The organism is Methylobacterium aquaticum (genome assembly GCF_001043915.1).
GTDB lineage: Bacteria > Pseudomonadota > Alphaproteobacteria > Rhizobiales > Beijerinckiaceae > Methylobacterium > Methylobacterium aquaticum.
Genome location: NZ_LABX01000032.1, coordinates 1 through 56,115, shown reverse-complemented (window position 1 = coordinate 56,115; position 56,115 = coordinate 1). Strand labels below are relative to the sequence as shown.

The window sequence follows — 56,115 nt, the reverse complement described above, 5'->3', positions numbered from 1 at the left end:
CACGATCATCACCTTGGCGTGGACGTAGATCGGAGCGCCGCCGGCCGTGATTGGTTGGTAGAATCGGCAACGGCCCGAATGGTCTGCTGCCGCTAGGTAATGTAGAGCCCGCGTGCGACCCCGGCCCATGGCGCTCTCCTCCAGCCAGCCGCGCGCCCGGTCGGGGTTAACGATGACCACCTCCGGTGGGTTCGTCTCGGCCAGCCGCCCGGCCAGCGCCTCGACGATGCAGCGGGCGGCGAAGTACTGGCTCTCGAAGTAGATCGTCCGCCGCGCACGCTGGATGGCCGCGAGGTAGAGCTGCTCGACCTCACGGATGGCGGGCCGGTCGCGATAGGCCGGCTCGGTCCGCGTGATCCCAACCTCGACGTCGCGCAGGAGCGGCGCGAGGCCGGCCGGCCATGTATCGTGCTTCGCCGGGGCAGGTGGGGCAATCCGCTCCCCAGTCGCGCGCCGCCACCGCTCGCGGGCCAGGTCGCCCAACGCAGCCGCCGCGTCGCCGTCGACCGCGACCGTGGCATCATGGAAGGGCGCGTAGGTTCGCCCTGACGGCCGGACGCGATGCCCATCCCCGTCGCGGTGTTCGCTCGTATCCCAGCGGTCGTCGGTCACGTCGATGCCGCCGCAGAAGGCTAGCACATCGTCGATTACCACGATCTTCTGGTGATGCGAGGCACCCGCCGGATGGGCGCCGTCGAGACGGAACGTGAAACGCCGCGCGCTCATCCAGTTGAGCAGGTAGAACGGCGTTGTGCCGCGCAAAAGTGTACCGAGTAAGCCCAGGTTCCATTGCAACACCCGCACGCTCAGGCCGGGCCGGCGGTGGATCAGCTCAGACAGGAAGGGGCCGAGTTCCTCCGGCAGGCCTGCGACGGGATCGTCCGGCGCCAGCTTGATGCGGGTGTCGAACTCCCAGCCAATGAACAGCACTGAAGAGCGTGCATGCAGCAAGGCTGTCCTGAGATGTCTGAAATATGCGGCCGCGTCGACGATGGGTGTGAGGCGGTCAGCGCGCGCGTTGCGCCAAGTCGTCGTACCGGGCACGAGCAGCCTGGAATCGGAGGCGATCTCTGCATCGTGCGGCTCGTGGCTCATGGGACATCCTCTCGTCGCAGGAGAACGGTAGCGCATTAGCACGCGCGGTGTTGGCAGCGATAAACACCTCGGCGACAGTGAACGGACCACCCCGGATGCCGCCGCACCCGCCTCGCCCCAAGGGTGAGCGTCCTCGGCTGGACGACTGCGCCGCCCGACCGGCATCCTGTTCGTGCTGCGCTCGGGCCTCCCCTGGGAGATGCTGCCGGCCGAGATGAACTGCGGCTGCGGTATGAGTTGCTGGCGCCGCCTGCGCGACTGGCAGGCCGCCGGTGTGTGGCGGCGCCTGCATCAGGTGCTGCTCGAGCGCCTGCAACGGCGGGCGGCGCAGCACGACCCGCCCGTGTTCTTGCTTAGATCGATCCCCAGCACCGCGATCGTCATCGTTCCGCTCCATCTTTCATCTCGGCCACCCTGCAAGCCTTGCAGTGGAGCCCGGTGAGGGGCGGGCCATCCATAAAGGGGGCTCTTCGACGGGTCCGAACTTGACGGACCGAGGCGCGACGAGCAGGTAGGCCCGTTGCCGCGCGCTGAGCCCGTCGCAATCGTCTCAAGGGTCGCGGCGCTCGCTGTTGGTTCAGCGTAGCAACTCAACTGCGACGCCGACGCTGGTGCTGTCCAGTCGCGACCAAGCTCGATCGGTCGTGAACGCAGGGGCAGCAAGCTGCCCTGCTACGGCCAGGCAGACGCGATCGCCGAGCGACAGGCCGGTCGCCCGGGTGAGCGCCTTGAGGCGCGCACTCTCGCGCGCATGAGTTATCTCGAAGGGCACAACCGTGAGCTGCAGGCCCTCGAAGATCGTATCGACGGTATCCTCCGGCATCCCGAGGTCGACCAGCTTGGTCATCACCTCTGCCGCGTTGACCGCGGAGATCCGTGCGCCCGGTAAATGCTCTGCCACACGGTCGGCACCCGTTTCTCCGAATATGACGGCCAGCACCGCCGAGGCATCGAGCACGGGGTCAGTTGCGTCCGGCATCCGAATCCTCACCATCCTCGCGTGCAGCTTCGGCACGACGGTCCGCGAGGAACTCGTCGACCACGGACGCTCGCCCTTGGGCGAATGGCGCGGCCAGGGCTCGGATGCGCTTCAGGGCCTGATTGACCGTTGAGATGCGGATGCCATCCTCATCCTGTGTGAGGATCACACGCCCAGCGCCGTTCAAACCTAATCCGCGACGCATGTCCGCAGGAAGGTTCATTCTCCCATTCTCGGCAACCTGTACCGTGCGGCGTAGGGGTTCAGCCATAACCAGGGGCCTCATATCACTTATAGGGAGAGAGCGTCTCTTACTCCTCAAGCCGGATAATCGCAGCAAGGCGCGGTTGTGTCACGGCAGATTTCGCCGCTCCAATTATGCCCGATAATAGGAGCTATCGGTCTCAATCAGTGGATCGTTAAGGCCCGGACGGCTAGGCTCGGCCCATGGACCTCGACCGCCCCAACCCGACCCCGGAAACTACCCACGAGGCACCGGCGCTGCCGGTCCCGCTTGCCGCAGGCCTGCCGCCGACCAACGAGTTCCTCATCGAGCGCGTGGAGCAGCACGCCCGCGCCGCGCACGGTGCCTTCGCCGACAATACGGTCCGTGCCTTCGCCGCCGACAGCCGGATCTTCGCCGCTTGGTGCCGGGAGACCGGCCGGACGATGCTGCCGGCGACGCCGGAGACGATCGCCGCCTTCATCGATGCGCAAGCCGAGACGAAGTCGCGCGCCACGGTCGAGCGCTACCGCTCCTCCATCGCCGCGCTCCACAAGGCCGCAGGCCTGCCCAACCCCTGCGCCGACGAGATCGTGCGGCTCGCGGTCAAGCGGATGAACCGGACCAAGGGACGGCGCCAGAAACAGGCCGAACCCCTCAACCGCACCAGCATCGACCGCATGCTTGCCGCGAAGGCGACCGAGCGCCTGCATCGCCGCGTCTCCGAGGGTGAGCAAGAGACCCCGCTGATCGCGCTTCGCAACACCGCCCTCGTGGCCGTCGCCTACGACACTCTGCTGCGCCGCTCCGAGCTCGTGTCCTTGGAGATCGGAGATCTGGAGCGCGGCGCCGACGGCTCCGGCACCGTCCTGGTGCGACGCTCGAAAGCCGACCAGGAAGGCGAAGGCGCAATCAAGTACCTGGCGCCCGACACCATGGCGCATGTCGAGGCATGGCTCACTGCGGCAGGCCTGGAGAGCGGGCCGCTGTTCCGGCCGCTGACCAAGAGCGGCAAGGTTGGCGCGCGCTCTCTCGGTGACCAAGACGTGGCCCGGGTATTCCGCAATCTCGCAACAACGGCCGGGCTGAAGCTCCCTCGTCTTCCCTCCGGGCACTCCACCAGGGTCGGGGCGACGCAGGACATGTTCGCGGCCGGGTTTGAGCTTCTGGAGGTGATGCAGGCTGGGTCTTGGAAGACGCCAGCGATGCCGGCCCGCTACGGTGAGCGCCTTCGGGCCCAGCGCGGCGCGGCCAGGAAGCTTGCGACGCTGCAAAATCGGGCCTGAAGGAGAAGGCGAAGATAGCTAAAGAGTCCGTATCGCGACGGGATCGACCGGTGTAGCCGAGCCGACCTCGAGACCACGAGGGTTTTGTGGGGTTCCCCCGGATTGGGGTCTTGCTCATTTTGCGTGGACGGCGGTGAATTGACTCGGGCCGATGATGCGGTAGCCCGGCTTCCCCATCATGGGTGACATGAAGATCCCCTTCGCCATCCCCGAGTGCCGCGTCGCACGTTCCATTGAACAAGACGAGGACCATCTCGTCGTCCCGGTGCGACTGGACGCAGCCAGCAGCCGCTGCCCCGATTGCCGGCACGCGAGCCGGTCCGTCCATAGCCGCTACCGGCGTCATCCGGCTTGCGCCCGAGCAGACGCTCGAGATCACGCACGCGCAGTTCCAGCTCGCGCACACGGCTGGCGGCGACAACGTCGTCATCGGCCTGCACCGCCACTTGCCCACCTTCGGCCAAGCGACGCCTCCAGCCGAACAGAAGGCTTGGCGAGAGGCCATGCAGGCGGGCGACCGCCGAGACGGTCATGCCTGGCTGCATGGCCTGCTCGACCAGCCGCACCTTCTCCTAGGCAGTGCAGCGCCGGCGACGCTCGTGTCCCGTGATGATCTCGATCCGCTGCGTATCGTTCGGCATAGGCGTACGCCTAGGCTTCCGCCTAGGTCCTCACGGTTGCCCCTCGTGTCCGGTCGAAACAGGGGCCACTCCACGATCTTCTGAAACGCCGCATGGTTCGTGCCGCCCGATCCACGCAAAGTGAACAAGACTCACAAGGGCAATCCCACGGGCTTTTTCGCGAGCCCACAAGAGGTCGGCGGCAAGCAGGGTCCGAGCCAGGCGCGGTGCCGGAGCGGTTCAAGGGCGGTCCAGGCGGGGTAGGCGACGGCGGCGAGGACTGGCGGCAGGATGCGGGTGTCGACAACTGGATGGCGCTAGGCGGCAAGCCGGTTGGTCTCGCGCCAGGCTGCATCGATAGCCGAGCGGCGACTTTTTCCGCACCGCAATGGTACAGTCGAGGAGGCAGCTGGATCTGGCGATCAGGGCATCTAAGTCGGTGAGTTCGGCTGAGAAGGCGTCGTCGAGGTAGGTTCTGCCCTTGTTTGCGGGGTGCGATATCGGTTACGGTCTCGCAAGCCCGTAACAAAATAAATCTGAGTTATTTTATTTATTGGCAAATTAATACTAAACTTTATCGTTATATATATAAAAAAACATTAGAAATTACAGATGATATTGGATCATTAGATTTAACTGATAACAAATCTCATATTTAATATATTTATATACTGTCACGTACAATTATTTCATAGCCAACATCGATGGTCTTGATGAGAGGCAAGCCTACTTCTAGGCTTTCTACAATCATTCTGGCAGCAGCTGCACCAATGTCATGTCCAGAAGCGCGAATAGTCGTCAATCCAGGTTTGATCTCCGCAGCAATATCATAGTCTCCGTAGCTGGCTACGGCGAGGCGATCCGGAACGCTCCAACCCCGTCGTGCGCACTCGAAGATAGCGCCCGCGGCAAGCAAATCAGAGGCGCAGAACAAGGCTTGGAGCTTTGGCTCACGTTGTAATAAATGGTCTAGCGCAAATTTTGCTGTCGCAAAACCGAGAGTTCCCGTAGTGAAATAAACTAAATCTTCTCGTAGCCCCGCTTCTCTCATTGCAATCTGAAAACCATTTTGAAATTTAGAGAGATGTAGATTGTTATACGAATGGTGTCCCACAAAACCGATCTGCTGATAGCCGCGATTAATCATTATCTGAGCCATCTCGAATGCTGCCTCAAACAATGAGAAGCCTACGCCCATTTTAATAAATGGACCGCTTGAGCTCCATGTCTCGACGACAGGCACACCAGTGCGAGTCAGAAGTTGAAAAACATCGTGGCTATGATCGGTCCCAGTTAAGATGATGCCGTCGAGGCGGTGCCCGAGAAACACTCGTACTGCACGATATTCACTCGCCTGATTCTCAGCGATCGCCAGCATAAGTCGGTAGCCGTTTTGTCCCAAAAAATCTTCCAAACCCTGAATCATGCTGGCGCAACTTGGATTGTGCAGTGACGGAACGACCGCTCCGACAACACGACTGCGGCCTGACGTATATACTCCAGTAAGTAGATTTGGCACATACCCAAGAGCCGTGGCTGCTTCGAGTATCTTAGAGCGAGTATCAATGCTTACCTTGGCAGGTTGATTATAGAAATTAGAGACGCTCATCGGGGAGACGCCTGCTAGTCTCGCGACATCTGACATTGTTACATTTGTCCGTGTCGCTGATGTAGATCTCGGCGTCTCTGGCGTCTTCATCGGAATTCCCCCTTCTCTCGTAAATATTATAATACGAGGTGTTTTGCTATAACATCAAAACAGTCATTCGATCATAATCGCACCTCATTACCTTAGCGGACAAGATGATATCTATAATTATCTATCAACACAATCGGACATAATATTTGATATTTAAATCAACAATATAGTGACATGCGTATCTGTAGATAAGTTTCATCACGACTGAATGCTGTCTCAGTAGAATGCTGGAGCGAGCCGTTAACGATGCGTGAATGGGAAAAATCACTCCATAAGAGTGAGCCATAGCTATCAAACAGCCCAACTGCAAGAACGTAGCCCATTTTTGGGAAATGTAGTATGGGAAAAATTGCATAGACAGTATCATTTTGGGATATGCTATGTCGAAGCGGGTTATGTTGTTTTGTAAATTCTTGTCGTGGATGTGTTAGTGCTTGTGGTCGTCCTCATTGAGATAGACCGGTTCGCCGTTAGGTCCCCGCTCTGCGCTTCCCGGGCCGTCCAAGACGGCGGTGGTGTTCGGAACGGCACGCTCCGGCGTTGAAGCGTTGCCATGCCCGTTCACAATGAAGACGGGGCCGCGGTCGCGGAAAGCAAATTCATAGTAAAGTCGGCGACCGGTATGCGCTTCATCGGTCCGTCTCCAACTTCGGTGCAGCAGCGGTCGCTTTGAGCAATGATTTAGCCGAGCTGTTTGTCTCCCAATCGCCGCGTTCGTGACAAAGTGTGTCAACAAGAAAATATTGAAATCTGTTTTAGATAATATTGATTTTTTTAGGCGCATCCAGACCGATTTTCCTGTTAGCTCTTTTATCTCCTGCGCGCACTGGCAGGTGATCATCGATCGCCAAAATTATAAATAAAGCTTATAGTTTTCCATTTTTTGCATAAAACCGGGTCATATTTTTTTTGGATGTAGTTTGCTTTGTAGCGTGCTATTATAAAAAAGTACAAATATTATTTTATTATTTGTTTTTATATGTCATACATCTATTTTAATAGTTTATAAAGAGATTCTTGATCGATTTTATGTTGATTTGTATTTAATAATTCAGAATGCATGATTAATTCAAATCAAGTTTTAGTCTAGCCATTCAAAAATAATGCACACGGCATGTTATATTCTCTATTTAAAATGATTTCGTCTGATTAGTAACGTGGTATGCAAGCAACATCTAATGGGCGATCTAATTTATCGACTCGATTTCGATGCGTTTCGTGTTGATGTCTGGCCATGTCTCGCCCATGTTGCTCGCACATCGGGATCAACCCGATGCGGCTTGGCAGGCATCCCGCGCAGGGAAGGGTCTGATCTGGTCAGGGGCCAAGAACGACGTGTTTTAGAGCCTTCAAAAGGTGAAAGAACGCAGCCGCTCAACCCCGGGTCCGAAATTTTTGGAGGTCTCAATGAAGCTCGTGAAGAGCCTTCTGCTGGGTTCGGCCGCCGGCCTGACCGTTGTCGCAGGGGCGCAGGCTGCCGATCTGCCGGTCAAGAAGGCAGCGCCTGTTGAGTACGTTCGTGTCTGCTCGGCCTACGGTGCCGGCTTCTTCTTCATTCCCGGTACTGATACCTGCATGCGCGTCTCTGGCCGCGCCCGGTTCGAGGCCGGCTACACGCAGTCCTACACCCGCGGTAATGCTAACAATGGCGGTGACCTGATGGGTTACCAGGGTCTCGGCCGCCTCAACATCGACGCCCGTACGCAGACCGCCTACGGCACCCTGCGCGCCTTCGTCCGCTTTGACCTCGCCTCCCGTACCGGCGCTTATCTGTACTCGGGCACCCTGAACCGCATCGCCAATGCCTTCCCGGCGCAGGGCATCGACACGTTCAACCGTGCCCAGCAGGCCGTGAACGTCGACAAGGCCTTCATCCAGTTCGCCGGCCTCACCGCCGGTCGCGCGGCCTCGTTCTACGACTTCTACGCCCACGACTTCGAGATGATCGGCACCTCGCTGGGCTCCGACGTCTTCTCCACCAACTTGCTCGCCTACACCGCCACGTTTGGCCAGGGCTTCTCGGCGACGATCTCGGTCGAAGACCCAATCTTCCGCAAGACCCCGCTGTTCGGTAACGGCTCGGCGACGGTCGCCAACGCCCAGTACCAGGTGTTCGGCGCCGGCAGCGGCAACTTCACCCCGGTCTTCGCCACCAACGCGGCGGGCGTCCCGGTCGGCGAGGCGTTCTACGACGTGGTGCAGCGCTCGCGCATGCCCGACTTTGTCGGCGTGCTGCGCTACGACGCGGCTTGGGGCTCGGCCCAGCTGTCGGCTGCCGTCCACGAGCTGAACACCGGCAACGCGAACCTCATCGTCCCTCTTCCGGGCATCGTGTCCACCGCCGGCGCGACAGCGCCCCGGCCGACGACCGAGTACGGCTGGGCCGTCCAGGGTGGCGTGAAGATCAACCTGCCCTTCATCGCCGCCGGCGACTCCCTGTACCTGCAGGGTTCGTATGGCGAGGGCGCTACGATGTACACCGGCTACAACCGCTACAACGGTGCCTACGCTCCGTCAGGCAACGTCGCGGCCGGCTCCAGCTTCAACAACTTCTACTCGGACGCGGTGGTCGATCCGTTCACCGGAAAGATGGAGCTCTCGACCAGCTGGACGGTGGTCGGCGCGTACCTGCACTACTGGACGCCGCAATGGCGCTCGGCCTTCATCGGCAGCTACGGCGAGCAGAGCTTCGGCAAGTCGAGCCGAAACAATCTCGCCGCTGCGACGACTCTGATCGGCAGCGCGCTGATCGGCAACCCGGCCTCCCCGCTGTTCGCCTACAGCAACGTGCTACGTGACACAAACCAGCTCGTCGCCGGTGCAAGCCTGATCTGGTCGCCGGTGAAAGACCTCGATATCGGTGTCGAGGGTCTGTACGCCCGCCAGGGTCTCAAGAACGGCCGCGTGGTCGACGCTAACAAGGCCACCGGTGCGGCCGTTGGCGTGAACGCCGCCGGCCTGCCTGTCACCGCCGCCGGCTTAGTCCTGCCGACCGTGAGCTCGACCGACTCGTTCCAGGTCCGCATGCGCGTTCAACGCGATTTCTAAAATATAAACTGTATCTTGATCGAGGATCCCGGTGCGTACGCCGGGATCTTTTTTGCGTTTGAGTCGCATATCTTGATTTATGGCAAAAAAAACGCGCTCTGAAGAGCGCGTATAGAAGTGTCCTCTGGGTCTCGAAACTCAGAAGGTACAATAGGTGTACCATGGAAACGCATTGGATGCATCTTTTTTTTACACGATCGACTGTTTTTTATTTGATCGCTGGACAACTCTCCGGCAGGGATTTTGGACTTGCTCCGGTTCGGTGGAGAGCGGTTTGGTGTGTGTCGCCCTTCTCGAACCGAGTGGGGCTGGTGAAACCAATGGCTGAGTGCCGCCGACGGGGATCGTAGAAGTCCTCGATGTAGAGGGCCATAAGAACGTCTCGACCATAGCGTTAAAGTAGCAGTTTATTTAGCCAGACAGTGGGACCGCAAGACCATTTCGCCGCAATTCCACTTGTTATTTGTTTGAAAAATGCTGATTGCCGCGATCCGAATGATGCAGTAGGCCTGCACGCGGCTGCCTAGCGACAAGGGTTCGTCGCAGTGCGAGGAGGGCGAGCTCCTTATATAGCCGGTCGCCACTGCCCAGCCGACGACCCGCCGGGAATACAGGTCGAGGATCACCGCCAGGTACAGCCAGCCCTCCCGCGTCCAATTATAGGAAAGATCCGCATCCCAACTTCCGATTGGGACCCGCGGCGGTGAAGTCCTAGTCGAGTCGGTTGGGTGCGACCGGGAACATGTGGGTGCTGTCCGGCGAGCGTGGGGGCTGACGGGCGCTGAGCCCGCTCTCCCGCATCAACCGGGCCACGCGCCGCCAGCCTGGCACCAGACCCTGCTCGCGCAGCTCGTGCGTCATGCGCGGGCTGCCATAGGTCTCGTGCGAGCGCCTGAAGGCGGAGCGAACATGAGCGAGAAGCACGAGATCCTCGTGCTGCAGCGCTGAAGCGGACCGGTTCTTCCAGGCGAAGTAGCCGCTCGCTCTCACGTCACCGAGGCGTTGAGTGCGGCGCGCGCTGGACCGAGCAACGCCGGCCAGGCGCTCGGCGATGACACGACATACGCAGTGTGGCTGCGGGCAGCGCCATCATCTTGTCTGGACCGAGATGATGACGCACCGACCTTGCCAGGGGAGATCTGCCCACCGAACGGGTGTAGCGGGAATGAGGCCGAGCCGAGGGCTCCCCGCACTCCGGGCCGCGGGCGGCCGCTGCGCGGGGATGGGTACGAATGGTGATCTGATCAGACGCGAGCTCGACCTGATCGACGACGAGACCGGCGGGGATGAGGTGCAGCAAGCGTTTGAACACCGGCTTAGATGCCCAGGCGGAGGTCGACGTTCACGATCTGTGTGGCTCCGTGACGACGCCCACGCCTGCACCACAAAAGCGGGAGAGCCGAAGGTGGGTCAGGCTTCAATCGGCGTTGACACTACGGAGAGCGGCCGCACCATCATCATCACCGCATCGACGGTTGAGTTCCGCGTGAAGGCGTGGGGGGGACCCGCCCCGGCTCAGACCGGGGCGGGCTTGTCGCGGTGCTTAAGGGGGCGACGGTGCACCGCGAACAAGATCTGGCGCGAGCGCGGACTCAGCCAGCGCGTAACCGATGCTCAATGCTAGGAGCGAAGGCGAGGAGCAGGGGCAGCGTCTGCATCCCGTACTTCCCATTCGCTCGCGCCCAGATATCACTTCTTGCCGTGGCTGTGCCCGTGCGCGTGACCGTCATTCTCGAAGTGGGCCGGTTTTCCGTTCGGGCCCTTCTCCTGCGCTTCCCGCACCCGCGGATCGTCGCGATGAGCCGGGCCGCCCGAGACGGTGCCGGTGTTCGGCACTGCCCGCTCAGGGTTCGACGCGTTGCCGTGGCCGTCCAGGGCGAGCGCGGGTGTCGCAGCCCCGGCCAGCATGCCCGCGGCGAAGATGGCAGACATCGTGCGCTTCATCGGTCTGTCTCCCGTGTTCGTGCGGTGTCAGCCGCGTCGAAGGTTGAGATAGCTGGGCCAGTTGTCCCTCATTCGCCGCGTTCGTGACGAAGTGTGTCATCCGCAAGGGCCAGCTCGAGGCAGGCGGGTGTCGGCCCGCAGGCTGTCCCCGTGGCGGTTGATAAGGCCGCGCATGCCGCCCTTGTCCTCAACGACCCGAAGCATCAAGGCCGCGTCCTCGCCCCCCAGGCCGATGCGTACCCTGGTCCCATAGCACACGTCGTTCTCTACGAGGTTTTCCAGGGCGCGCCGGGGGGCCACAGGCCGCACGATGGCAAGAGCCCGGCGGGGTCCCTCGAAGGCGTCGTTCCGACCGACGTCCGCAAAGGCGTCGGCGACGCCCATCAGGACGCTTGTTACGTCGGTAACATGGCGCAACGTCGAATTGGCATTACCGCGCAGGTAGGTGATCGTGGCCAATACCATCGCCTGCGTCTCGTCCAGGTCCGCGGCCATGACGCGTCGCTCACTCTCGTCCTCCAAGCAGTCGAGACGCAGGCGCAGCCGGCTGATGGATGTGCGCAGGTCATGACACATCGCCGCGAACGCCTGTGTTCGTCCCCCAACCAGCCGGTGGATGCGCTCCTACATCGCGTTGAGGACCCGGCCGATCCCGCGGAGCTCGTCCAGCCCATTCTCGGGCACCCGTACCACTGTTCCATGCCCGATCCGGCCGGGTGGCCAGGGTCGCTCGCGCAGAGGCCCAGCGATCCGGTGTATCAAGACGATGGCGGCCGCTCGACGAGGATGGCCATGGCCGTCGCGAGAGAGACTGAGGGCGTCACCTGCACGAGGCCCGGTGCCTGAGCTGAGCGGAATGTCAGAGCACCCCCGTCGGGACTCCAAAACGTCCCGTACAAGTCCTGCCGGTGGAATAGCTCGTCAGGCAACTCTAGGGTGAGGAAGAGCAAGGGGCCGAGGCCTTTAAAAAATCTGAATCAACACTTGTTTGATCTTGATCGATGGTCCTGATCCTGGCCGATGAGCCTACAGTCGCGATCGTTAGATTTGTAGCAAAATACAATCTACGCATGTTCTTAGTGGCGATCCCCGGCACACAGGCGGTGGTCGGAAAGCACCTCGATGACCCGACACTCACCGACACGCCCATGGCCGCATTCCCCGATCATGCGGGACAACTCACTTCTCAGTGCCATCAACCGTGTGATGCGGTGCTCAACCTCAACAAGGTGCCGCCGAGCGATGATGTCCACCTCGGCACAAGAACGATCCGGCTGGGCGGTGAGCGCCAGAAGCTCCCGGATGGCCTCGATCTCAAACCCGAGCTCGCGCGCATGGCGAATGAAAGTTAGACGCTCGACGTCAGCCGGTCCGTAGCGGCGGCGCCCGCCTTCCGTTCGTGGCGGGGGCGGAAGCAGTCCCGCCTGCTCGTAGTAGCGCACGGTCGGGATCAGGACGCCAGTGCGCCGCGATAGCTCGCCGATCGGGAATTCCATTTTTGGCCCTTGCTCCTCTAGCGACTAGAGGAAGTAGGCTCCTTCCGAGAACGGTGCAAGGAGAGCGCCATGAGCACGGTGGCGAACGAGAGCCGCTTCAAGGTCACGGGCATGGACTGCGCGGCCTGTGGCAACAAGGTAGACACAGCGATCCGGCGGTTGCCGGGGGTGGAAGACGTCACTGTGTTCGTATCTACAGGCGCGGTGAAGGTTCGTCATGTCGACGGCTTCGATGCAGCCGCCGTGACACGACAGGTGCGGAACCTCGGCTACGGCGCCGAGATAGCGAACGGTACGAATTCTGCCGCCATCGCACCTCCAGTCCGGCACCACGACAAGGGTGACCATGATCATGCGGACTCTTCCGGGCACGACCATACGGACCATTCGCATGATGCCCCAGCAGGAGTGGATCAGCCCTGGTGGCGCACCCAAAAGGCACGGCTGACGGTCGCCTATGGCGCGGCGCTTCTCGCGGCGTACCTCCTTGGTCGCCTTACACCTTCGCTGGAGCGCCCGGCATTCCTCACTGCGTTGGCCGTCGGGCTCGCTCCCATCGCATGGCGCGCGATCACGGCCGCCCGGTTCGGCACTCCGTTCTCAATCGAAACGCTCATGAGCATCGCCACCATCGGCGCTGTATTCATCGGGGCTCACGAGGAGGCGGCGACCGTCGTTCTCCTGTTCCTCGTCGGCGAAATGCTGGAAGGGCTGGCGGCCAGTCGCGCGCGGGCCAGCATTCAGGGTCTCTCCGCCCTCGTGCCGAAGATGGCGCTCCTCGAAAGAAATGGCCAGTTGAGCGAGGTGACGGCGGAAAGTCTTGCGGTCGGGTCGACCATCCTTGTGCGCCCCGGTGGCCGCATCCCAGCGGACGGTAAGGTCGTAGAGGGATCCGGCGAGGTCGACGAGGCGCCGGTCACGGGCGAGAGCGTACCAAAGCACAAGACCGTCGGCGACCCCGTCTTTGCCGGTACGGTCAACGCGGGCTCTGTCTTGCGGGTATGCGTCACTGCCGCTGCCGCCGACAATACGATCGCGCGCGTCGTCCGCCTCGTGGAGGAGGCGCAGGAGTCGAAGTCGCCGACGGAGCGTTTCATCGACCGCTTCTCGAAGGTCTACACCCCCGCCGTCCTCGTCGTGGGCTTTCTTATCGCCGTGGTGCCACCCTTGGCCGGCGGAGCAAACTGGAACGAATGGATCTACAAGGGCCTTGCCATCCTCTTGATCGGCTGCCCCTGCGCGCTGGTGATCTCGACGCCCGCTGCAATCGCCGCAGGCCTTTCCGCTGGTGCCCGCCGCGGCCTGCTGATGAAGGGCGGTGTAGTGCTTGAGACGCTTGGGCGTATCACCGCCATCGCCTTCGACAAGACGGGGACGCTGACGGCGGGCAAGCCCGTGGTCACCGACGTCGTGACGGTCGGGCGCCCGGCACGAGACGTCCTGTCGCTTGCAGCGGCGCTGGAGAAGGGATCGAGCCATCCGTTGTCCCTCGCGATCCTCAACAAGGCGAAGGCCGAGAAGGCTCCGGTGCCGCCCGCCTCCGACGCGAGTGCCGTTCCTGGGGAGGGCGTCGAGGGCAAGGTGGGCGGCGAAGCCGTGTTCCTCGGCTCGCCCCAGGCGGCTGGGCGCCGCGTGTCCCTCGGCGACGAGCACGTCGCGGCGATTGCGGCGCTGAACGCCGAAGGCAAGACTGTGTCGGTCGTGCTATCGCGCGTCGGGCTCCTGGGCTACATCGCCATGCGCGATGAAGCGCGGTCGGACGCGCGGGAAGCCCTCGCCGCGATGAAGGCGTCCGGGATCCGCGTCGTCATGCTGACCGGCGACAACCGTGCAACGGCTGATGCGGTCGCGGGTGGCCTCGGCATCGAGGCGCGCGCGGAACTCTTACCGCAAGACAAACAGAGGATCGTGCGCGAACTCCAGGCTGAGGGCTTCAAGGTCGCCAAGGTCGGAGACGGCATCAACGATGCCCCAGCACTCGCTGCCGCCGACATCGGCATTGCCATGGGTGGTGGCACCGACGTTGCGCTGGAGACGGCGGACGCGGCGGTGCTCCATGGCCGCGTGCGGGACGTGCCAGACATGATCGCGCTGTCGAAGGCGACCATGAGCAACATCCGGACGAACATTGCCATCGCGCTCAGCCTGAAGGCGGTGTTCCTCATGACCACGGTTCTCGGCATCACAGGCCTCTGGCCGGCAATCCTCGCCGACACAGGCGCGACCGTCCTCGTGACCGCCAACGCCATGCGGCTCCTCAACTGGAGACCTCGGTGAGCGCCGCCGTCGACGACGTCATCCAGTTGGGGCCGACGATCGTGCTGGCGGTCAACCAACCCTATCGGCAATGTCATCGTGATGGCAGCTGCGCTGGGCCTATGGGGCACCTCGACTGTCTGGCCCGCCCTCACGGTCGGCGCGGTGATGGCTGGGATCTTCCTAACCTTGTCCGTGCAGATCCTGCGGCAGGCGTGGCGGGAATACCGTAAAGATAATGACAAGAGTTGTGCGCCATGGAACCCGGCGATGCAGTCGCCTCTGGCTTGAATGGATCTACGTGGGACTCTAATGCAAGCCTGGACCTTCACGCTGATCCCGGCCGCGGCAGCTGTTTTTGGGGCTGTTGTCGCAGCCAAATTGCGGCCGGGGCCTGTCCTCGTCAGTGCAATTCAGCACTTCGCAGCAGGCGTAGTATTTGCGGCGGCTGCCAGCGAGATCTTGCCCGACTTGAAACATGCGGGCTCCGCATGGGCCACCCTGGCGGGTGGTACTGTTGGCGTCTTGGTGATGCTCGGTGTGCGCACGCTGGAGCGGCGCGTGAAAGGGCCAGTGGGGCTTATGTCCATCACCGGCATCGACATCTTGGTGGATGGTCTCGTCCTCGGCATTGCCTTTGCAGCTGGCGCCAAAGCCGGCATCCTCTTGACCGTGGCCCTCACCATTGAGGTGCTGTTCCTCGGGCTCACTGTTGCCAACGAACTCGGTGAGAGCGGCGCCTCAAAGCCGAAGGTTATTGGCTCAACGGCCGGCCTCGTGCTGCTGCTGCCGCTAGGGGCGCTACTCGGCGGCCCTGTTAGCTCAATGCCCCTGTCCATTCAAGGTGCCTTCCTGGCCTTTGGGCTGATCGCCCTGCTCTATCTCGTTACGGAAGAACTGCTTACCGAAGCGCATGAAATCAAGGACCGCCCCTGGGTGACCGCAATGTTCTTCGCAGGCTTCCTACTATTGTTGTTGCTAGATGAGATGGTCGGATAGAGGCATGGACGGAGAACGGCTTTGATCGTCTCAACTCCGACACCACAGGGAGCAGCACACGTGCTGCTCGTAGAGGACGACGACGGGATGCGTGTGCTGGTCACCCGCGTCCTGCGCGAGAGTGGGTTCCGGGTTACCGGCTGCCGGAGCGGTGCCGAGATGTGGTCGCTACTGCCGAGCACGGCAATCGATCTCGTGTTGCTCGATGTCATGCTGCCCGGAGCTTCGGGTTTCGACCTGCTCCGGGCGCTACGCGCGAAGGGCGGTCTCCCCGTGATCATGCTGAGCGCCCGCAACGAGGAGGCCGATCGTGTCCTTGGGCTAGAGCTCGGTGCCGACGATTACATCGCCAAACCGTTTGGCCGGCCTGAGCTCCTCGCTCGGATACGGGCGGTGCTCCGCCGCGCCACCATCGCGCCCATGCCGGCTGCGGCGTCCAGGCCGGAAGCGTTGAACTTCGCCGGCTGGCGGCTGGACCTGCGCAGCCGTGCCTTAACTGATCCGGAAGGAGCTGGCATCGACCTGTCGGGCGCGGAGCACGATCTGCTGCTGGTCTTTCTGGAGCATCCTGGGCGGGTGCTCGGCCGCGAGCAAATCCTGGAGATGAGTCGCGGGCGCCTCGCAACACCGTCGGACCGTAGCGTCGACACCTTGGTTAGCCGCCTCAGGCGCAAGCTTGAGCCATCTGATGGTGCGGCCCCGGTCATCAAGACGGTACGCGGCTCCGGCTACATGCTGGCCGCCAAGGTCGAGCCGGTATGAGGGAACTGGCCGGCCTAGCCCGCAGCCTGGAGGGGCGCACCGTCGCCGTCCTGCTGCTTGCCGTCCTCCTTGTCCACGGTGGGGCGCTCATCATCTATCGCCGCTCGGCTTCTGCTGCGGCTGATGAAGCCTTCGCGAACGAAGTCGCCCGCCAACTCGTCCTTGCACGAGAGGCTGTGCTGAGACGCCCACCAGAGGCACGTGGCACCGAAGCCAAGGCTCTCTCGTCCAATCACTTCGAGATTGGTTGGGACCCACACCCGCCGATACGCCCCACCGGGTCAACCGACCCAGCGCTCCAGGGCCTCCGCGACCGGCTCATGACGCTTGAACCAATCCTCGGCCCAAGCCTCGTCCTCACCCTGGAAGCGCCCGACGAACCGCTGCACCGGCAGGACTTGCGCGGGACCTTCGAGCTCCCGGACGGGAGTGGACTGACATTTCGCTCGGCCCACGCGCCGAGCTTGGTGGATGTCGCGCCCTGGGCCTCCCTCGCAACCGCTATGGCCATCTTCGTCGGGGTAGCCGCGGTCATCCTGATGCATCGCATCGCCGGGCCATTGCGCGAACTGACCGAGGCTACGGGTCGGATCGGGCACGGTTCCGTCGTGCGTGTCCCCGAGATCGGCCCGGACGAGACGCGCGGGATCGGGCGGGCGCTAAACGTCATGCAAGAGCGTATCCATCTGCTGGTTGGAGAGCGGACGCAGGCTCTCGCCGCCGTCTCGCACGATCTGCGCACGCCCATCGCCCGACTGCGCCTGCGCCTTGATCGCCTGGAGGACGAAGGTGAGCGTCATGCCATGGCCGCCGATCTCGACGAGATGCAAGCGATGGTCGATGCGACGCTTGCCTACCTACGCGGCGACGCCGATCCAGAGGCGCGGCGGGTCACCAACGTCGCCAGCGTCCTGATGGGCATCGCTGACGCTTCTGCAGACGCCGGTTGGGACGTCACGTATGTAGGACCCGGCCGCGCGCTCGCCGACATCCGCCCCGTGGCCTTCCGCCGTGCGCTGGACAATCTTGTCGATAACGGCGTGCGCTACGGCTCGCGAGTGTGCATCGACCTAAGGATCGAGGCGACGAGCTTGGTCATAGGACTTGACGACGACGGCCCAGGCATCCCGTCCGAGGAAGTGGTCCGCGCCTTCGAGCCCTTCACGCGGCTGGAGGGCTCGCGCAACCGCAATACCGGTGGGACCGGCCTGGGCCTGACCATCGCGAAGCGAGCCGTCGAGGCCGAGGGGGGCACACTTGACCTCACCAACAGGCCCGAGGGTGGTCTGCGGGCCAAGATCCGCATGCCCCGGGCCAGGATCGGCAGCTGACACACTTCGTCACGAGCGCGGCGACTGGCAGACAAACGGTTCGGCTACATTACCCTACGAAGCGGCCGCCGCCGCACCAGAACTGGAGACGGACCGATGAGCCGCATACTGGCTGCCACACTTGCCACGGGATTGCTGGCTGCGGCCACGGCTCCCGTCTTTGCTGGGGACGGGCATGGCAACGCGTCGAACCCTGAGCGGGCAGTGCCGAACACCGGCACCATCTCGGGCGGCCCGGCTCACCGCGACGATCCGCGGGTGCGGGAAGCGCAGGAGAAGGGCCCGAACGGAAAACCGGCCCACTCCGAGAAGGACGGTCACAACCACGGACACAGCCAAGGCAAGAAGTGACTCAGCGGTATGAGGCCGCTTCGATGGGGGAACACCACCATGCGGATGCTGCCTCTGCTGATTACTTTCACGCTCCTCGCCGCAGGCATCAGCTACGCTTTCGCAGCCGATCCGCTGGATGCCCGTGGCTCAACCCTTCACGGTGCAACTTCCCCCATCTCACGCACCGTGAACGGCCCGCTCCAGCACTCTGCTGGAGCGGGCTTTGACGATATCGAGATACCCTCATGGGCGGCATGGTAGCCATGGGCTTGTCGATTGGGGCATCGTCCGTACATAAGAAGCGGAATGTTCTCTGCACGGCGCCATAGGGTCTTCGGGGCGACGACGGGCTGGTGGGCGACCACGCTCCGCATGCTCGCGCTCGCTCTGGTTGTCCTCGTCAACATGCCGGCATCCGGCCTTGCCGAAGACATTGTCTTCCATGGCGGCCGTGGCCGGATCGAACTCTCCGCCTCATCCGATATCGCCTCGAATGGTCTGGAGGCCAGGGAGCCCGGGCACGTCGAGCATCTGCACTGTGGCTGCCACGTGCTCGCAATCCTGGATACCGTGGTGCTTACGCCGATCTTGGAGCCGACGCGCCCGTACTATGCCCGTGTGAGCGAAGTGGCGGCCTCGCTCGCTCCGGACCGTCTACCCAGACCACCCCGCGTCTGAGGCGACAAGGCACGCGAGCGCTCGCCCGCATCCGGCCCAAACGGTCCGAGGTGCTGCCACTTACATCATCAAACGGGATCGACCGAGACGTTCCATCGTCTGCAGATCCCTTGCCGAGCAGGCACTCATGCGCATTCTCCTGATCGCGGTCCTCGTGGCCGCCGGCATACTCGTGGGGGCGGCCGTTCCTGCCGTATCCGGCTTTGTTCAAAGCATCCTCGCCTCCGTCGGCCTCAACACATCCAACCCGACAGCGTCGGTCGCTGCCCCGGCCACGTCTACGACGTTCCCCTCGGCTGGGCCGACCCAAGGTGAGGGCACCGGCGACGGCCATGACCACGGCAAGCCCGAAACGAAGAACGAGGGCCACGCCCATTCCGAGGCCGAAGGCGAGGAGGGTCATATCAAGATGACCGCCGAGCAGGTCGAGAACCAGGACATCAAGGTGGCCAGGACCGAGGGTGGGACGATCTCTCGGCACATCCTCGTCCCCGGCACCATCACACCCGATACCGATCGGATCGCCCGCGTCCCGGCGCGGGTCGTCGGAACCGTGGCCGAGATGCGCAAGCGCCTCGGTGACCCAGTGCAGAAGGGCGAGGTCGTTGCCGTCCTCGACAGCCGCGAGGTCGCCGACGCCAAGAGCGAGTACCTTACCGCCGCGGTGAAAGCCGACCTGGAGAAAACGAACTTCGACCGCCAAGCCGCGCTCTGGGACAAGCGTATCTCGGCCGAGTCCGCTTATCTCAACGCCAAGGCCGTGTACGCGGAGGCGACACTCCGGCAGGATCTCGCCCGCCAGAAACTGTCGGCGCTCGGTCTCAGCGCGGCGGAGGTCGCCAAGCTCGCCAAGCGGGACGAGACCACTCCGAACACCTCGACCTTGCGCCAGTACGAGCTGCGCGCGCCGCTGACCGGGAGGATCGTCGAGCGCAAGGTCGATGTCGGCACCTCGGTGGGCAAGGAAGGCGACCCCGCCGACCTCTACACCGTCGCCGACCTCTCGACCGTCTGGATCGAGCTCTCGGTATCGACCGCCGACCTCGCCAAGGTTCGGGAAGGCGCGCCCGTCACCGTGACGCCGGGCCAGGACGGCGGCGAGCGCCACGAGCAGGGCAAGGTTATCTTCGTCAGCCCCCTCCTCAACGCCGAGACCCGCTCGGCTCGCGTCATCGTTGCCCTGCCGAACAAGGATATGGCGTGGCGGCCGGGTACTTATGTCAACGCTGAGCTCGAGATCTCCCGGGACAAGGTACCCGTCCGCGTGCCGAAATCCGCGCTGCAGACCATCGAGGGTAAGCGCGTCGTCTTCGTGCGGACGGAGGAGGGCTTCGAGAAGCGCGAGGTTGAAATCGGCCGTTCCGACGACGACGCCGTCGAGGTCGCCACCGGCCTGAAGCCGGGCGAGGACATCGCCGTCGGCAACACTTTCCTCCTCAAGGCCGAGCTCGGGAAGAGCGAAGCCGATCACGCGCACTGAGGCGATCGGGCATGATCAGTCGCATCCTCGATTTCTCGGTCCACCAGCGCTGGCTCGTGCTGCTGCTGTCGCTGCTTGCCGCCGGCTTCGGGGGCTACGCGGTGACGAAGCTCCCCATCGACGCCGTACCAGACATCACCAACAACCAGGTCCAGATCAACACGGTCGCGCCCTCGCTCTCACCGGTCGACATCGAGAAGCAGGTCACCTATCCGGTCGAGACCGCGCTCGCCGGCATCAAGGGGCTGGAATACACCCGCTCGCTGTCGCGCAACGGCTTCTCGCAGGTCACCGCCGTTTTCGCCGAGAAGCTCGACATCTACTTCGCCCGCCAGCAGGTCGCCGAGCGCCTCGCCCAGGTGAAGCAGGACCTACCGCCCGGTGCCGAACCCAGCATGGGGCCGATCTCGACGGGCTTGGGCGAGATCTACATGTGGTCGGTCCACTACGCGAAGCCCGGTGAGCGCAAGGTCTCGGAGGCCGGCAAGCCCGGCTGGCAACCCGACGGCAGCTACCTGACACCCGAGGGGCAGCGGCTCAGGACCGAGTTGGAGCAGACCGCCTACCTGCGCACCGTCCAGGACTGGATCATCCGGCCCCAGATCAAGACCGTGCCGGGCGTGGCCGGCATCGACGGCATCGGCGGCTTCGAGAAGCAGTACCACGTCCAGCCCAACCCGACGAAGCTCGCTGCCCTCGACCTGTCGTTCGGGGACGTCGCCCGGGCGCTGGAGGCGAACAACGCCAACCAGGGCGCCCGCTACCTGGAGGACAACGGCGAAGGCTACGTCGTGCGCGCCGCCGGCCGCCTGGAGAGTATGGAGGAGATCGGCGAGGTCGTGGTTGCGACGCGCGGCGGCGTACCGATCCGGATCCGCGACATTGCCGAGGTGCGCATCGGGCGCGACCTGCGCACAGGCTCGGGCAGCGAGAACGGGCAGGAGGTCGTCGTCGGCACTGCCCTGATGCTGATCGGCGAGAACAGCCGCACGGTCGCTGCCGCGGTCGATGCCCGGATGAGCCAGATCCGTGCCTCGCTGCCGCCCGGCGTCGAGGTGCAGACCATCCTCGACCGCACCCGCCTCGTCGAGGCAACCGTGAAGACGGTGGTCAAGAACCTGTCCGAGGGCGCCGCCCTCGTCATCGTCATCTTGTTCTTGCTGCTCGGCAACATCCGCGCTGCGATCATCACGGCGCTGGTCATCCCGGTCGCCATGCTGATGACCCTGACCGGCATGGTCGAGGCGAAGATCTCGGCCAACCTGATGTCACTTGGCGCCCTGGATTTCGGCCTCATTGTCGACGGCGCCGTCATCATCACCGAGAACGCACTGCGTCACCTCGCCGAGAAGCAGCACGAGCTGGGCAGGGGGCTCGACACCGAGGAGCGCCTGCAGACGGTGCGGGCCTCGGCTGAGGAGATGATCAAGCCCTCGCTCTACGGGCAGGCGATCATCATCCTGGTCTACGTCCCGCTCCTGACCTTCACCGGTGTCGAGGGCAAGATGTTCGAGCCGATGGCGCTGACCGTTATCATCGCGCTCGCCGCGGCCTTCGTCCTATCACTGACCTTCGTGCCGGCGCTCATCGCCATCGCGATCACCGGCAAGGTGACCGAGAAGGACAACCTCATCATCCGGTCGCTCAAGGCCACCTACCGGCCCGTCCTGGCCGCGGCGGTGCGGGCCCCGTCCGTGTTCATCGGCGGCTCGCTGCTCCTCCTCCTCGGGGCCGGCGTTCTGTTCACGCGGCTTGGCACCGAATTCATCCCTCAGCTCGACGAGAAGAGCATCGCGCTCAACGCAACGCGCATCCCCTCAACCTCCCTGACCCAGTCGCAGGCGATGCAGATCAAGGTCGAGCAGGCGATATCGAAGTTTCCGCAGGTGGCCTATGTCTTCTCGAAGACTGGAACGGCTGAGGTCGCCTCCGATCCGATGCCGCCGAACTCGTCCGACACCTTCGTCATCCTCAAGCCGCAGGAGGAATGGCCGGATCCGTCCCTGAGCAAGGCCGAGTTGCAGGAGCAGATCGAGGCCGCGGTCGGCAAGCTCGCCGGTAACGTCTACGAGTTCTCACAGCCGATCCAGCTGCGCTTCAACGAGCTGCTTGCCGGCACCCGCGGCGACCTCGCCGTCAAGGTGTTCGGCGAGGAGTTCGAGCCAATGCTGAAGGCGGCCAACCAAGTGGCCGGCGCGTTGCGCGGCATCAGTGGCGCCGAGGACGTGAAGGTCGAGCAGACCGCCGGCCTGCCGTTCCTGGAGATCAAGATCGACAAGGCGGAAGCCGCTCGCTACGGCCTCAGCACCAGTGCCATCCAAGAGGTCATCGGTGCGGCGATCGGCGGCCGCGATGCTGGCGTCGTGTTCGAGGGGGACCGGCGCTTTCCCATCGTTGTGCGCCTGACCGACACGGTGCGTGAGGACCGCGAGGCCCTGGAGAACATTCCGGTGCCGCTGCCGGCGGGAGCGAACGGCCGGGCGAGCTCCGTGCTGCTGAAGCAGGTGGCGCGCTTCTCGGTGACAGAAGGCCCGAACCAGATCAGCCGCGAGAACGGCAAGCGGCGGGTGGTGGTGACCGCCAACGTGCGTGGTCGCGATATCGGTTCGCTCGTGGCGGAGGCACAGGCCAAGGTCGGCAGCCAGGTGCAACTTCCCCCTGGCTACTACGTGACCTGGGGCGGTCAGTTCGAGAACCTCGCCTCAGCCAAGCGGCGCCTGATGGTGGTGGTGCCGGTCTGCTTCTTCCTGATCTTCCTGCTGCTCTATTCGGCGCTGGGCTCGCCGCGCGACGCACTCCTGGTGTTTAGTGCCGTGCCCCTCGCCCTCACCGGCGGCATCGCAGCCTTGTGGCTGCGCGGCATGCCGGTCTCTGTTCCGGCCGCGGTCGGGTTCATCGCGCTGTCAGGTGTGGCGGTGCTCAACGGCCTCGTGATGCTGACCTTCATCAAGCAACTCGTTGCGGAGGGGCGCCCGAAGCGCGAAGCCATCCTCGAGGGCGCCATGACCCGGCTGCGGCCGGTGGCGATGACGGCGCTCGTGGCCTCCCTCGGCTTCGTGCCGATGGCGATTGCGACGGAGACCGGCGCGGAGATCCAGCGGCCTCTGGCGACCGTGGTCATTGGCGGCCTGATCAGCGCCACCCTGCTCACGCTGATCGTGCTGCCCGCGCTCTACGCCCGCTTCGGCAAGGTCACGGTCGTGAAGGCGGCCGAGCGCCCGCCTGAGCTGGCTCAGCGGCCCCTCAAAGCGGCGGAGTGAGATCATGGGCAGGCGATACGAGCGGATCAGAGTGATCATGCTGGCCACGGGCTTGCAGGCTGCTGGCGCCGAAGCGGCCGGAGCACCGATGGCTGAGGCACCGTTTGGCCTTGCCTGGGCATCAAAGACGGACATGCCCAAGCCGACCCTGATGGACCAGGAAGCCAACATCACGGCTATGATCTATTTCTACGGCCATCCCCCAGCCATCGGCGTCGACACCCAAGAGGTCGTTCTCGACGTCTGCCGAGACGAGGGCTTGCAGCGCGTGGTCTGGGTCAGTCGGATCCTATCGGTCCCTGAACGGACGGACCTGTACGAGCAACTCCTGACCGAAGGCGTTCGCCGGCATGGCGCTTCGCGGCCGGGGCCCTATCCGCGTTCGGTGATCTGGTCGACGGGAGTCTTATTGGGTGTACGCGAGACCCCTGGCCGAGGTGAGCAGATCGTCATGGTGAGCGAAGGCGACGAGTTCTCTCGCTGCTCCAGCCGTCACCGTGAGGAAGCGGGCCACTCTGCGGTCAACCATGTGGCCGAGCTCTTCCAACTTCTGGCGTCGCGACCGCCCCGCATCCGAAGCCAGGCTCCTGCCTCACTCCCAAGCGTGGGCCAACGATAGGCCGATCACACCATGGCAGACGGACATCGGCGCGGACGCTGGTTGTCGAGATGGGCGATCGTGTCGACCGCCCTCGTTCTGACGCATGCGGCAACTGCGGCCGAGCTTTCTGCCGACGCGGCACCGTTCGGCTTCGCTTGGGGTCCGATTACCAAAGTGCCACGCCCACTCAGGGCCGAGCATGAGGCGAACCTGACCGCGCTGTTCTACCCGCGCGGCTGGGACCCGGCCAACGGGCCGGCGACGGCCGAAGTAATCTTGGTAGTTTGCCGGGACGAGGGCCTGCAGCAGGTGGTTTGGGTCGGCCTGCCGATGTCTGGAGAAACCCTCGCGAGAACACGTCGAGCCATCCATGCCGAGGGCGTCCGCCGATATGGGGAACCTAAAGTGGGAGGAACGGCCGACTCGGAAGTCTGGCCAAGTGGTCGCGCGCTCCTGGCGAGCCGGGAAGCGGCGGATGGAAACCGCGAATTGGTCATGACGGCAGTCGGCCCTGGCTACGCAGCTTGCTCCGGGACCCACCATGCCGAGACCGGGCATCCGGCGGGTACGCACATGGCTGATCTCGTCGGGACCGCCAATCCCTAAAATCAACCGGCTTCGTCGACCATCACCACAGGGGTTAAAGGCAATTATGGGACACGGACACTCGCACGGGGGCAGCATCCCGTCGGGCTCTGCGGCGGGGAGGAACAAGAGCCGCCTCGCCTGGGCACTTGCCCTGACCTTGACATACATGGCCGCCGAAGTTGTCGGCGGCCTTCTCACCGGCAGCCTCGCGCTCCTTGCCGACGCCGCGCATATGGTTACGGATGCCGGTGGCCTCGCTCTGTCGCTGCTCGCCATCCACTACGCGGCCAAGGCGCCGACGCCGGGCAAGAGTTTCGGCTACATGCGCTTCGAGATCTTGGCGGCACTCGCCAACGCCGTCGTGCTGCTCGCGGTGACAGCCTACATCCTCTACGAGGCCTACCGCCGGTTCGTGGAGCCGACCGAGATCCTCGGCTGGCCGATGATGCTGGTGGCGCTCGTCGGTCTCGGCGTGAACCTCGCCAGCATGAAGCTGTTGGCCGGCGGCTCGTCCGAGAGCCTCAACGTCAAGGGCGCCTATTTCGAGGTGTTCTCCGACATGCTTGGCTCGGTCGGCGTCATCGTCGCGGCCCTGGCGGTGATGGCGACCGGCTGGCGCTGGGTCGACCCGCTCGTCGGCGCCGGAATTGGCCTATTCATCGTGCCGCGCACATGGCGGCTCCTGAATGAGGCGCTGCACATCCTGCTGGAAGGCACACCTCCCGGCGTTGACCTCGGAAAGCTCAAGGTCGAGATCGATGCAATGCCGGGCGTGCGGCGCGCCTACGACCTTCACGCCTGGACGCTGACCTCGGGCTTCGACGCGATGAGCGGGCACGTGGTCGTGGACGACGTTGCTGGCGGCCCCGACGTGATCCGGGCGGTCCGGCGTCTGATGAAGGAGCGGCATGGCATTGAGCACGTCACTGTCCAGGTCGAGGACGAGGCGCTCGCGGCCGAAGCCGCCCACCTTCCGGTGTAACGGAGATGGGCAAGAAGTTCTCACGCCGATGGGAGGATTGGGGTTCGAGTCCCCGCGGGCGGCGGCGCGTCCGTCCGCATGTCAGGCGGGCGGCCAGCCGCGATTTCCTGAAGGCGGCGATACTGACTATCTTGACGCTCGGGCTCTTGGTGATGCTCGGCCGATACTCCTGATCGGATCCGTCATGCTCGATGGCCCGAGTGCTTCACGTGAGACTGGATCACGACGGCTTGACCGAACGTACGCCGGGACGATGGTCATGGCGCCCGCGACTTTCAGGAGGATCCTCACCATTCCTGGCTAATCATCGACATCGGACGCGATCCTCACTCTCTGGCTTCCGAGCCGCCGACGCGGTCAAGTCCGTACCGCCGGCCCGGACGCGCAGGCCCTCTACTGCTTCTCGAAACGGGCCTGGACGTTGTGCCCGTGCAGCTTCGTGGAAAGCACGACCTTCGCGCCTGCTGCCAGCGGGGACTTGAGGTCGGCAACGAACTTGTTCGGTGCAGCCGGCTTCAGGCTCAGCGTCTCTGTCTTGCCGTTGGCCTGGACGAAGGCCTTGGCCGACAAGCCGGCCGTGTCGACCGGCTTGCCGTCCTCGCCGATCACGAAGAACGTGACGCTGGTCCCAGTCTCGACGAACTCGATGGGATGGCCGTCGGCAACCGTCGTCTGACCGCCGTTCGCCCCGGCGGCGAAGCAGGGCGACGCCAGGATGAAGGCGAGGATGGCCGGACGGAGAGTGTAGCGCATGGCGATGTCCTTTATCGGGTGAACGGGTGAGACTCAGAACGCCTCGACGGTCGCGCTCCGCGGGGTTTCGGGTGAGGCCTCGGGACGGTGTCGGGCGTCGTCCCGCAACCGCTCCAGAGGCTTGCGTCCGAAGGTCAGGAACAGGACCGGCGTGAGCACCGTGTCGAGGAGCGTGGCGCTGATTAGCCCGCCGAAGATCGTCACCGCCACGGGATGCAGGATCTCCTTGCCGGGTGCGTCGGCGCCGACCAGCAGCGGCACCAGGGCGACGCCGGCCGACAGCGCCGTCATCAGCACGGGGGCCAGCCGCTCCAGACTGCCCCGGACGACGAGCTCACGCCCGAACGGCAGGCCCTCGTGGATGGCGAGGTTCAGGTAGTGGCTGATCTTGAGGATGCCGTTGCGGGTGGCGATGCCGGTGAGCGTGATGAAGCCGATCATTGAGGCCACCGAGAGCGGCTGCCCGGCGATCCAGAGCGCCGCGACCGAGCCGATCAGGGCGAGCGGGATGCTGCCGAGGATGATCAGCGTGAACACCACCGAGCGGTAGCGGCTGTAGAGCAGGGCGAAGACCAGGGCGAGGGAGAGGAGCGAGAGCAGGCCGATGGTCCGGCTGGCCTCCGCCTGCGCCTGGAACGAGCCCTCCAGGCTCGTCGTGTAGCCGTTCGGCAGGCTCGCCGCGGCGACCTTCTCCTGAATGGCCTGGACGATTTTGCCCATGTCGGAGCCGGCCTGGGTGTTGGCCTGCACCACGATGCGGCGGCGAGCGTTCTCGCGCAGGATCTGGTTCGGGCCGTCGGTCTCGCGGATGTCGGCGATCTGGCGCGCCGGCACCCAGCCCGACGGCGTCTCGATCAGGAGGTCGCCGAGGCGTTGCGTGGTGCGCATCGTGTCCGAGAGGCGCATGACCACGTCGAAGCGGCGATAGCCGTCGACCACGCGCGAGACGACCTGCCCGTTCGAGAGGCGGCTGAGCTGCTCGACCAAGGCGGCCGGCTGCACCCCGTAGAGGGCCGCGCGGTTGTAGTCGACGCGGATCTCCAACTGCGGGATCAGCACCTGCTTCTCGACCTGCAGGTCGGCGATGCCGGGGATGTCGGTCATGCGCGCGCGCAGGTCCTCGGCCAGGGCCCGCAGGGTGTCGAGATCCTCGCCGAAGATCTTGAGCGCGATCTCGGCGCGCACGCCCGAGAGCATGTGGTCGAGCCGGTGCGAGATCGGCTGGCCGACGTTGACGTTGACCGGCAGCACCGCGAGGCGCCCGCGGATGTCGGCGACGAGCTCGGGCTTGGGCCGCGCCCCGGGCTTGAGGTCGACCTCCAGGTCGGAGGAGTGCACGCCCTCGGCGTGCTCGTCGAGCTCGGCCCGGCCGGTGCGGCGCCCGATGGACTTCACGTCGGGCATCCCCAGGAGCAGCCGTTCGGCCACGAGGCCGATGCGGTTGCTCTCGGCGAGCGAGATGCCCGGGTTGAAGGTCATGTTGACCGTGAACGAGCCCTCGTTGAAGGGGGGCAGGAAGGTCCGCGGCAGGAAGGCCGCCGCGAGACCGGCCGCCGCCACCGCCAGCCCGGCGACCGCCATGACGGGCCGGGCATGCCCGAGTAGGCCCCGCAGCAGGGCGGCATTGCCGCGCTTGAGAAGCCCGAGGAAGCGGCTGTCGTGCTCCTCCAGCCGTTTCAGGCTCGGCAGCAGGTAGTAGGCGAGGACCGGCGTCAAGGTGATCGAGACGAGAAGGCTCGCCAGGATCGAGACGATGTAGGCCTGGCCGAGCGGCGCGAACAGCCGCCCCTCGATGCCCGACAGCGCGAAGAGTGGCACGAAGACCAGCACGATCACCATCGTGGCGTAGACGATGCCGGAACGCACCTCGTTCGAGGCCGCGACCACGACCTCGAACACGCTTCTTGGGTTGCCGGCCCGCCGGTTCTCGCCGAGGCGCCGGAAGATGTTCTCGACGTCGACCACCGCGTCGTCGACGAGCTCGCCGATGGCGATGGCGAGGCCCCCCAGCGTCATCGTGTTGATGGACAGGCCGGCGAGGTGGAAGATGATGGCGGTCGCCAGGATCGAAACCGGGATCGCTGTGAGCGAGATCGCGGTGGTGCGCACGTTCAGCAGGAAGGCGAACAGGACGACGGCGACAACAACGACTGCCTCCATCAGCACCGTCTCGACGTTGCGGATCGAGGTCTCGATGAAGTTCGCCTGCCGGAAGATGAGCTGGTCGGCGCGAACGCCCCTGAAGGCGCAGGCGTCGCCCGCCGGCTCGACCATGGACGGGCCCGAGCCGCCCTTGTCTTTGTTCGAGCCGCAGGCGTTCAGGCTGGCGGTGATGTCCTTCAGCGCCGCCTCGACCTCGCGGGTGAGGCGGACCGTGTCGACGCCCGGCTGCTTCTCGACCGAGACTACGATCGCGGGCGCACCCATGTAGCCGCTGTCGCCGCGCTTGACCCGGGCCGCGAAGGAGACCTCGGCCACCTGGCGGAGGTAGATCGGCCGGTTGCTCACGGTGGCGACGACCATGTTCCGCAGGTCGTCGAGGTTCATGGTCCGGCCGATGTTCCGGATCAGGTACTCGCGGGCATACTGGTCGGTGAAGCCACCGCCGGTGTTGGTGCCGAACTGCGCGAGCGCGGTCTCCAGCTGGACGTGGGTGATGCCGAGCGCCCGGAGCGCCGTGGGCTGGGGCGCCACGCGGAACTGGCGCACCTCACCACCCATCGGGATGACCTGCGCCACCCCCGGGATCGCGAGGAGACGCGGCCGGATAGTGAAGTCGGCCAGTTCCCGCAGCTGCATCGGCGAGACCGAGCCGCCATTCAGCGCGACCATGACGATCTGGCCCATGATCGACGAGACCGGGCCCATCATCGGGTTCACAGTGGGGGGCAGTTGCGGCCGCACCATCGCCAGCCGCTCGGAGACCTGCTGGCGATTGCGGTAGATGTCGGTGCCCCAGTCGAACTCGACGTAGATCACCGAGAGGCCGACGCCCGAAACCGAGCGGACGCGAGAGACGCCCGGCAGGCCGTTCATCTGCGTCTCGACCGGGAAGGTGACGAGCTGCTCGACCTCCTGGGGCGCGAGGCCCTCGGCCTCGGTCATGATGGTGACGGTCGGCCGGTTGAGGTCGGGAAAGACGTCGACCGGGAGCTTGGTCACCGTGAAGGCGCCGTAGATGACGAGCACGGCGGCGAGCGCCAGCACGAGCAAGCGGTTGCGCAGGGACTGCGTGACGAGAAGGGCGAACATCGGCGGCGCTCCTCAGCGGACCTGATTGAGGAGTTCGGCGCCCTGGGTCACGATCCGCTTGCCCGGAACGACCCCCGACACGACCAGGACATGCCCTGCGTCGAGCGGCTCGACGCGCACCTCGCGCGGCTCGAAGCGCTCGGGCGCCGTATGCTCGTAGACGATGCTCTGGCCGTTGCTGCCGCGAACCACGCTCATGCGGGGCAGCGACAATCCCTTCTGCCGGGTGTCGGTGGCGGCCAGCACGGTGACGAACTGCCCGGTGCGGAGTTCCGGCGGGGCGCCCTCCACGGCGAAGTGCATCGGCACCGCCTGGCTGCGGTCGGCGAGGCCCGCGCCCATGTAGGCGAGTCGCAGCATGCGGCCCTCGGCCGTGCTGGCCGTGGCGTCCTGCCCCCTGGCCAGCGCGTCGAAGCTCAGGGCCTCGACCCAGAGGCGGCTCGGGTCGACGATCTGGAAGACCTGCACCCCGGGGCTGGCCATCTGGCCGGCGACGGCGTTCGCTTCCGCGATGACACCGTCGACGGGAGCCTTCAAGGCCTCAGGTTGCTGACGGATGTTGTCGAGGGCGGCGCGGCGGTCGAGCAGGCCCTTGAGCTCGGCCTGGGCGTCCTCGAGCTGCACCTGCGAGACGGAGCCGCCCGGGGCGAGCTTGCGGTAGCGCTCGACCCGCCGCTCAAGGATCGTGATCTGCTGGTCGAGCTCGCCCTGGCGCTGGCGCATGTCGGAGACGTCCACCGCCTGAACCGGGGGGGTGACGTAGGCGAGCACTTCTCCCTTGCGCACCTGCGTGCCGAGGCGCGGGAAGATGCCTGATTCCGGCGGCGAGAGCCGGCCGCCGACCGAGGATTGAACGACCCCGCTGGCGCTCGGGTCGGGGACGATGCGCCCCGGCAGCTCGACGGTTCGGCGCAGGGTGTCGGAGGCCGTCACCACGGTCCGGACTACGAGCACCCGCTGGGTGGGCTTCGGCACGAAGATCGAGCCGTCCGGCTGGCGGCGCGCGAGGTCCTGCCCGCCGGGGGACGGCGCGGCCATCGGAAAGGCCTGGGGCGCGGGAGCGCTCCCGCCCGTCCCACCGTGGCCGTTGGCCGCAAAGGCGCGGGGTGCGAAGGCGAGGGCGACGACGAGCACGACGAGGGCGGTCGCCGGCAGGTAGCGGCGCCCGCGCATCAGGAGCGTGACCGCGCTGCCCAGGAGGAAGCCGACGCCGCCGATGGCCAGCGGCAGCGGGTCGGCCTCCTTGAGGTGGCGCTGGAAGTCGTGGGCAGCGGCGAGCCCGGTCGCCCAGGGGGAGCCCCCGGCTGCCGGCGCGACCTGCGCCGGCTCCGGAACGATGAGCGTGACTGGGAACATGTCGGTCGCACCGGACGCGGTGACGGTGAACAGCACCTCGTGCTCGCCGGGATGCAGGCTCCAATGGGCTTCGAGGCCGTAGCTGCCGTCCGGCATCGGCGCGGCATTAACGGTCCCGTCCGGGGTCTGGGCCTCCACGGTGGCGTCCGTCACCGGTTCGTTCGAGCCGGCGCGGTCGAGGAACACGACCAGGCGGCCGTTGCGGGCGATGGCGACCAGTTCGAGTGTGTCCGTGCTTGACGAGCCGCGCGGCGCGGTCGCCGTCGGCGGGGCCTGCGCCTCGTTGCCGTGGTCGTGGCCTTCGTGGGCGACGGACATCGTCGGCGCCGCGGACCAGAAGCCGAGCGCCAGGAGAGCCGCCCGCAGGGCGGGGGCGGAGAGAACGCGCATGGGAAAAACCGAGCCTTCGCGAAAGGGAGGCTGGCGGCAGCCCTCACGGGCAGCCGCTCAGGACGCGCAGCGGCGCGCGGACCTCAGGCGAAGGGTCGAGGGGGCTCGGAAAGCGTCTCGGGGTGCAGGCTGTCGAACGCGATCGCACGGAGACCGGCCAGCCTCCGCTCGGGCTTCCAGGTGACCGTCACGGCGTACGAGGCCCAGCGCACAAACGGCGCATGGCAGCAGCACAGGCCGCAAGGGTCGATCATGCTCTCATCACCGAGGAGGACGGCGCGGTCCGTTCCGGTGCCGATCTGTTCCGCTTCTTGAGCCTCCATAGGCGCAACGGCGGCGATCGTGGCGTTCTCGGTATGCGCCGTACCAGCGTTTGAGTGCTCGGCTCCCACTATCAAGAAAGCAACAAGCGCCACGATCTGGAAGACCGTGAGTAGCAAGTGCCAGAGTGGTCGGGCGGGCGACATGGTGTGGCGTCCATAGCACGTCCCAGCCGTTCGGCCACGCGCTTTCTGGTGGGAAAATGCACGCTCGCCGCCATTTGGCCGCTGCACCCAACGTCGCTTGTGGATCGAAATTAAAGCGGGATCCTAGGTCAGTCAGAAACCGGTTGATGCAGACGTTTCCAGCATAGGTCTCGCTTCGCGTGAGACGGTTACGGATGTAGCAGTGCTCAAAAATTTGCTGCCCGCATTGGCAATGGTCAGGCTCATCGCTGATCTCGACATACATCAGATCCCACCTCTGATCGCGCAGCGTTGAACTCTTGCGCGATAGATCGTGGCAGAATATGAGCCTTCAGCCGTTCGAGATTGTGCCATTCCATATGCGCTTCCTTCTCCGATAAGGATGCTGGCACAGTTTTCACGTGCGGAAGATACCTAGTTTACATGCAAAGGATTTTGGCACGACAGGAGGGTTCAGGTAGGCCGCCTCGCTAGTGCACTGGCACCGACGAACGAGCCACGTGCTCACTCGCCAACTACCTGCAGTCACAGAGAAATTCGCAGTGCGCGGTGTACCTTCTGAAAGCGTCAGCGCACTAGTGCACTGACTCAGACGGAAGGTGCAGCCTGGCTGTTGAGGATGGCGGCGGCCGGGTTGGTCCAGATGAAGGGCTTGGGCCACTCGTTGTGTTCGGCGATGTAGCGCTTGATCGCCGCCTGTAGGTCGACGATCCCGGTGAACGTGCCGCGTCGCAGTCGCCGACGCGACAGCGCCGAGAAGAAACCTTCGACGGCGTTGAGCCAAGAGGCGGAGGTCGGGGTGAAGTGGACCACCCAGCGCGGATGACGCGACAGCCAAGCCCGGACCTGCGAACCGGTAGGTCGGCCTGTCGAGGAGCGGCAGCCATCCCGCCCGCTCGCCGGCCGGCAGCCGGTCCAGCAGGGCGACCGCGACGGCGACATCGCGCTGGAGCGTCGTCAGCATCACGACCCGGGCCGAGCGGTCCCGCTCGAGGAGCATGACCGCGGATGCGAGCCCCTGGCCGCACAGGAGTCCAGCGAGCAGGATCAGGAAGAGCCGGCTGCGCAGGCTGCCCGGGAGGCGCGCCCTCATCCCTCGCACGCCGGCGCGCGCATCTGACGCCCGCCGCCGGCCGCGCCGACCCGCCGGCCGTTCTTTCTGAGACAGCCGGACACCAGCTCTCGGATCTCGTGGTCGCCGTCGACTATCAGCACGTGGTCGATGTGCTCCACAGGCGCTCTCCCGGGCTCGACCTCCCGGATAGAGCCGCGCCCGCGCTCCGGCGACCGGTTGATTGTATCGCTCTGTAGCGACGGCAGCGCGGCCCCCTGCACAGCGATACTCGATCGGTGGATCCGCGCGCGCGGACAGGAGGGGCTCGCTCGCCCGGGAGATCCATTGCCGGCCTTGTGCCTCGCTCCGGCCGTACACCCGGTCAGATGACCGGGTAAGGTCCGAGAAACAGGTCGCCCATCGCCCGCCGCCGCAGGTAGGTCAGGCGCCGGCGCCGCAGGTGCTCTGGCCGGTCATGGATCAGGTGGCAGCGCTGGCACCAGGCCGCGAGATCCCGGTCGCCGTTGAGGCTGGTGTCGTGGGCCCGGTGGCACGCCGCCAGGACCGGCACCGTCAGCCGCGCTCGCGCCAATGCCCCGAGCCTGGGTTCACGGCGCAGGCGCCGCCCCCGGCCGGAGCGCCAGTGCCCGGCCTCGGCGTCGTACCAGGTTCCCTTATCCAGGCAGACGATCACCTGCCCGTGCGGCCGCCTACAGGCCTCGCAGCGCCCGCCGGCGCGGCCGAAGCGGATCACCGCCGAGAGCTGCGGCCAGTCGATCGGGTAGAAGTGGCGGTGTTCGGGGCGGATCGGCACGATGTGGCCACGCTACCACGGCCGGGTTAAGGGCGAATCCCCTCTTCGGCCATTCCCCGCAGCGAATGTGTGGGACTTGGTTCGAGAGTTCGAGAAGGACCGACGCTTCGCGACGGGAGGGATGATCGGAGAGAGGCTCCGGCGCCCGTCGCGAAAGCCCGGCCATGGCCCGCCTCCTCGTCCTCGCCTGCTCAGGCGACCAAGCGCTCCGATCCCGACCCCATCCCGGCGCTCGCGCGCTACGACGGCCCGCTCTGGCGCACACTGCGCGCCGCCGATCCCGAAGGCCGGACGGCCAAGGTCGCCTTCCTCTCGGCCCATTACGGCTTTCGTGATGCGGCGGCCCCGATCGCCGACTACGACGCCAGGCTGACGGAGGACCTCGCCGAGCGGATGATCGCCGGCGGCGTGACCACGCGCTGGCCCCGGCCGCCCTCGCCGCGCCGGCCCGACACCTACGGGATCCACCCCGGCGCCGAGATCGCCGGGCTCACCCGCCACGGCGCCGACCCGGTCGAGGAGATCGCGCTGGTCGGCGGCCGGCTCTACGTCGAGGTGATGCACGCCCTGGTGCGCGGCTTCGTCGAGATGGGCTGTGTGCGCCGCGACGCCCGCGTCAGCGTCATCAACGGGCCGATCGGCCGGATGCGCCAGGACCTACGGACCTGGCTGGCGGCGGACCGCGCGCATGGGGGCCGGCCGTGACCGGTCGCCTCGGGCACAACGGCGGACCGGCCCTCGAGGGGCCGGCCGAGACCCGTTCCGGCCAGTGCAAGCACTGCCGGCACTGGAAGGCGCCGTCGGCGGGCGAGCAGAGCGCCTACGAGGCCTTCCGCATCGGCCTGTCACGCCGCCGGGTCCGGCGGCCGACGGGCGCCTGCGATCGCGTCCTGGTCGGCAACAACCCCAGGCTCTCCTTCTCGGCCACGGTCGGTGAATTCGGCTGCCGGAACTTCGAGGCCACGCCTCCTGCGCCGATGTAGAAGGGCGGCGGCTACGTCACGATCTGGCAGGGCGGCCGCATCGTCTGGGAGGGGGCCAAGGAGGCGATCCCGGCCCGCTTCCTCCAGGAGGATCTCGACTTGTGAGCCCGACCCGTCAAACTCTGCAAGGTCCATGTTATATGGATCTCATGGATCTGGAGGCCTTCCATGCGCACCTTCTCGACCGCCGATCTCAACAAACAGGTTGGCGAGGTCACCGACGCGGCCCAACGCGCGCCCGTGGTCATCACCCGGCGCAGCAAGCCGCGGTTCGTCCTGATGAGCCTGGAGCACTACGAGGCCCTGCGCGGCCCGAGCGATCCGCGCCGCGCCTTCACCCTCGACACCATGCCGGACGACCTTCGTGACGGCCTCCTGCGGGCCGCCGACGCCTACGAACGGGAGCACGGCGGTGACGACTGAACCTCCGGAAACCGGCCTCGTCGTCCGCTACAGCTTCCTTTGGCCGCGCGAGCACGACCGCGGCGAGATCGAAGGGCGCAAGGACCGGCCGGTCTGCCTCGTCGTGCCGGTGGACGTCGGCCAAGGCGCCGTGGTGGTGTTCCCGATCACGACCCAAGAGCCCTTGCCCGGCCGGTCCGCTGTCGCGGTCCCGGACACCGAGCGCCGGCGCCTCAAGCTGCCGGGCGACCGCCCCTGCTGGATCATGCTCGACGAGGCCAACAGCGACGTGATGCCGGGTTCGTACCACTTGGTCCCGCTGGAGACGCATCCGCTTCGCTACGCCTACGGCCGGTTCAGCCCTGCCTTCATGCGTGTCGTGCTGCGGACGATGGGCGAGTCGATCCGCGCGCGGCAGCTCCGGATGGTCCCGCGCGAGCGCTGATCCCCCCGCGACCGTGCCGGGCAGACCGGCCGAGGGGCATGACATCGCTATGATATTGATAGCAAATCGATGTCAGGCACCGGCCGGCGGTGGACGACCCCGCTCTCTCGTCAGCCACCCCGATAGGCCGTCGCGACTTTGTACGATCAACCCGCAAGGGGTCCGCTCCGCAAGCGGGCGGCCGCGCTCGGCTGCGCCTCCCGCGGTGATCGCAGCCGCTCTCGGCCTCCTGGGGCCGCTGTCGAGCGGGGATCGCCCCCGCTTCCAGCAGGAGCGAAGACCCCGATGGCGACCGATCTCACCCTCGCGAACCGCTACGCCCACAGCCTCGCGGCGTCCCTGATGGTTCCGGTCACGGTGTTCCGCTCCGAGGCCGGCTACGGCGTCGTCACCTCGGACGAGTTCGAGGGCGATCCCGCCGACGTCATCTCCGAGTTCGACCCTCACGGGGAGGAGTGATCGTCCCGCTGGTGCGACCCCGTTTAGGATGGGGCGCACCGTCGAAGACGGCCCCGACCAGGCCGTCGTGATCGTCGATGTCGATCCGCGGGCCGTTTCGCGCCATTGGTGCTGCCTGCCGCGTCGTGGGGTTCAGGGATGCGCTCATCACGGGATGACGATCTGGTGCAGCTCTTCTCGCAGGATCGCATCATCGACGAAGTAATCGATCGCACGTCTGGCACTCTGCGCGTCGAAGGGCTCGCCGCGGCTTTCGAGCAGGCGCCGGATGATATCCGGCTGGTTCATGATCTGCTTTGCATTGTAGATGTCGCGATCCACCGAGCCCGTCGTGTTATCCGTGTCCTCGCCGCGTCAGGTCCGCCGCGCTACGGTCGAACCCAGGTGGATCTGAGGGATGAGATCGAAGCCCTGTGCCTTCAGGCTGCGGTGATCGACCCGCGCACTGGAGCCGGCCGCGGCGAGCGCCGCGTTGACCATCTCGGCCCAAAGGGCCCGAATGGCCAGCAAATCGGATCGTTGCGACGTCTCGATACAACGATTGTATCGAGTTTGGGCATTGGCAACAAAATCGATCTGCTCCCCGAGGCAAGCGCCGTCAAAGCGACGCGTCGTTGTGAGCAAATACCCAACGCGGTTTTGAGGACTGGCATCTCGCGCCGTCAGGTCGATGACGCAGCCCCAGCGGTTGATGAGGGCGTCGGCGAATGATCGCGCCAATGCAATAGCATCCGTGATCGACAACTCCTTGGGCAGCGCGACGAACCAGAGCAGCGCCACGAGGGAGTCTTTACGCTTTTCCCGTGCCTCGACGGCGTTCCAGAGTCTTTGCCGATCCCAGGGCGTCGCCATGCAAGCATCATTCGGAAACAGGATTTCGTGATGAAGCAAGCCGGTTCTTGGCGGCATGACATGGCGCAAGCCGGTGCGATCGTCTGTCAACGGTTCGTCCGCATAGTACGCGGCTATTGCTATAGAATTTTGCCCGTTTCTTTGGGTGATCCTTTCGGTCTTCAGATGGTAGATGGCCATTAGTTCCTCATATGGATGCCTGATCCACCAGGGTGATGCCGACGGCATCAGGGCCGCTGCCGTCCCATGCGAGGAGCGACCCTCCCTTAGGGGCAGTGTAGTTCAACACCTCAACTCCCCCTCGCGCGACGAGGGGGTTGCCCTGCACCATCCTCGGGATATCCTGCGCTGGATATCAGGTATATTCGATTGGGATATCCATGGCTCTTTACGTCAAGGATCCGGATGTGGACGCGCTTGCGCAGGAGCTGGCGTCCTCAAGCGCACCACGAAGACCGAGGCGGTGCGCCAGGCGCTTCGCGGTGAGATCGACCGCGAGAAGGACCGGCTCGACTTAGTCGCCCGGTCCCTTGCCTTCGCCTGCAGCCTGCGCGAGCGGGCCGGCCCCAACGCGATGCCCGTCGGCCAGGCGGTGCGCGACGAACTCTACGGAAACCCGTGATGTTCGTCGACACCTCCGCCCTGATCGCGATCCTCGCCGGCGAGCCCGACGCCGCGGCCCTCGTCGCGCGCCTCCAGCACGCGCGCCAGCGCCTCACCTCACCCTACGCGGTCTTCGAGACCACGATCGCCCTCTCCCGCATCCTCGACCTCCCCCTACCCGAAGCCCGGGAGGCCGTGCGGGACTACCTCGCGCTGGCGGTCATCCAGGTCGTCGCTGGATCGCCCAGGACGGCCGACGGCGCGCTGGAGGCATTCGAGCGCTACGGCCGGGGCCACGGGCTCACGCACGCAGATTGCTTCGCCTACGCATGCGCCCAGGCCTACCGCATGCCGCTGCTGTTCAAAGGCAATCGATTTCCGTTGACGGACATCGTGGCGGGTTGAACATCGTATTCGCGCTCATAGGGTGGCGGACCAGGAGCGTTCGCCTCTTCTTGCGCGTGGCAGCATTCCAGGCCGTCGCGAGCTTGGGCGAGGAGCACCGTCCCCTCTCGGGGCTGGCGGGATCGGCCCGTCGTCAGCCCCACGCGGATGCGGCGGGGAGCGGCGAGCCGCAAGTATCGTCCCCCGGTTGCGATCCTCGGGCCGGGAGCGGGGATGCGGGACGCGGATCCGTTCGAGGTCAGGCAGGTTCTCCTGATCCGGCCAGAAGGCGTTCCCACGAGCCGGTGGGCAGGGCCGCACCCAGTGGCCTCAGTGATGGGCGGTTCTATCCGGGTCGCCCGGGACCACCGCAACGGCGGATGCCGGTTTTCTTCCCCGCCGCCTGCGGCGGCTCCTCGCGCACCAAGAAACCCTGCCCTCGCCGTCCTCCGCTGGCGCTGCGGCCCGCTGCGTGGGTGCGGCGCCGGTCGCCTCCGGCTCGACCAACGCCATCGAGGCCGCAGGGGCGCGGCCAAGAGCAACCGGACGAAGCGATCACGACCATGGCGACCATCGGCATCTTCACCCAGACCCAGACCGGCTTCACCGGCGAGATCACCACCCTGACGATCCAGGCCAAGAAGGTCGCGATCGTGGCGGTGGAGGAGCGTACGGCCGAGGCCGCGCCGACCCACCGGATCTACCTCGGCAAGGCGGAGATCGGCGCCGGGTGGGCCAAGCGGTCCAGCGAGGGGCGGGACTACCTCTCGGTTAAGATCGACGACCCGAGCCTGCCGGCTGCCCTCTACGCCCGGCTCTTCGCCGAGGACGACGGCAAGACCCACTCGCTGATCTGGACCCGCTCCAACGCCCGCCGCCAGGACTGAACCCGAGCCTCACGGCCCCGCCCGCCGGGCGGGGCCGGATCTGCGACAGAGGGAGCCCACGCGATGGCTTACGCATTCGACACACTCGAATATTCTAAGACCCTGCGTGAGGCTGGCATTGCGCCCGAACACGCCAAGGCACACGCCGCAGCGGCCCGGGAGTTCATCATGCACGAGATCGTCACCAAGGAAGACCTTCGTCTCTCCCAGGAGCTTCAGACTCTCCAGATGACCGTGCGCCTCGGCGGTATCGTTGCAGCAGGCTTTGCGGCGCTCGCCGTCCTCATCAAGCTGACCTGATGGACGTCCCGGCCCGCGTCGTCGCGCGGGCCGACCGCCCCAGCCAGAGCTCCATCTGGCCTGTCATCGCCGCCGCATCCGCGGCGACGATCTCCCGTTGGATCTCGCCGCGCCTGGTCAGGCCCATCGGCACGTAGCCGAGCTGGCTCAGCAGCGCCCGCAGCAGCCGGGATTGCAGCTCGTGATCGAGCCTCGCAGCCTCGTGGTCGGTGCTCCCCTCCTCGCCTTCCAGCGCCTCGAGCCGCATCAGCGCCGCGAGGTAGACGCGGTGGACCTTGCGGACGTGCTGCTCCAGGGTCTCCCCTTCGCCACTTGAGCCATGCAACCGCCGCCTCCGGTCCGAGCCTGCCGCGGGGTATCCCCCGGTCCTGTTGCAATCCTAGGCGACGGTTTTTCCGTAATCTAGCAACCTATGAGTGCGTAACCGTGAGGCTGCTGTTGCCAGCCGCGCTTGAGCGCGTTCGTCCCGAGTCGCGGGCCGGCCGGACGGTCGCGCGGGAGTGAGAGGAGGCCTGGAGGACGATGACGGGAGATCAGGCCGGAGAGAGGCTCCGGCGCCTGTCGCGAAGGCTCTACGATGGCCCGCCGCCCCTCCTCCTCCCGGAAACCCGCCGCCCGCCGCACCGAGGCCGCTCCAGAGCAGCGCCCCGACCTGTACCAGCGCATCACCGATACGATCATCGCCCAGCTCGAGCAGGGCCGGGTGCCGTGGGTGCAGCCCTGGGGCGACCTGCCGGGCGCCGCCGCGGTCGGGATGCCGCGCAACGCGGCGACGAGCCGGGCCTACAGCGGCGTGAATGTGCTGTTGCTCTGGGCAGGTGGCATCGAGGCGGGCTATCCGACCCAGCGCTGGCTCACCTTCCGCCAAGCTCTCGGCCTTGGCGGCAGCGTGCGCCGGGGCGAGAAGGGCACCCCGGTCGTCTATACCAACCGCTTCACCCCCGAGCAGGAGCGCGCGCGGGCCTCGCAGGCGGGCGAAGAGGCGCGGTCGATCCCGTTCCTGAAGCAATACGCCGTGTTCAACGCCGCGCAGTGCGACGGGCTGCCAGAGGATCTGTACGTGCCGCCGCCGCCGCGCGAGGACCTGATCGAGCCACGCTTCCGCGCGCTGATGGAGGGCACCGGCCTCACGATCCATCTCGGCGGGCAGCGGGCGTTCTACCGCCCGGCCGACGACGCGATCGTGCTTCCGCCGCCGCAGTCGTTCTTCGAGCCGATCAATTTCCACAGGACCGCGGCCCATGAGATGTCGCACGCGACGGCCGCGGCCCCCCGGCTCGCCCGGGATCTCACCGGGCGCTACGGCAGCGAGGGCTACGCGCGCGAGGAACTCGTGGCCGAGATCTCGGCGGCCTACGTGTGCGCCAGCCTCGGCATCGTGCCGACCGTGCGCCACGCCGACTACATCGCATCGTGGCTCGAGGTGCTGCGCTCGGACCCCCGAGCCATCGTGCAGGCGGCGGGCCTGGCCAGCCGCTCGGCCGACTGGCTGCTCGGCCACCTGCCGCCCGAGTTGGCACCGGACGGCGGGGCCGGCACCGAGGCGGACGCTGCGGTGGACCAGGCGGAGGCGTCGGCGGCCCTGCAGGTGGCGGCGTGATGCGCTTCAAGCGCTGGCCGCGGCCGACGCCGTTCGAGGACACGGCGCGCAAGCGCGCGGCGTACCGGCGCAAGCAGGCCCGCGAGCAGGCAGCGCTCCCCCTGTTCGCCGCGGCGATCGCGGAGCGCCAGCTCCACGTCGAGGAGGAGATGGTTCGGCGCACCGGGCAGTGGGAGCGGCAGCAGCAGGACGGCCGGCGGCGGCGGGCCGAGGGCTGGCGCCGGGTCCGCGCGCGCCTGTTCGAGTACCCGGCCGGCAGTCGCAGGGCGATCCGGGCGCTGTGGCGGATCTGCCCGTATCCGGCCGACCCGAGCTACCTCGGCACCCTGCTGCACGAGATCGCGACCGGACGGATCGACCCGGCGCGGCCTCCGTGGGGCGGCCGGCACACGCTCACCCCCCGGACGACCCCGAACCCGGGCACGTTCGGGGAGGCCTTCCGGCAGATCGGCCAGCGCACGGTGTGTGGCGGGCCGAAGACCGTCGCCGCCGACGAGCGTCTGTTCTGCGGCAATCTTGGCTCGGGGATCCTGTTCCTGACGTCGCGCGTGCGGCTGATCGAGCCGAACGAGTCGTTCTACACCTCCTCCAACCACCGCCTGCGCGACAGCCATGTCGGTCGCAGCGGGCATTGGGTCGACATCGGGGTGCGGGGCCCCTGCTCGGACGCCGAGCTGGCCTTGATCCAGCGCCTCGCTCAAGGAGAGGACACCCGGCCGATGGTAGTCCGGCGGCTCGACGCGATGGCCGGCCGGCCCGATCCCTAAGGGGTGTCGTCCAGAACCAGGCTCTGCGCGACGGGCTGCACCCGAACCCCCGCCGCGGCGAGGAGCTCCGCACTGTCGTCGTGGACGCGCTCCCCGATCAGGAATTCGAGGTAGCGGCCCAGGCTCGCGAAGATGTCGAACCCGCCACCGTAGAAGGCGGTCACCATCGGCTCCGTACCATCGGGGCGCCAGATCAGGTAGGTCGCCCCGCCCCTGTCTTCGTCGATCCCGAACAGCGCCATCCGGGCCGGGTCGATGCCCCGCGGGAAGGTCTCAGCCAGGGTCTCCATCTGCGCGTGGTGCCAGGCGCGCTCGCGGAGCTGGGCGGAGGCGGTCGCGACAGCACCCAACGCCAGCCAGGTCTGGCCGTGCGCCGCGCCGTGCCAGGCATCCGCGAAGGCGTAGCGGGCCCGCAGCATCGGGCTCATCGCCAGCGTGGTCGCCGGATCGAGGGCGGCGATCCCGTATGCCGGATCGCAGGCCTCCTCTCGCGCCTGCCGGACGTCGTCCTTGTCGTTCAGGATCCAGAGGTGCTGCAGCAGCGCCCCGATGTCGTCGGTCATCGTCGCCTTCCGTTTCCCGAAATCCGTGTCGAGGCTCCCGGACAGGACGCCTATCGCCAGCGGTCGCCGGTGCCGAGGCCGATCGCCCGGGCCTCGAGGCGCGCCAGCTCGATCGCGACGCGGGTCCAGAACCTGACCCGCCGCCCGTCCGGCAGGCGAGCCCGCTCGCGCGCGATGAAGTAGGCCTGATCGCCGTAGTGGCGGTGCATGATCCGGGCTCGGGCCTGCACCCGGGCCCACCGCTTGGCTCGTCGTCTCAGGCACATCGAGGATGAGCCTCGGCGAGAGTCAGAGGCCCGTCGCAGGACTGGACGGCATCACGGGGCGCGCTCGATCCGGCCGCCAGCCGAGCAACGTGAGAATGATGCCGAGATTGGTCGTGAGCTGGATGAATAGCCCGTCCTGCACGTGCGCGCGGCGCTGGGTCAGGGTCTCGGTGTATGCACGGCCGAGTTCATCGAGATCTCGGCGCGCATCCTCGTCGGGATCGCGTGGTCGCCCCATCGGTCGCCCCCCGGACGGGCCCGTGTCCGCGGTACGCCCCCGCTAACGAGCCTCGACCATCCCAAGCCGGGGGTTGGAAAACCGCATTTGAACGGTCCCCATGACCTTTAGCACCGGAGCGCCTGGACATAGTCACAGGCCCCCGGCCGCATGGCCAGAGGATCGGCGCCGTGACGGCCGGCACCAAACCGTCAAATGAGGGGTTTCCACGCCCCAGGGCGGCGCGTACCGCCCCGGTGAGATCATAGGCGCTCGCTCCGCTTCAATCCAGCGTTTCAGCTCACGAGAGGCAGAGGAGCCGGCGTCTCCGACGAGGGATCAGCAAGCTGGGAGAGAGGCTCTCAGCCCCTTCTGGCCGATCGAGCGCACATGACCGACCCCCTTTCCTACACCCTGGCCCTCGACATCTCCGTCCAAGACCCGGACCGGGTGCTCGAGGCGGCATCCCTCGAGATGGTCGGCCGCCGTTCGCCGCCTCGGTCGACGAGGCTCTGGGCGTCCTCGCCGGAGACGTGGCGAAGGCGCTCGTGGTGCTGATCGAGCTTCACGATCTCGCCTCGGCCAGCGCGGTGGTGCTGCGGATCAGGTCCGGATCGAGCGAGCCGATCCCGTCCCGGTCGGGCCTGCCGCTGCCGACCGTCCTCGCCCGACCCGACGCCTGACGCCGCCCATGCCGGCCCTCCTCACGCCAGAGGGGGGCCGTTCGCCCGTGCAGGGTCGCCGGCTTCCGGCGGATCCGCGGTGAAGGAGCGAGCACCATGGGCGAGTACGTGATGACCATCGTGACCATCGGCGGCGCTATGCCGGGCCCTGGGGCCGTCACAGCACTGGTCGCAGCGGCGAGCGTGTACTTCGCAGAGGCCGACACCCTCGTGCGCGACGCGCTGGCCAACGGCACGAGTTTGACCTTCGAGGACGCGCAGGATTACGGCCTGACCCCGGGCCTCGACGCATTCTGCCGGAACCACGGGCTGTCCTACCACCGCGCTTGGATCGCCCGTCCCGGCGTGTTCGATGCCGGCGTGAAGTTCTGGCAGCCGAGCATGGTGAGCCCGGTGGAGGAGTCGGCCGACGACGGCGGCGAGCCGATGATCACCCTGGCGGCCCTCCGGAACTGCCACGAGGCCGGCGAGACCCTATCCGATGTCCTGGTCCGGCTTGAGAAAGCCGAGGCCTCCACCGTGCCGCCGCTGACCCTGGTCGTAGCCGCTGGCGCCGCCCGGCAGGTCACCGCCTGATCCGGCGTACTTCGATCCGTCGGCCCCCTTCTGGAGTCAGAGGGGGGCTCCGCCTGTGTGAGGGTTTCGAGGTCGGACAGAGAGCCCGGCCGCCCGAGCCAGGGATGACGGACCATGACCAGCGCGAAGACTAGCACGAAGGCCGTTGCGAAGATCACGCTGACCGAGGCGGTCGCGATCCCGTTCGAGAAGCTCGTCTTGAGCCAGGCGAACGTGCGTCGGATTGCCCACGGGCAGAGCATCGAGGATCTGGCGAACGACATCGCCCACCGCGGCCTGATGCAGAACCTGAACGTCCGCCCGATCCTCGACGAGGCGGGTCAGGAGACCGGCCGCTACGAGGTGCCCGCCGGCGGACGCCGCTTCCGGGCGCTGGAGCATCTGGTGAAGACCCGCCGCATGGCCAAGGGCGTCAAGGTGCCCTGCATCGTGCGCGCGGCCGACAGCGCGATCAGTGCCGAGGAGGACTCGCTGGCCGAGAACGCCCACCGCGAGGCCCTGCACCCGCTCGACCAGTTCCGCGCGTTCAAGGCGCTCGCCGACGCCGGCATGCCCCACGCCGATATCGCGGCCCGGTTCTTCGTCTCTGAGCGGATCGTCGGTCAGCGCCTGCGGCTCGCCGGGATCAGCCCGGTCCTGCTCGAGGCCTACGGCGCTGGCGAGATCACGCTGGAATGCCTGATGGCGTTCTCGGTCACGGAGGATCAGGCGCGCCAGGTGCAGGTCTGGGAAGCGCTGAAGAAGCGGGGCGCGTTGAGCAACTGGGGCATCCGCCAGGCGCTGACCGAGCGCACGGTGAGCATGGGCGAGCCACGCGCCATCTTCGTCGGCCAGGACGCCTACGAGGCCGCCGGCGGCGTGGTCCTGCGCGACCTGTTCACGGAGCGCGGCGACGAGTGGTTCCAGGATCCCGCGCTGCTCGACCGGCTGGCCGAGGAGAAGCTCGCCGAGTTCGGTGCCACCGTGGCCACCGAGGGCTGGAAGTGGATCGAGGTGTCGCTGGCGCTGATGATCAGCCGCGTCCACGGCCTGCGCGTCCTGCCGACCCGCTCCGATCTTAGCGAGGCCGAGGACGAGGCCTTGGAGGCGGCCGTGGCCGAGCGCGAGCAGCTCGACAACGAGTACGGCTACAGCGACGAGGAGTGGCCCGCCGACGCCGCGCATCGGATGGCCACGCTGGAGAAGGACATCGCCGCGTTCGAGGCGCGTGCCGAGATCTACGACCCGGCCGACATCGCGATCGCCGGCGCCTTCGTCACCCTCGACTACGACGGCACGCCGAAGGTGCGCCGCGGCTACGTCCGGCCCGAGGACGAGCCCCGGGCGGAGACGGAGACCTCGGCGGGAACGGACTCCGCCGCGGTCGCGGCCGGAGCGGCGCCGGCGCCGGCGCCGATCAGCGAGCCGGTCGCGTCCCCCTCGGGCAGTGTCGCTGCCCCGGCCCCGGCGGTGATGCGCACGGTCATCACGATCGGGGGCGGCACGCCCGCGTCTGCCCCTGCGCCCGAGCCGGAAGAGGTCGAGCGCCCGCTCTCCGAGCAGCACCGGATCGAGTTGACCACCTACCGCACCATCGCGCTGCGCGAGGCGCTGGCCGACGATCCCCAGGCCGCCTTCATCGCGGTCCTGCACGCCATGGTGATCCGGGTGATCGTCACGGCCTACCGGGCCGCGTCGTGCCTGGAGGTCTCGACCTCCTCGGCCCGACCCGACCATAGCGTCCAGGGCCTCGACGCCTACCGGCCGGCGAGTGCCCTCGACGTCAAACGTGAGGCGTGGGCGCGGCGCCTGCCGGCCGACCACCGGGCGATCTGGGACTTCCTGGTCGACTTAGGCCCCGAGCAGCGCACGGACCTGTTCGCGCTCTGCGCGGGCCTCAGCGTCAACGCGATGCACACGCAATACGACCGGCGGCCTGCCGAGGTGATGCCGCACGCCGATCAGCTCGCCCAACTCGTCGGACTCGACATGACCCGCGACTGGCAGCCGACGGCGGCGAACTACTTCTCGCGGGTGACGAAAGGCAAGATCCTGGCCGCGGTGCGCGAGGCCAAGGGGGAGGACAAGGCCCAGCTCCTCGACCACCTCAAGAAGGCCGATATGGCGCGCGAGGCCGAGCGGCTGATGGCCGACAGCGGCTGGCTGCCCGATCTGCTGCGCACGCCCGGCCTGAGTGCCGAGGGGGCGACGGCCCCGGCCAAGACCGCTGAATCCGATGAGGCGACGGCGATCGCGGAGGTCGCACTGCCGGCGTTCCTCGGCGACGCTGCGGAGGAGGCCGGGTCCGAGCCGCTTCCGCCCTTCCTCGACGGCGAGGACGGCCCGGTCGACGGCGACATGGGGTATGCCATCGCCGCCGAGTGAGCGGCCATGGACGGGTGCGGGCCTTGCGCTCGGACCCGTCCCGATCCCCGCTCGCTACGAGCGTCCTGCATGACCGCGACGGGGTCGGGGTCAACGGGCAGGCCGTTCCCGCTCGCCTGAAGGCTCGCATGACCCCGCCCCCTCGACCGCGGTCGCCACGACGCATCAGCGATCGGGAGGCCGGACGATGTGTCGAATTCTGAACAAACGGACCGGAACCCACGATGGGGCCGTCTACATCGGCCGCGGCTCGAAATGGGGCAACCCGTTCGTAATCGGCAAGGACGGGACCCGCGCCGAGGTGATCGAGAAGTACGGGCGGTGGCTGGCCGACCAGCACCTGCTGCTGCGCTCGCTCGACGAACTCCACGACCGCGACCTGCTGTGCTTTTGCGCACCGCTGGCCTGCCACGGCGATCTGCTCAAGACCCTCGCCAACGCCAACCGGCGCGAGCGCGTTGAGTGGTGGCGCAAGGTGAAGGCGGCGGCCTGATCTCGCCCAAGATCCGCACGAGCCCCAGGCATCAGCCCGGGCTCGCACCCTGTCCCACGTCGCCCTGCCGGCGCCACCCGCCTCGGGTAAGACCCACGCTGTAGGGCTTCGGTTTGGGTGGGTCCTCAGCGCCCCGCGTCTGCGTCTTCGCGGTGATGACGGACTTCCTTCGCGGTTTGGCCGTGCTGCGATCGTGCTTCCCGAGGTTGCGCTGCCGGGCGAGCTCGGCGCGATGCTTGAGGTCGGCCGCCGGCATCATCGGGTAGTCGTCGGGCAGGCCCCACTTCTCACGGTAGGCGTCGGGCGTCAGGCCGAACAGCCGAAGATGCCGAGCCAGCATCCGGTAGTGCTCGCCGTCCTCGAAGCAGACGAGGTACGTTTCCTGGACCGAGTCCGCGATCTCGTTGAGCGAAAGGAGGCGCGCCGGGACCTGCGGGCGGGGATAGTCCGATGCGACGTAGGACACCTCGGGTACGGCCTGGGCGATCACGGGCGCTGCCGTGGCGACCTCGAAGTCGCTCGGAGACCTGAGCGCCTTCGACACCGTCGTGATGAGCGTGGCGAGATCAGCGGCCGGCAAGCGGTTGCCGGCGACGTATCCCATCATGATCCGAGCCGTGCAGCGCACGATCTCGGCGTCTCCATTCGATTGCGGCCGGTTCAACCGACGAATCCCTCCGCTGTGTCTAACTGTTTCATGCAAGCGCATGACTTTGCCATCGGTCAATGGTCTTAACCATTCCGCAAGGAAGTGACTGTGTGGAAGGGCGCCCGGTGTGTCCCCGATACTGCACTGCGGGATTAAAGTCCCGCGAGCTGAGAGGAAGAGGAGCCCTGTCGGGGATTAAGCCGACGCGAGGACGAGAGAAAGTCACGCGGTCCGGCATGATCTGACAGGAGCCGTGTCCATGAATTTCTCGATCAGCGCCAAGGAGTTCCAGGCGAGCACCGCCCTTACTCCGAGCCCGGCTGCCATCGTCGAGGCCGGCACCCGGCTCGCTGACGCGCTGGCGCAGGGCCGGGCGATCGAGACCGCCGCCCTGCGGACGGCGATGGAGGCCGCCTGCGGCGGCAGCGACGTCTCGGGTCTGTGGCTATGGAAGGACGCCTACGAGGCCGGCGAGGTCGCCCAGGTGCTGTTCCTGCGCCGGTTCTGGCCGGCGATCCGCGCCAAGGCCGCGACCCCGGCCGGCCGGCTCGCGATGCTCGCCCGGATCGCCGGCCTCTTCCCGACCCACACCCGGCGCAGCGAGGAGAGCGAGGCGCTCCAGCAGTTCTCAACTCCCCTTCCCCTCGGCTACGTCGCGGCCCTCGCCTGCGGCTTGCGGCCGGGCGAGGTGCTGCTGGAGCCGTCGGCCGGAACGGGCCTGCTCGCGGTCCACGCCGAGCTTGCCGGCGCACGCCTCCACCTCAACGAACTGGCCGCGACCAGGGCGGGCCTGCTCGCGGCGCTCTACCCGGCCGGTTCGGTCACGCAGCTCGACGCGGCGCAGATCCACGACCGCCTGGCCGAGGACGTGGCGCCGAACGTGGTGCTGATGAACCCGCCCTTCTCGGTCGCGGCACAGGTCGAGGGCCGCTATCGCGACGCGACCGGCGATCACCTGCGCTCGGCCCTCTCGCGGCTCCCCCACGGCGGGCGCCTGGTCGCCATCACCGGCGAGAGCTTCCGGCCTGATCGCCCGAGCGCGGCCAAGGCCTTCGCGGCGCTTGGCGAGCGCGGAGGGCGGCTGGTGTTCTCGGCCGGGCTGTCGGGCCGCGCCTACGCCAAGCACGGCACGTCCGTCGACGTGCGCCTCAGCGTCTTCGACCGCCTGCCCCCAGGCACTGCGGCCGGGCACGTCGCTCCGCTCGGGCTGATGGATGACCCGGCCGGGCTGCTGGCCGCCGTTCTGGCGCATGTCCCGGCCCGCCTGGAGCCGGCCGCCGCACCGGCCCGCCGGGCCACGATCCCGGGCCTTTCCCGCAAGCCGGAGCCGGCCCCGCGCGCCCTCCCCTCGGCCAAGGTCGCCGCGGCGGCTGGCGTGGGCGTGACCGCCTCGGAGATCGCCTACACGGTGATCGAGGAGCTTCCCGCTACGCGCGCGTCCGAGGCGGCCCTGTACGAGGCCTACGCCCTGGAGACCCTACGGATCGAGGGCGCTCACGCCCATCCGACCCCGCTGGTTCAGTCGACCGCCATGGCCTCGGTCCGCCTGCCACGGCCGGGCTATGCCCCGCGCCTCCCCGCCGCGATCGTCTCGGCCGGCCTGCTCTCGGAATGCCAGCTCGAGACCGTGATCTACGCCGGCGCCGCCCACGCCTGCCACCTGCCCGGTCACTGGACCGTTGACGAGACCGGCACGCTCCTCTCGGCCGCAGCCAAGGACGCAGAGGGCGCGGTGCGCTTCCGCCAGGGCTTCTTCCTCGGCGACGGCACCGGCGCGGGCAAGGGGCGCCAGGTCGCCGGTGTCATCCTCGACAACTGGATGCAGGGCCGGCGTCGCACCCTCTGGATCTCGAAGAACGAGGCGTTGCTGGAGGACGCCCAGCGGGATTGGCGCCATCTCGGCCAGGAGCCGCTCCAGATCGTCCCGCTGTCGCGCTACGCGCCGGGCAAGCCGGTGACGCTCTCCGAGGGCATCCTGTTCACGACCTTCGCGACCCTGCGCGGGGCCGGCCGGAACGGCTCGGGCTCGCGCCTCGACCAGATCCTCGCCTGGCTCGGGCCGGACTTCGACGGCGTGATCGCCCTCGACGAGGCGCACGCGCTCGCCAACGCCGCCGCCGGCTCAGGCGACCGCGGCGTGGTCGAGGCCTCGCAGCAGGGACGCGCCGGGCTCAGCCTCCAGTACCGCCTGCCCGACGCCCGGGTGCTCTACGTCTCGGCCACCGGCGCGGTCACGGTCGAGAAGCTCGCCTACGCCCACCGGCTCGGCTTGTGGGGCGGCGGGGCGTTCCCGTTCCCCACCCGGTCGGACTTCATCACTGCGATGGACCAGGGCGGCCTGGCCGCGATGGAGGTGCTGGCGCGCGATCTGAAGGCGCTCGGCCTCTACACCGCCCGCTCGCTGTCCTACTCCGGCGTCGAGGTCGAGATGCTGGAGCACGTGCTGACGGCCGAGCAGACGGCGATCTACGACGCCTATGCCGACGCCTTCCAGGTGATCCACACCAACCTCGACGCGGCGCTCACGGCCTCCGGCGTCACCGGCACATCCGGAACGCTGAACCGCCACGCCAAGGCCGCGGCGCGATCCGCGTTCGAGTCGAGCAAGCAGCGCCTCTTCAACCACCTCCTTACGGCGATGAAGTGCCCGAGCCTGATCGCGGCGATCGAGGCGGGGATCGAGGCCGGCCACGCCGCCGTCGTCCAGATCGTCTCGACCGGCGAGGCGCTGATGGAGCGGCGGCTCGCCGAGATCCCCTCGGAGGAGTGGGGCGACCTTCAGGTCGACGTCACGCCGCGCGAGTACGTGATCGACTACCTCAAGCACGCCTTCCCGACCCAGCTCTACGAGCCGTTCTCGGACGCCGAAGGCCATATCCAGTCCCGGCCGGTGATCGACGCAGACGGACAGCCGGTTCAGTGCCGCGAGGCGGTCGAGGCGCGTGACGCCCTGATCGAGCACCTGTGCGGGCTCGCACCCGTCCAGTCGGCCCTCGACCAGATCCTCCACCACTTCGGCACCGAGGTGGTGGCCGAGGTGACCGGGCGCTCGCGCCGCATCGTGCGCCAAGCGGGCAAGGACGGGATCGACCGCCTCGTGCTCCAGAACCGGCCGGCGACCGCCAACCTGTCCGAGACACAAGTCTTCCAGGACGACGAGAAGCGGATCCTGGTGTTCTCCGATGCCGGTGGCACCGGGCGGAGCTACCACGCCGACCGGGGCGCCCGGAACCAGCGCCTGCGCGTGCACTACCTGCTCGAGGCCGGCTGGAAGGCCGATGCCGCCGTGCAGGGCTTGGGGCGGACGAACCGCACGAACCAGGCGCAAGCGCCGCGGTTCCGCCCGGTCACCACCAGCGTGAAGGGCGAGAAGCGCTTCCTCTCGACCATCGCGCGCCGCCTCGACACGCTCGGCGCCATCACGCGGGGCCAGCGGCAGACCGGCGGCCAGGGACTGTTCCGGCCCGAGGACAATCTGGAAGGGCCGTACGCGGCGACGGCACTGCGCCAGCTCTATTGGGCGATCGTGCGCGGTGAGATCGAGGGCTGCCCGCTCAAGACGTTCGAGGCGATGACCGGGCTGGCGCTCACCTCCGAGGCCGGCCACGTCCTCGACGAGCTGCCGCCGATCGGCCGCTTCCTCAACCGCGTGCTGGCGCTGCGCATCGCGGTCCAGAACATCCTGTTCGAGGCGTTCGAGGAGCGCCTGGCCCAGGTGATCGAGGGCGCGATCTCGGCCGGCGTCTACGACGTCGGCGTCGAGGTGCTGACGGCTGAATCCTTCACAGTGACGGATCGCGAGGTGGCCTACACCCACCCGGCGAGCGGGGCGCACACCCACCTCCTGACCATCTCCGAGCGCCGCCGGCTCCGGCCGCTCGACCTCGCCACGGCGCACGAGATGATCGCCGACGGCTTCCACCCCGTCGTGAACGCGAAGTCCGGCCGGCCTGCGCTGATGGGAAGGGCGGCGAGCGAGACGCGCGAGGACGGCTCGGTGGTGGCACGGGTCCGCCTGGTGCGCCCGCTCCAGCGCCAGCTCCTCGACAGCGACCAGTACGCGCGCTCCTCGTTCGAGGAGGTATCGCCAGAGGCCTTCGCGGCGGCCTGGAGCGCCGAGCTTGCTTCCCTGCCCGAGTTCGACGAGCGCACCCTCTATGTGGTCACCGGCCTGCTCCTGCCGATCTGGGATCGCCTGCCCGGCATCGACATGCGGGTGTTCCGCCTCGTGACCGACGCCGGCGAGCGCATCGTCGGGCGCGTCGTCGACCCTCAGGACCTGCACGTCACCCGCGAGAAGCTGAACCTCGGTGCCGGCACCGCCATGGCCCCGGCCGACGCCTACGCGGCCGTGCTGGGGGGCCGTGCCAGCCTCCAGCTCACCGGCGGGCTTCAGGTAAAGAGAGTCCGAGTGATGAGCGAGCACCGCATCGAGTTGATCGGGGTGAGCGAGAGCGCGCGGGCGGCCTTGAAGACGATCGGCCTGTTCTCCGAAGTGATCTCGTTTCGTACGCGTCTGTTCATCCCGGTAGGAGAGAATGGGGCCACCATCCTGGCCGCCGTCATCGAACGCTATGCGCTGTTACGTTGCGTCGCCGCTCACGCTCACGCTTAATGCACGAACCCGACGCAAGGCCGACTATGCCGATCCATCGCACCGCCGCGGATCTCTCCCGCCAGCTCGCCGACAACGTCGAGGCGTTCTGTCGGCGCTACCTCTCGAACGGCCACCGGAACGGCCGCTGGTGGTGCGTCGGCGACGTCTTCAACACCGAGGGTGGGTCGATGTACGTGCGGCTGACCGGGCCGAGCACCGGCAAGGGCGCCCGGGGCAAGTGGACCGACAGCGCGACGGGCGAGCACGGCGACCTGCTCGACGTGATCCGGCTCCAGAACAACGAGGACTGGAAGGCGGCCCTCGCAGAAGCATGGGCGTTCCTGAGCCTGCCTCACCAGCCCGTGCCGGAGCGGGATCGCCCGCTGCCTACGGCACGCGACACGGTCGAGTCGGCCTGTCGCATGCTGCGCTACGGCCGGCCGGTGCCCGGCACGGTCGCTGCGGCCTACCTGCGCTCACGCGGGCTCGGCCACGCGCTTTCCCAGGCTGCCCTGCGGTTCCACCCGCGCTGCCTGTACCGACCCTCGGCTAAGGAGCCCACGGGCCCGGACACCTACCACCCGGCGCTGCTTGCCAGCGTCACCGACCTGTCGGGCGCCGTAACGGCGGTCGGCCGGACCTGGCTTGCTCCGGACGGGCGCGACAAGGCCTCGGTGCGCGACCAGCGGCGGACGCTCGGCAACCAGCTCGGCCATGGGGTGCGGTTTCCCGGCACGGTGCCCGACCTGATGGTGGCCGGCGAGGGCGTGGAGACGCTGCTGTCGGTCCAGAGCGTCCTGCCGGCCGTGGCGCACGTCGCCGCCCTGTCGGGCGCCCACCTCGCCGCCCTGATCCTCCCTCCCGACCTGCGCCACCTCTACATCGCCCGTGACGCCGATCCAGCCGGCGAACGGGGTGCCGCGACCCTGCGCCAGCGCGCCGAGGCCGCGGGCATCCTGGTGAGCGACCTCGATCCCCGCGAGGACGACTTCAACACCGACCTCTGCCACCTCGGCCCGCGCGATCTCGCCCTGCATCTCGCGCCCCAGCTCGACCCGAACGATGCGGTGGCCTACCTCCGGTTCGAGGAGGCCCTGGCAGCCTGATCCGCCTCCCGCTTGGCGTGGATCAGCTAGCGGGGCATTCACGGGCCGCGAGAGGGCCGGCGTCCACGGCCTTCTTGAGAGGGCGACTGATGCCGGGTCGGGGGACCTTCGGCGCAACGGCCCGCGTCCGACGATTTTCCGCCGCCACCTGACGGCGGCTTTGCATCGCGAAGCCCGGGGAGCCGTCCTCCGCTCCGCTCCAGCCCGCGCGGTCGCATTGCTTGGCGCGCGATGCGGACACTCCCGTGGGTTGCGCACGGGTGGAGCCTGTCTTGGTTCCGCAGTGGTAGGGTCCACCTTCTATCTGGAACGATTGCGCTCACCCAGGGGGGAGTGACGACTCCATTTGACGAAACATGATCCAGCCGCCCATGCAACTAGCTGCACGAGCTGCCGTTAATGCATTGGAGGAAATTGGCTGGATCCCAATTTCCTCCGTGGGACTTATTCGATTACACTAGGAACGCCAGCGCGAACGTCATTTTTAGTGACCATTCGCCGCTGGCGTTCCGGCTTGCTACTAATCTGAGTATTGGAACTAGAGGCATAAGCCTGCCCTTCCTGATTTGCGCCTCACCGGCCCGCTAAAGGGCCTTGCGCGCCAGAATAATTCCTCAAATGAAAGTTCGTTCCGGTTTCCGATGCGTTTGCACCTCATTTGCACAAATGCAAATTTGATGCAAACGCATACTCACCAGTCAATAATAACTCTTATTCTTCGACTCTTTTAAGGTTCATATCTTTAAAGGCCGACCTGCCTGCATAAGGCGTATGATGTCGCTTAGAACCACGCCAAGGCTCTCACCGTACCGCTACCACGCCGGCCGCTCGCCAACTGCGGCGATCGCCTGATCAGCAACCGTGACCGTGCGCTACTGTGGTCGGGTTCGGTACTCTGAGCTGGTCACCTCGACCACGCCGATGCAAGGTCCAGCGATAGCTCCTCGGCTGGCAGGAGCTGCGGGTCGCCGACATGGCTTGAGTCTCTTGAACACTGAGACCGCCCGCCTGATAGAGACTGGTACTCTCCCTATCCCTCACACATCGCGACCGCCGCAGAGGACAGAGCAGCGGTCACGTGGGTGCTTGGCTGGGTACCCTATTTATTATATGATTATAATGATATTATATTTTTGCTACTGCCCGACTTATGGATGATTTGTCCTTACCAGCCATGTCTCCAATATCTTCATATGACAATTTAAGTTTTTCGTCTTGATTGAGAGCTCTAAATAAATTACCAGGATCGGAAAACAAAAGTTCTCGCCGGACCGAGTCAAGTCTAGCGCTATTCAGTATGGCAAACTGACGCAATGTGTCAAGAAGCTTGTTGCCTTCCCGATCTTTTATGATGGCAGCTCTCTTGTATGTCCTAACGACAGCTTCGATTTCAGCCCCTGTCGCGCCTTCTGTAAACCATGCAATCAATTTCAGGTGAGTGCCTGGAGCTGCGACTGGCTGCATGAAGCTCTCTGCAATTTTTACTCGAGTATCGAAATTTGGCTTAGGAATATGCAATTGAACTTCGAACCGCCTCCAGACGGCAGGATCAAGTAGATTTTGATGGTTTGTAATACCAATTGTAATTCCAATATCGCGACGCGTGTCAAGATTTTGCAGCAAAGCATTAACAACGCGCTTTATTTCACCAACTTCTTGCGGATCATCTCTGAGTTTAGCAACGGCATCGAACTCATCAAGCAGGAGAATACAACGATATCTATTTGAAAACGCAAATAAATTACCAATATTTCTTGCGGTTGTACCAAGAAACGAAGAAATCAGACCATCTATACGAACTGATACAACCGGAAGTCTAAGTTTTGACGCCATCCACATGGCAAGGCGAGTTTTTCCCGTTCCTGGTGATCCATAGACCAAGCAACTCCGCGACGGATGAACTCCGACTGCAGCCAAACTATCAAAATTATTCCACTCCTCAATCAAAGAGTTGATTGCTTTATGAATAGATCCTTCAAATATAGGGCCATGTAGATTTGTTTCTTCCGGGAAAACTAACTCCGCTAGTGGCGCGGATGTCTCTCTATCGACTGGAACAGGCGTATTACGTGTCAGAACCTCTCCCGGGATCTGCATCCGAGAGGCCGTGATCCGGCTCGGTGCCATCTCGACGTTACGGTCTGCAGCTGTAAGTAGACTCGACAATGCTGCAGAAGATTTTGAGTCGCCATCTCTGGCGATCGCATCTCTCAACCGCTCAATCTGCTTGCGGACGGCAGGGGTAGGCTGCGCGAGTGCCGCTCGGCACAGCGCCTGGACGATCGGAAAGTGTTCCATTTGATCACCGTTGCTCTGGAACGTTTCGAGAACATCGTTTCACACACTTTCGTTGCGTTGTAAACGGTATTTGTTGCGTGATATGGTCGTTTCGTTGCAACCTGCGGCACTGACGTGACAGGGGTGCGTGATGGCCGGCCCGATCCAGATCATCCTCAACACCGAGGATTTCGAGCAGAAGAGGGACGTCGGAGGCGGAGGCCCGCGGCGCGACTTCTTCGCCCACCGCGACGCGGAGTTCCGCGCCCACAAGCGCACGCTGATCACGCAACTGGCGACGGTGGGGGCGACCATCCGTGACCAGCCGCAAGGCCCTCTCGGCATCATCAAGGTGATCCTTCGGCGCGACGCGTGGGCCAAGAGTCACCGTCCCGTCCGGACGCTGTTCAAGCCGGGACGCATCACCTTGGTCGGCGGCGGCGACCTCGGTGAGATGTACTTCGAGGCGACGCCGCCCTTGCTGGACGCGATCGCCCGGGAGATCGCTCGAGCGGAGGAACATACACGCACCAAGCTCGACGAGAGGACCGGACGGCAGGTGCCGCACCCGACGTCGTTGAAAAGCGAGACCGGTGCTGTCGAGCGCATCGAGCTGTATGGCCCCGAAGACCGTCGTGATTTCTCGGTTGAGGCAGCCGTCACCTGGCTGTCGAACCCCGTCACTGGCAGCAGCTACCAGGTGGAGTTGTTTGAGGTACCCCCTCCCCACGACACCTGGGACGCCAAAGGGGGAGCGCGTCAGCATCTCTACAGGACCTTCCTCGAGGGGCTCGCTGCCGTCGGCCAGGGACTTAGCGTTTTCAGGCTGCCGCGCAGCGAGAACGAAGATCCCCAGATCGCAGTGCGCGTGGCACGGACTGCCGCGCCAGTCCTGG

The 56,115-nt window shown here is 66.0% G+C and carries 51 protein-coding genes and 7 pseudogenes (1 of these 58 only partly in view); 33 read left to right on the top strand and 25 right to left on the bottom strand.

What is annotated here, in order from left to right; translation table 11 throughout:
- Positions 1–1,095, bottom strand: partial view of a phospholipase D-like domain-containing protein gene (locus VP06_RS04290; RefSeq protein ID WP_053081522.1) — the 5' portion only. 414 nt of this gene lie to the left of the window's left edge; only the first 1,095 of its 1,509 coding nucleotides appear in the window; it begins with the start codon at positions 1,093–1,095; its stop codon lies off the left edge, out of view.
- 95 nt (positions 1,096–1,190) lie between these two features.
- Here VP06_RS04290 and VP06_RS34405 point away from each other — a divergent pair.
- Positions 1,191–1,408 (top strand): annotated as a pseudogene (locus VP06_RS34405) (transposase); the annotation flags it as partial.
- A gap of 264 nt (positions 1,409–1,672) precedes the next feature.
- Here VP06_RS34405 and VP06_RS04285 read toward each other — a convergent pair.
- Positions 1,673–2,074: a type II toxin-antitoxin system VapC family toxin gene (locus tag VP06_RS04285; protein WP_048462602.1), complete on the bottom strand. Its 402-nt coding sequence runs from the start codon at positions 2,072–2,074 to the stop codon at positions 1,673–1,675.
- Positions 2,058–2,297, bottom strand: a complete 240-nt coding sequence (locus VP06_RS34400) for an AbrB/MazE/SpoVT family DNA-binding domain-containing protein (RefSeq protein ID WP_245291041.1) — start codon at positions 2,295–2,297, stop codon at positions 2,058–2,060. Before VP06_RS34400 ends, VP06_RS04285 begins: the two co-directional genes overlap by 17 nt.
- 224 nt (positions 2,298–2,521) lie before the next feature.
- Between VP06_RS34400 and VP06_RS04280 the strand changes: the two genes are divergently transcribed.
- On the top strand, positions 2,522–3,583 hold the full coding sequence (locus tag VP06_RS04280) for a tyrosine-type recombinase/integrase (protein WP_048462601.1): 1,062 nt from the start codon (positions 2,522–2,524) through the stop codon (positions 3,581–3,583).
- Positions 3,584–3,933: 350 nt separating this feature from the next.
- On the opposite strand, the pseudogene VP06_RS34395 reads toward VP06_RS04280, so the two are convergent.
- From VP06_RS34395 to VP06_RS37855, 3 genes and pseudogenes are all read right to left on the bottom strand, one after another.
- Positions 3,934–4,224 (bottom strand): annotated as a pseudogene (locus VP06_RS34395) (transposase); the annotation flags it as partial.
- A 643-nt stretch (positions 4,225–4,867) separates the two neighbouring features.
- Positions 4,868–5,848, bottom strand: coding sequence for a LacI family DNA-binding transcriptional regulator (locus VP06_RS34390; protein ID WP_280950162.1), 981 nt, complete (start codon positions 5,846–5,848; stop codon positions 4,868–4,870).
- Positions 5,849–6,329: 481 nt separating this feature from the next.
- Entirely contained in the window at positions 6,330–6,743 is a 414-nt protein-coding gene (locus VP06_RS37855; RefSeq protein WP_245291040.1) for a hypothetical protein, read from the bottom strand.
- 566 nt (positions 6,744–7,309) lie between these two features.
- On the opposite strand from VP06_RS37855, the gene VP06_RS04275 reads away from it, so the two are divergent.
- Positions 7,310–8,950, top strand: a complete 1,641-nt coding sequence (locus VP06_RS04275; protein ID WP_048462600.1) for a porin — start codon at positions 7,310–7,312, stop codon at positions 8,948–8,950.
- A gap of 208 nt (positions 8,951–9,158) precedes the next feature.
- Here the strand turns inward: VP06_RS04275 and VP06_RS04270 are convergent.
- From VP06_RS04270 to VP06_RS04255, 4 genes and pseudogenes are all read right to left on the bottom strand, one after another.
- A pseudogene (locus VP06_RS04270) lies at positions 9,159–9,943 on the bottom strand (IS3 family transposase); the annotation flags it as partial.
- Positions 9,944–10,639: 696 nt separating this feature from the next.
- Complete coding sequence (locus VP06_RS04265) at positions 10,640–10,894, bottom strand: hypothetical protein (protein WP_048462599.1); 255 nt, start codon at positions 10,892–10,894, stop codon at positions 10,640–10,642.
- Between the two features lie 96 nt (positions 10,895–10,990).
- Positions 10,991–11,389 (bottom strand): two-component system sensor histidine kinase family protein, encoded by a 399-nt coding sequence (locus VP06_RS33610; protein WP_156295443.1) that lies wholly within the window; start codon positions 11,387–11,389, stop codon positions 10,991–10,993.
- Between the two features lie 581 nt (positions 11,390–11,970).
- Complete coding sequence (locus VP06_RS04255) at positions 11,971–12,390, bottom strand: MerR family transcriptional regulator (protein ID WP_048462598.1); 420 nt, start codon at positions 12,388–12,390, stop codon at positions 11,971–11,973.
- Positions 12,391–12,459: 69 nt separating this feature from the next.
- Here VP06_RS04255 and VP06_RS04250 point away from each other — a divergent pair, with 69 nt between their 5' ends.
- The 12 genes and pseudogenes from VP06_RS04250 (at position 12,460) to VP06_RS04205 (ending at position 25,660) form a co-directional block, all read left to right on the top strand.
- Complete coding sequence (locus VP06_RS04250) at positions 12,460–14,667, top strand: heavy metal translocating P-type ATPase (RefSeq protein ID WP_048462597.1); 2,208 nt, start codon at positions 12,460–12,462, stop codon at positions 14,665–14,667.
- A 36-nt stretch (positions 14,668–14,703) separates the two neighbouring features.
- Positions 14,704–14,937 (top strand): annotated as a pseudogene (locus VP06_RS37850) (hypothetical protein); the annotation flags it as partial.
- A gap of 21 nt (positions 14,938–14,958) precedes the next feature.
- Positions 14,959–15,645 (top strand): ZIP family metal transporter, encoded by a 687-nt coding sequence (locus VP06_RS04245; protein ID WP_048462596.1) that lies wholly within the window; start codon positions 14,959–14,961, stop codon positions 15,643–15,645.
- 60 nt (positions 15,646–15,705) lie between these two features.
- On the top strand, positions 15,706–16,407 hold the full coding sequence (locus VP06_RS04240; RefSeq protein WP_280950158.1) for a response regulator transcription factor: 702 nt from the start codon (positions 15,706–15,708) through the stop codon (positions 16,405–16,407).
- A complete protein-coding gene (locus VP06_RS04235; RefSeq protein WP_048462594.1) occupies positions 16,404–17,738 on the top strand; it encodes an ATP-binding protein in 1,335 nt (444 codons plus the stop codon). The genes VP06_RS04240 and VP06_RS04235 overlap by 4 nt, the downstream gene beginning before the upstream one ends.
- 96 nt (positions 17,739–17,834) lie before the next feature.
- Positions 17,835–18,089, top strand: coding sequence for a hypothetical protein (locus tag VP06_RS04230; RefSeq protein ID WP_048462593.1), 255 nt, complete (start codon positions 17,835–17,837; stop codon positions 18,087–18,089).
- Positions 18,090–18,443: 354 nt separating this feature from the next.
- Positions 18,444–18,749 carry a hypothetical protein gene (locus VP06_RS04225; RefSeq protein ID WP_245291039.1) on the top strand — a complete coding sequence of 102 codons (306 nt, stop codon included), beginning with the start codon at positions 18,444–18,446 and terminating at the stop codon, positions 18,747–18,749.
- 127 nt (positions 18,750–18,876) lie between these two features.
- On the top strand, positions 18,877–20,229 hold the full coding sequence (locus VP06_RS04220) for an efflux RND transporter periplasmic adaptor subunit (protein WP_048462591.1): 1,353 nt from the start codon (positions 18,877–18,879) through the stop codon (positions 20,227–20,229).
- A gap of 11 nt (positions 20,230–20,240) precedes the next feature.
- Positions 20,241–23,489, top strand: coding sequence for an efflux RND transporter permease subunit (locus VP06_RS04215; RefSeq protein ID WP_048462590.1), 3,249 nt, complete (start codon positions 20,241–20,243; stop codon positions 23,487–23,489).
- A gap of 4 nt (positions 23,490–23,493) precedes the next feature.
- Positions 23,494–24,108, top strand: coding sequence for a hypothetical protein (locus VP06_RS04210; RefSeq protein ID WP_053081520.1), 615 nt, complete (start codon positions 23,494–23,496; stop codon positions 24,106–24,108).
- Positions 24,109–24,168: 60 nt separating this feature from the next.
- On the top strand, positions 24,169–24,696 hold the full coding sequence (locus VP06_RS34375) for a threonyl-trna synthetase (RefSeq protein WP_245291038.1): 528 nt from the start codon (positions 24,169–24,171) through the stop codon (positions 24,694–24,696).
- A 46-nt stretch (positions 24,697–24,742) separates the two neighbouring features.
- Positions 24,743–25,660, top strand: coding sequence for a cation diffusion facilitator family transporter (locus VP06_RS04205; protein ID WP_048462589.1), 918 nt, complete (start codon positions 24,743–24,745; stop codon positions 25,658–25,660).
- A 393-nt stretch (positions 25,661–26,053) separates the two neighbouring features.
- On the opposite strand, the gene VP06_RS04200 is transcribed toward VP06_RS04205, so the two are convergent.
- The 7 genes and pseudogenes from VP06_RS04200 to VP06_RS04170 form a co-directional block, all read right to left on the bottom strand.
- Positions 26,054–26,413 (bottom strand): hypothetical protein, encoded by a 360-nt coding sequence (locus VP06_RS04200; protein ID WP_048462588.1) that lies wholly within the window; start codon positions 26,411–26,413, stop codon positions 26,054–26,056.
- Between the two features lie 33 nt (positions 26,414–26,446).
- Entirely contained in the window at positions 26,447–29,665 is a 3,219-nt protein-coding gene (locus VP06_RS04195) for an efflux RND transporter permease subunit (protein ID WP_048462587.1), read from the bottom strand.
- Between the two features lie 12 nt (positions 29,666–29,677).
- Positions 29,678–31,411 carry an efflux RND transporter periplasmic adaptor subunit gene (locus tag VP06_RS04190; RefSeq protein ID WP_048462586.1) on the bottom strand — a complete coding sequence of 578 codons (1,734 nt, stop codon included), beginning with the start codon at positions 31,409–31,411 and terminating at the stop codon, positions 29,678–29,680.
- 83 nt (positions 31,412–31,494) lie between these two features.
- Positions 31,495–31,878, bottom strand: a complete 384-nt coding sequence (locus VP06_RS04185; RefSeq protein ID WP_048462585.1) for a hypothetical protein — start codon at positions 31,876–31,878, stop codon at positions 31,495–31,497.
- 588 nt (positions 31,879–32,466) lie between these two features.
- Positions 32,467–32,727 (bottom strand): annotated as a pseudogene (locus VP06_RS04180) (IS630 family transposase); the annotation flags it as partial.
- Between the two features lie 258 nt (positions 32,728–32,985).
- Positions 32,986–33,111, bottom strand: a pseudogene (locus VP06_RS35920) (DNA-binding response regulator); the annotation flags it as partial.
- 203 nt (positions 33,112–33,314) lie between these two features.
- Positions 33,315–33,746: a hypothetical protein gene (locus VP06_RS04170; protein ID WP_048462583.1), complete on the bottom strand. Its 432-nt coding sequence runs from the start codon at positions 33,744–33,746 to the stop codon at positions 33,315–33,317.
- 69 nt (positions 33,747–33,815) lie between these two features.
- Between VP06_RS04170 and VP06_RS04165 the strand changes: the two genes are divergently transcribed.
- From VP06_RS04165 to VP06_RS37000, 5 genes are all read left to right on the top strand, one after another.
- Entirely contained in the window at positions 33,816–34,451 is a 636-nt protein-coding gene (locus VP06_RS04165) for a hypothetical protein (RefSeq protein ID WP_245291037.1), read from the top strand.
- Positions 34,448–34,729, top strand: a complete 282-nt coding sequence (locus VP06_RS04160; RefSeq protein ID WP_245291036.1) for a hypothetical protein — start codon at positions 34,448–34,450, stop codon at positions 34,727–34,729. The genes VP06_RS04165 and VP06_RS04160 overlap by 4 nt, the downstream gene beginning before the upstream one ends.
- A 168-nt stretch (positions 34,730–34,897) precedes the next feature.
- Positions 34,898–35,152, top strand: a complete 255-nt coding sequence (locus VP06_RS04155; protein ID WP_048446473.1) for a type II toxin-antitoxin system Phd/YefM family antitoxin — start codon at positions 34,898–34,900, stop codon at positions 35,150–35,152.
- On the top strand, positions 35,142–35,576 hold the full coding sequence (locus VP06_RS37005) for a hypothetical protein (RefSeq protein WP_048462582.1): 435 nt from the start codon (positions 35,142–35,144) through the stop codon (positions 35,574–35,576). The genes VP06_RS04155 and VP06_RS37005 overlap by 11 nt, the downstream gene beginning before the upstream one ends.
- 285 nt (positions 35,577–35,861) lie before the next feature.
- The gene (locus VP06_RS37000; RefSeq protein ID WP_197093128.1) at positions 35,862–36,035 is read left to right on the top strand and encodes a hypothetical protein; all 174 of its coding nucleotides are present in this window, start codon (positions 35,862–35,864) and stop codon (positions 36,033–36,035) included.
- Between the two features lie 147 nt (positions 36,036–36,182).
- On the opposite strand, the gene VP06_RS35915 is transcribed toward VP06_RS37000, so the two are convergent.
- Both VP06_RS35915 and VP06_RS04145 read right to left on the bottom strand, forming a co-directional pair.
- A complete protein-coding gene (locus VP06_RS35915; protein WP_156295442.1) occupies positions 36,183–36,356 on the bottom strand; it encodes a hypothetical protein in 174 nt (57 codons plus the stop codon).
- A 33-nt stretch (positions 36,357–36,389) separates the two neighbouring features.
- Positions 36,390–37,067 carry a MobA/MobL family protein gene (locus tag VP06_RS04145; RefSeq protein ID WP_197093127.1) on the bottom strand — a complete coding sequence of 226 codons (678 nt, stop codon included), beginning with the start codon at positions 37,065–37,067 and terminating at the stop codon, positions 36,390–36,392.
- Positions 37,068–37,350: 283 nt separating this feature from the next.
- On the opposite strand from VP06_RS04145, the gene VP06_RS04140 reads away from it, so the two are divergent.
- The 4 genes from VP06_RS04140 (at position 37,351) to VP06_RS04125 (ending at position 39,061) form a co-directional block, all read left to right on the top strand.
- On the top strand, positions 37,351–37,509 hold the full coding sequence (locus tag VP06_RS04140) for a hypothetical protein (protein ID WP_245291035.1): 159 nt from the start codon (positions 37,351–37,353) through the stop codon (positions 37,507–37,509).
- Positions 37,509–37,895, top strand: coding sequence for a type II toxin-antitoxin system VapC family toxin (locus tag VP06_RS04135; protein ID WP_048462580.1), 387 nt, complete (start codon positions 37,509–37,511; stop codon positions 37,893–37,895). Before VP06_RS04140 ends, VP06_RS04135 begins: the two co-directional genes overlap by 1 nt.
- Positions 37,896–38,437: 542 nt before the next feature.
- Positions 38,438–38,761, top strand: coding sequence for a DUF736 domain-containing protein (locus VP06_RS04130; protein WP_048462579.1), 324 nt, complete (start codon positions 38,438–38,440; stop codon positions 38,759–38,761).
- 63 nt (positions 38,762–38,824) lie between these two features.
- A complete protein-coding gene (locus VP06_RS04125) occupies positions 38,825–39,061 on the top strand; it encodes a hypothetical protein (protein WP_048462578.1) in 237 nt (78 codons plus the stop codon).
- On the opposite strand, the gene VP06_RS04120 is transcribed toward VP06_RS04125, so the two are convergent.
- Positions 39,048–39,386 (bottom strand): hypothetical protein, encoded by a 339-nt coding sequence (locus VP06_RS04120; RefSeq protein ID WP_048462577.1) that lies wholly within the window; start codon positions 39,384–39,386, stop codon positions 39,048–39,050. The two genes, VP06_RS04125 and VP06_RS04120, sit on opposite strands and share 14 nt — an antisense overlap.
- A 252-nt stretch (positions 39,387–39,638) precedes the next feature.
- On the opposite strand from VP06_RS04120, the gene VP06_RS04115 reads away from it, so the two are divergent.
- Both VP06_RS04115 and VP06_RS04110 read left to right on the top strand, forming a co-directional pair.
- Positions 39,639–40,661 carry an ArdC family protein gene (locus VP06_RS04115; protein WP_048462576.1) on the top strand — a complete coding sequence of 341 codons (1,023 nt, stop codon included), beginning with the start codon at positions 39,639–39,641 and terminating at the stop codon, positions 40,659–40,661.
- Entirely contained in the window at positions 40,661–41,428 is a 768-nt protein-coding gene (locus VP06_RS04110; protein ID WP_048462575.1) for a hypothetical protein, read from the top strand. The genes VP06_RS04115 and VP06_RS04110 overlap by 1 nt, the downstream gene beginning before the upstream one ends.
- Here the strand turns inward: VP06_RS04110 and VP06_RS04105 are convergent.
- The 3 genes from VP06_RS04105 to VP06_RS04095 form a co-directional block, all read right to left on the bottom strand.
- The gene (locus tag VP06_RS04105) at positions 41,425–41,991 is read right to left on the bottom strand and encodes a hypothetical protein (RefSeq protein WP_048462574.1); all 567 of its coding nucleotides are present in this window, start codon (positions 41,989–41,991) and stop codon (positions 41,425–41,427) included. The two genes, VP06_RS04110 and VP06_RS04105, sit on opposite strands and share 4 nt — an antisense overlap.
- 50 nt (positions 41,992–42,041) lie before the next feature.
- On the bottom strand, positions 42,042–42,200 hold the full coding sequence (locus VP06_RS36995) for a hypothetical protein (protein WP_187371384.1): 159 nt from the start codon (positions 42,198–42,200) through the stop codon (positions 42,042–42,044).
- 79 nt (positions 42,201–42,279) lie between these two features.
- Positions 42,280–42,495 (bottom strand): hypothetical protein, encoded by a 216-nt coding sequence (locus VP06_RS04095; protein ID WP_048462572.1) that lies wholly within the window; start codon positions 42,493–42,495, stop codon positions 42,280–42,282.
- A gap of 512 nt (positions 42,496–43,007) precedes the next feature.
- On the opposite strand from VP06_RS04095, the gene VP06_RS35910 reads away from it, so the two are divergent.
- The 4 genes from VP06_RS35910 to VP06_RS04080 all read left to right on the top strand — a co-directional run bounded on the left by VP06_RS35910 (position 43,008) and on the right by VP06_RS04080 (position 46,590).
- Entirely contained in the window at positions 43,008–43,157 is a 150-nt protein-coding gene (locus VP06_RS35910; protein WP_156295441.1) for a hypothetical protein, read from the top strand.
- 96 nt (positions 43,158–43,253) lie between these two features.
- Positions 43,254–43,733, top strand: coding sequence for a hypothetical protein (locus VP06_RS04090; protein WP_048462571.1), 480 nt, complete (start codon positions 43,254–43,256; stop codon positions 43,731–43,733).
- Between the two features lie 114 nt (positions 43,734–43,847).
- On the top strand, positions 43,848–46,097 hold the full coding sequence (locus tag VP06_RS04085) for a ParB/RepB/Spo0J family partition protein (protein ID WP_048462570.1): 2,250 nt from the start codon (positions 43,848–43,850) through the stop codon (positions 46,095–46,097).
- 187 nt (positions 46,098–46,284) lie between these two features.
- Positions 46,285–46,590, top strand: coding sequence for a DUF4326 domain-containing protein (locus VP06_RS04080; protein ID WP_048462569.1), 306 nt, complete (start codon positions 46,285–46,287; stop codon positions 46,588–46,590).
- A 31-nt stretch (positions 46,591–46,621) separates the two neighbouring features.
- Here VP06_RS04080 and VP06_RS04075 read toward each other — a convergent pair whose 3' ends face one another.
- Positions 46,622–47,254, bottom strand: a complete 633-nt coding sequence (locus VP06_RS04075) for a Ros/MucR family transcriptional regulator (protein ID WP_053081519.1) — start codon at positions 47,252–47,254, stop codon at positions 46,622–46,624.
- A 244-nt stretch (positions 47,255–47,498) separates the two neighbouring features.
- On the opposite strand from VP06_RS04075, the gene VP06_RS04070 reads away from it, so the two are divergent.
- Positions 47,499–51,854, top strand: a complete 4,356-nt coding sequence (locus VP06_RS04070; protein ID WP_048462568.1) for a strawberry notch family protein — start codon at positions 47,499–47,501, stop codon at positions 51,852–51,854.
- Between the two features lie 26 nt (positions 51,855–51,880).
- Positions 51,881–52,942, top strand: coding sequence for a DUF7146 domain-containing protein (locus VP06_RS04065; RefSeq protein WP_048462567.1), 1,062 nt, complete (start codon positions 51,881–51,883; stop codon positions 52,940–52,942).
- 1,125 nt (positions 52,943–54,067) lie between these two features.
- Here VP06_RS04065 and VP06_RS34365 read toward each other — a convergent pair.
- On the bottom strand, positions 54,068–55,240 hold the full coding sequence (locus VP06_RS34365; protein WP_082167165.1) for an AAA family ATPase: 1,173 nt from the start codon (positions 55,238–55,240) through the stop codon (positions 54,068–54,070).
- 130 nt (positions 55,241–55,370) lie between these two features.
- Between VP06_RS34365 and VP06_RS04060 the strand changes: the two are divergent.
- A pseudogene (locus VP06_RS04060) lies at positions 55,371–56,115 on the top strand (hypothetical protein); the annotation flags it as partial.

What these genes read in the sequence shown, in the direction of transcription:
- VP06_RS04205 (WP_048462589.1), top strand. Translation starts at nt 24,743, where the DNA reads ATGGGACACGGACACTCGCACGGGGGCAGCATCCCGTCGGGCTCTGCG.
- VP06_RS04210 (WP_053081520.1), top strand. Translation starts at nt 23,494, where the DNA reads ATGGGCAGGCGATACGAGCGGATCAGAGTGATCATGCTGGCCACGGGC.
- VP06_RS34390 (WP_280950162.1), bottom strand. Translation starts at nt 5,848, where the DNA reads ATGTCAGATGTCGCGAGACTAGCAGGCGTCTCCCCGATGAGCGTCTCT.
- VP06_RS04215 (WP_048462590.1), top strand. Translation starts at nt 20,241, where the DNA reads ATGATCAGTCGCATCCTCGATTTCTCGGTCCACCAGCGCTGGCTCGTG.
- VP06_RS04250 (WP_048462597.1), top strand. Translation starts at nt 12,460, where the DNA reads ATGAGCACGGTGGCGAACGAGAGCCGCTTCAAGGTCACGGGCATGGAC.
- VP06_RS04070 (WP_048462568.1), top strand. Translation starts at nt 47,499, where the DNA reads ATGAATTTCTCGATCAGCGCCAAGGAGTTCCAGGCGAGCACCGCCCTT.
- VP06_RS04225 (WP_245291039.1), top strand. Translation starts at nt 18,444, where the DNA reads ATGCTCGCGCTCGCTCTGGTTGTCCTCGTCAACATGCCGGCATCCGGC.
- VP06_RS04125 (WP_048462578.1), top strand. Translation starts at nt 38,825, where the DNA reads ATGGCTTACGCATTCGACACACTCGAATATTCTAAGACCCTGCGTGAG.
- VP06_RS04065 (WP_048462567.1), top strand. Translation starts at nt 51,881, where the DNA reads ATGCCGATCCATCGCACCGCCGCGGATCTCTCCCGCCAGCTCGCCGAC.
- VP06_RS37855 (WP_245291040.1), bottom strand. Translation starts at nt 6,743, where the DNA reads ATGATCACCTGCCAGTGCGCGCAGGAGATAAAAGAGCTAACAGGAAAA.
- VP06_RS04090 (WP_048462571.1), top strand. Translation starts at nt 43,254, where the DNA reads ATGGGCGAGTACGTGATGACCATCGTGACCATCGGCGGCGCTATGCCG.
- VP06_RS04145 (WP_197093127.1), bottom strand. Translation starts at nt 37,067, where the DNA reads ATGGCCATCTACCATCTGAAGACCGAAAGGATCACCCAAAGAAACGGG.
- VP06_RS04245 (WP_048462596.1), top strand. Translation starts at nt 14,959, where the DNA reads ATGCAAGCCTGGACCTTCACGCTGATCCCGGCCGCGGCAGCTGTTTTT.
- VP06_RS04155 (WP_048446473.1), top strand. Translation starts at nt 34,898, where the DNA reads ATGCGCACCTTCTCGACCGCCGATCTCAACAAACAGGTTGGCGAGGTC.
- VP06_RS04085 (WP_048462570.1), top strand. Translation starts at nt 43,848, where the DNA reads ATGACCAGCGCGAAGACTAGCACGAAGGCCGTTGCGAAGATCACGCTG.
- VP06_RS34400 (WP_245291041.1), bottom strand. Translation starts at nt 2,297, where the DNA reads ATGAACCTTCCTGCGGACATGCGTCGCGGATTAGGTTTGAACGGCGCT.
- VP06_RS04080 (WP_048462569.1), top strand. Translation starts at nt 46,285, where the DNA reads ATGTGTCGAATTCTGAACAAACGGACCGGAACCCACGATGGGGCCGTC.
- VP06_RS04235 (WP_048462594.1), top strand. Translation starts at nt 16,404, where the DNA reads ATGAGGGAACTGGCCGGCCTAGCCCGCAGCCTGGAGGGGCGCACCGTC.
- VP06_RS04265 (WP_048462599.1), bottom strand. Translation starts at nt 10,894, where the DNA reads ATGAAGCGCACGATGTCTGCCATCTTCGCCGCGGGCATGCTGGCCGGG.
- VP06_RS37000 (WP_197093128.1), top strand. Translation starts at nt 35,862, where the DNA reads ATGGCGACCGATCTCACCCTCGCGAACCGCTACGCCCACAGCCTCGCG.
- VP06_RS04135 (WP_048462580.1), top strand. Translation starts at nt 37,509, where the DNA reads ATGTTCGTCGACACCTCCGCCCTGATCGCGATCCTCGCCGGCGAGCCC.
- VP06_RS04130 (WP_048462579.1), top strand. Translation starts at nt 38,438, where the DNA reads ATGGCGACCATCGGCATCTTCACCCAGACCCAGACCGGCTTCACCGGC.
- VP06_RS04275 (WP_048462600.1), top strand. Translation starts at nt 7,310, where the DNA reads ATGAAGCTCGTGAAGAGCCTTCTGCTGGGTTCGGCCGCCGGCCTGACC.
- VP06_RS34365 (WP_082167165.1), bottom strand. Translation starts at nt 55,240, where the DNA reads ATGGAACACTTTCCGATCGTCCAGGCGCTGTGCCGAGCGGCACTCGCG.
- VP06_RS04105 (WP_048462574.1), bottom strand. Translation starts at nt 41,991, where the DNA reads ATGACCGACGACATCGGGGCGCTGCTGCAGCACCTCTGGATCCTGAAC.
- VP06_RS04110 (WP_048462575.1), top strand. Translation starts at nt 40,661, where the DNA reads ATGCGCTTCAAGCGCTGGCCGCGGCCGACGCCGTTCGAGGACACGGCG.
- VP06_RS33610 (WP_156295443.1), bottom strand. Translation starts at nt 11,389, where the DNA reads ATGGCCGCGGACCTGGACGAGACGCAGGCGATGGTATTGGCCACGATC.
- VP06_RS04095 (WP_048462572.1), bottom strand. Translation starts at nt 42,495, where the DNA reads ATGGGGCGACCACGCGATCCCGACGAGGATGCGCGCCGAGATCTCGAT.
- VP06_RS04220 (WP_048462591.1), top strand. Translation starts at nt 18,877, where the DNA reads ATGCGCATTCTCCTGATCGCGGTCCTCGTGGCCGCCGGCATACTCGTG.
- VP06_RS04280 (WP_048462601.1), top strand. Translation starts at nt 2,522, where the DNA reads ATGGACCTCGACCGCCCCAACCCGACCCCGGAAACTACCCACGAGGCA.
- VP06_RS04195 (WP_048462587.1), bottom strand. Translation starts at nt 29,665, where the DNA reads ATGTTCGCCCTTCTCGTCACGCAGTCCCTGCGCAACCGCTTGCTCGTG.
- VP06_RS04255 (WP_048462598.1), bottom strand. Translation starts at nt 12,390, where the DNA reads ATGGAATTCCCGATCGGCGAGCTATCGCGGCGCACTGGCGTCCTGATC.
- VP06_RS04285 (WP_048462602.1), bottom strand. Translation starts at nt 2,074, where the DNA reads ATGCCGGACGCAACTGACCCCGTGCTCGATGCCTCGGCGGTGCTGGCC.
- VP06_RS36995 (WP_187371384.1), bottom strand. Translation starts at nt 42,200, where the DNA reads ATGCACCGCCACTACGGCGATCAGGCCTACTTCATCGCGCGCGAGCGG.
- VP06_RS04190 (WP_048462586.1), bottom strand. Translation starts at nt 31,411, where the DNA reads ATGCGCGTTCTCTCCGCCCCCGCCCTGCGGGCGGCTCTCCTGGCGCTC.
- VP06_RS04200 (WP_048462588.1), bottom strand. Translation starts at nt 26,413, where the DNA reads ATGCGCTACACTCTCCGTCCGGCCATCCTCGCCTTCATCCTGGCGTCG.
- VP06_RS04115 (WP_048462576.1), top strand. Translation starts at nt 39,639, where the DNA reads ATGGCCCGCCGCCCCTCCTCCTCCCGGAAACCCGCCGCCCGCCGCACC.
- VP06_RS04230 (WP_048462593.1), top strand. Translation starts at nt 17,835, where the DNA reads ATGAGCCGCATACTGGCTGCCACACTTGCCACGGGATTGCTGGCTGCG.
- VP06_RS04185 (WP_048462585.1), bottom strand. Translation starts at nt 31,878, where the DNA reads ATGTCGCCCGCCCGACCACTCTGGCACTTGCTACTCACGGTCTTCCAG.